The organism is Streptodolium elevatio, from assembly GCF_053592165.1.
Window position 1 is genome coordinate 281615 of the sequence record NZ_JBSFVE010000006.1, and the last position, 55428, is coordinate 337042.

The following is a 55428-nucleotide window of genomic DNA, read 5'->3' on the forward strand; positions in this document are numbered from 1 at the left end:
CAGCTTGTCCGTCTCCTCCTCGATTGAGGAAGTGACGGCGGAATTGCCGATGTTGGCGTTCACCTTCACCAGGAAGTCCTTGCCGATGATCATCGGCTCGATCTCCGGGTGGTTGACGTTGGCGGGCAGCACCGCCTTGCCGGACGCGATGGCGTCCCGGACGGCCTCGGCCGGCAGGCCTTCGCGAATCGCCACGTACTCCATTTCGGGCGTGATCTCGCCGCGGCGGGCGTACGCGAGTTGGGTGACCGCCTTGCCGCCGACCGCCCGGCGGGGGCGGACGACGTCGGTGCCGGGCAGCGCGCCGAGGGCGGCGATTCGGCCGTCGTACCGCTCGGTGTCGCCGCGCTCGTCGATCCACGCGTCGCGGATGCCGGGGAGGCCGCGCCGTACGTCGACCTCGTAGGCGGGATCGGTGTACGGGCCGGAGGTGTCGTAAAGGCGCACCGTCGAGTCGTTGGTCAGGTGCACCGTGCGGACGGGAACGCGCAGGTCGTCACGCGATCCGATGAGGTACTGCTTGTGGTGCGCGGGCGAGATGGCACCCGTGGTGACGGCGCCCGTGGTCGTGGCACGGGCAGGCTGGGACGCGTTGTGCGTCGACGACATTGAAAGCTCCCTACGCCGGCATTACCCGGTCAGGTTCTGCGGTCGGCGCGGCGTCAACGCCCTCTCAGCCCGGTGCCCCGAGCTCCCGCGTGTATCTGTCGACACATACCCTCGCACACGCCCGCCCGCCGCGACCAGAGGGAGATCCGCACAGCGTTCGGGGCCGTCCCGGCCGGACAATGGGCGCATGGTCGGCTTGCGGGGCAAGGTGACGGGGCGCATCGGCCCCGGTCTGGTGGGCGAAGTCATGGTCCGCGTGCGCGGCGGATCGGAGGCTTTTCTGGCGTACCCGGTGACCCCGGGCGAGAGCTTCGAACCGGGGCAGTTGGTGACCGTCGTCGAGTACCAGGCACCCCGCACGGTGTACGTCCAGTCCGCCTTCGGCTGACCCGCGTTCCGATTCCTCGCTGCGGGGTTGAAAGAGCGGTGACCGCCAATCTGGTCTGGCGTAAGTCGTCCTACTCGTCAACGGCCGACGACGGCCGCGTCGAGGTCCCTCCGCTCGCCCGGCATGCAGGTGTCCGCGACAGCATGGATCGCTGTCGCGGACACCTTTCGCTCTCCCCCTGTGCCTGGAGGCACTTCCTCGAATCCGTCAGATCGTCGCCGTGTCGATGACGAAGCGGTAGCGGACGTCAGAGGCGAGTACGCGGTCGTACGCCTCGTTGATCCGGTCGGCGGAGATGACCTCGATCTCCGCGCCGAGCCCGTGCTCCGCGCAGAAGTCCAGCATCTCCTGGGTCTCCGGGATGCCGCCGACCATCGAGCCCGCCAGCGTCTTGTCGCCGCCGATGATCGAGAACAGGTTGATCGGCGTCGGCTCGGACGGCGCACCGACGTTCACCATCGTGCCGCGCGTCTTCAGCAGCCCCAGGTACGCGTCGAAGTCCATGTTCGCCGACACGGTGCTGACGATCAGGTCGAACGTCCCCGCGAGCTTCTCGAACGTCTCCGGGTCACCCGTCGCGTGGTAATGCGTCGCACCGAGCTTCAGGCCGTCGTCCTTCTTCCGCAGCGACTGGCTGAGCACCGTGACCTCGGCGCCCATCGCGGCCGCGATCTTGACGCCCATGTGACCGAGGCCGCCGAGACCGACGATCGCGACCTTCTTGCCCGGCCCGGCGCCCCAGCGCTTGAGCGGCGAGTACAGCGTGATGCCCGCGCACAGCAGCGGCGCGGCCGCCTCCAGGCTGATGCCCTCCGGGACCTTCAGCGCGAAGTCCTCGGTGACGACGATGTGCGTGCTGTAGCCGCCGTACGTCGGCTCCCCGTCCGGGCCGATCGGGTACGTCCCGGTCGCACCGTTCAGGCAGAACTGCTCAAGCCCCTCGACGCAGTTCTCGCAGGTCCCGCAGGAGTCCACGAAGCAGCCGACGCCCACGCGGTCGCCGACCTGGTGCCGGGTCACGCCGGCGCCGACCGCCGCGACGATGCCCGCGATCTCGTGGCCCGGCACCATCGGGAAGGGAGCCTCGCCCCACTCCTCCTTCACCTGGTGGATGTCCGAGTGACAGATCCCGCAGTACTTGATCTCGATCAGGATGTCCCGCTCGCCCAGCGCGCGGCGCGGGATGGTCACGCGCTCCAGCGGAGCCTTCGCGGCGGGGGCGGCGTACGCGGCGACAGTGGTGGTGTCGGTCGTGCTCATGGAGGGGATGTCTCCGGTTCTGTCGGGGTCGTTGGTCCTACTGTTCAAAAGCCTGCCGCTCCCCGGAGGTTCGGCCCAGAGCCCTGTTGGGCCCTGTACCGATCGAACCACCCTGCGCGGGCCGCCTGTTGGGTGTCAGGCGGTCGCGCGGCGGAAGCGCAGGTACATCTCGCAGCCCAGGCACAGGCCGAAGACCGCGTTGAGGAACGCGGCGAACAGCGCGAACGCCGCCGCCACGATGCCGAGCGCGGTGAGGCCGGCCAGGTAGCCGACCGCCCCCACCACCGCGAACACCAGGCCCACACCCTGGGCGAAGCGCACCGGGCGCGGGTCTTCGCGCTCGGTCGGGGGCGCCAGCCGCGGGGCGACGAGGGTCCGGTAGATCCAGCCGTACGGCGACGCACCCGGTCCGGCGAGGACCGCGACCGCGAACACCACCGCTTGCGCCGCCAGCAGCCGGCCGCTGCCGGTGACGAGGACCACCGCCAGCACCACGGAGGTGACGGCGGCGGCGAAGCGGGGTCCACGGGGTCGAGGCCCATGCCCATGGAAGCAAGTCCTCCGGGTCAGGTGATGGGCGAGGCCGAGGCGAGTGCGACGGCCGCGAGTGCGTCCGTGCGGCGCGGTACGCCGGTCGCCCGCCGGACCTCGCGGCCCGTGGCGTCGAGCACCAGGACGGTCGGCGTACGCGTGATGTCCAGTCGGCGGACCAGCTCGAGATGGTGCTCGGCGTCGATCTCGGCGTGCACGACGCCGTCCAGTTCGCCCGCGACCTGGCCGAGCAGCAGCCGCGTCGTACGGCAGGGCGAGCAGAACGCCGAGGAAAACTGCACGAAGGTCGCCCGGCTGCCGAATTCGGCACCGATCTCGTCGGCGGTGAGCACCGGCCCGGCGGCCTCGTCGCCGGAAACTGCCCTTCGGGAAGCGGTGCCTCCGGAAGCGGCTCCCGTGGAGGCTGCGGATGAGGTCACGGACCGCATCCTCCCATCCGTGTGCCGTCGCCAGAGGCCCGCCGCGGTCGCGGCAAGCAGCACGGCGGCCACGACGGCCAGACCGACAAAGGACATGAGTGGATGAACACGTCGGTGGCCCGGAGGTATTCCCCGGGCCACCGAACAGGGCGCCGGCCCTCGGCCGACCCTCGGTGCGACGACAACTCTCAGCGCGGCGATCCTCAGCGCGGCGATCCTCAGCGCGGCGATCCTCAGTGCGGCGATCCTCAGTGCGACGACGCCAGCTTCGCCACGACGAGCCCGGCGAGCAGCAGGACCAGGGCGCTCACCCGTGCGAAGTTGAGCGAGTCGTTCTGGATCACGACGCCCAGCACGATCGCGCCGACCGTGCCGATGCCGGTGAACACCGCGTACGACGTCCCGACCGGCAGGTCCCGCATCGCGATCGACAGCAGGAACACGGCCGTGGCCATGAGGCCGAAGCACAGTGCGGTCTGCGGGATCTTGGTGAAGCCCTCGGTCGGCTTGATGCTCTGCGACCAGGCGACCTCGACGGCGCCGGCCAGGAGCAGCCATATCCACGGCATGGTCACGCCTCCTTCGGAATCGTGCGGTCGACGGTGTGGCCGGCGAGCTTCGAGGCGATCTCCCGCACGCCGCGCAGGGCCGCCTCGGCGGACTCCTCGTGCTGTGCCCGGCGCTCGGCGAGTCCGGGATCGACCAGGCTGTTGACCAGCTCCGCGTTGACCACGTCGACACCCTCCTCGGGGTCGATCGCGTAATGCCCGGCGAAGAAGTCCCGCAGGTAGCGCTCCTGGTGGTCGTAGGGCTCACGAGGCGTCCCGGGCCCGTACGCCCCGCCGCGCGCCGACACGACCACGAACCGCCGCGGCGCCAGCACCATCTTCGGGAAGGTCACCTGGTCGATCCACGCCTTGAGGGCCGCCGGGACGCCGAAGTTGTACATCGGCGTCCCGATCAGCACCACATCCGCCGCGACGACCTCGGCGAGCAGGGGTGCGACGACCGCCCAGGCTTCGCGCTCCTCGTCGGTCCGCACGGCCTCCTCGTACCGGTGGATGTCGGTGATGCCCTCGCGCAGCAGCGTGTCGCAGATGCTCGTCCAGCCCTCGCGGATCGGCGGCGGTGCGTCCGCGGCCAGGTCGCGGTACGTGTACCCGCCGCCCGCGGCACGCCACTCGTCCGCGAAGACCGCCCCGAGGCGACGGGAGAACGAGGCGCTGCGGGCACTGCTGTCGAGGTGGAGGAGCTGGGACATGGCGGAAACCCCCTGGTCGTGGTGGCGGTCACGGATGCGGGAGCCCCGCGACCTAAGCGGACATGCTGTCCGCTTGAGCGATGACAGGACCATACCCACAAGCGGACATGCTGTCCACTTTCACCTGCGCGTGCTCTAGAGTGCTTGTCATGAGCCGACTGCCCGACCTGCCGCTTGCCGGAGAACCGCAGCCGCGCGAGCGTGCCGACGCCGCCCGCAACAGGGCCCGCGTGCTCGCCGCCGCCGAACGCCTCTTCGCGGAGCGCGACCCGTCGACCGTCACCATGGACGACATCGCGAAAGCCGCGGGCATCGGACGCGGCACCCTCTATCGCCGCTACCCGGACCGCGTGTCGATCGCCCGCGCGCTGCTGGACGAGCACGAACGCGCGCTGCAGGAAAAGCTCATGCGCGGCCCCGCCCCCCTCGGCCCGGAGCCGGAGACGTCACCCGCCGAGCGCCTGGCGGCGTTCTACGCGGCGATGGTCGACATGCTGGAGACGCACGTCCATCTGCTGCTGGGTGCGGAGACGGGTGCGGCGCGGTACACGACGGGGGCGTACGCGTTCTGGCGGCTGCACGTACGCCACCTCGCGCAACAAGCCGGGGCCAAGGACGCCGACACGCTCGCGGACCTCCTCCTCGCCCCGCTGGCCCCGGAGTTGTACCGCTACCAGCGCGACAAGGGCACCCCGATGGAACGCATCAGTGGGGGCCTGGAAGCCCTCGCTTACGCGACCCTGATTCCCCGGAGCTGAGCGGACCACCGCCACTCTCCGCGTCATTGGCGCGAACCGAATCGGTCGACGTGGCCCGGGCCTTCTCCTCACTCAGGGCTTTCGTCTCCGACTACTACACGGTAGTGCGAGCGATCGGCCTGTCCCGATCGCGCTTTCCGAAAACGCGGGGCGCGCTGTGCGGCGACCGTTGTTTCGGCCGCTTGCGCGGTATTTGGAAGGCGAGGCCGCGCCGCCGTCAGGCCATATTGCGCCGGACCCGGTCCAGGGTCGCACCGTCCAAAGGTCTGATCGCGCAGCCGAATTCCCCAAAATTTGGCGCGGGTTCGTGCACCTCCACGGAATCTCCGACAACGCGCCCGGCAGTCCGGACGTGACATCGACAAAACTCGGGGAGCGACATGCGCACAAAGCTTGCCACCGCCGTGGGCGCCGCAGCATTGATCGTGGTCGGGATTGGCGGAGCACAGCAGGCATCGGCGGCACCGAAGGCCGCGCCGCAGGCCGGGCTCTCCGGCTCGAAGACGTGGGGCAACACCGTCGGTTGGGCGACCTGCTCCGGGACGGGGACCTTCCGGGTCAAGGCGATCTGCAAGTGGGAGGGCGACAAGCACACGAGCTGGGTCACCCTTCGCGGCGGTTCCGCGAAGCTGGTCCCGCCGGCATGCCGCTTCAAGATCGAGCGCATCGGAGTGCACCAGAGCGTCTGACGCGTGCGCGTCGTGTGACCGGCGACCGCCTCCGCCCGCATCCGCGGGCGGAGGCGGTTCACGTTTCCCGGGCACGGCACAGCCGTTCGACGACGCCCGGATCCTCGGTGAACCATGCCACGGCCACCGCACCTCGCGGAGTGGACGACGCGCGGCGCGGTGTGCCGCCCGGCACCCGTACACGCACGCCCGGGCGGTGGACCTGGCCGCTCATCCGCAACTCACCGGAGAGCAGCATGAATTCCTCGTCGCTCGCGTAGGCGACGCAGGCGGTGCGCGACCATCCGGGCGGGAAGCGTACGAGGGTCGCGGTCGCGGCGGTCACCGGATCGCGGCGCAGCCGGGCGAGGCGTACCGGCGTGTCGGTGAACGGCATGAGGAAGGTGCGTCAACGCAGTTCGGGCCCTCTGCCGCTCACCGACGCACCTCGCTCCCGCGTAGCCGCCGCGCCTACCAACCCCGTGTGCCCGCCCCGTGTGCCCGCAGCGCGCGCGGGACGACGCGGCCCCGCTCAGCCGCCGATCGCCTCGACCCCCGCGACCAGGGCCTTGGCGATCACCGTGCGCAGGATGTCGTTCGTGCCCTCCCCGATGGCCATCAGCGGGGCGTCGCGGTAGAGGCGTTCGACAACGAACTCCTGCGAGTAGCCGTACCCGCCGTGAATGCGCATGGCGTCGAGGGAGTTGGTCAGCGCGGTCTCCGACGCCAGCAGCTTGGCCATGCCCGATTCCATGTCGATGCGCTTGCCCGCGTCCGCCCGCGACGCCGCCCAGTAGACCAGCAGCCGCGATGCCTGGAGATTCGTGGCCATGTCCGCCAGCTTGAGCTGGATGGCCTGGAAAGAGCTGATCGGCTGCCCGAACGCGGCGCGTTGCCGCGAATACGCCAGGGCCTCGTCGTACGCCCGCTGCGCGACCCCCACCGCGCGCGCCGCCACGTTGATCCGCCCGGTCTCCAACCCCGACAGCGCCTGCTTCATGCCGACGCCCTCCACGCCGCCCAGCAGCCGGCCCGTCGGGACCCGTACGTTGTCGAGCCGCAACTCGCAGGACTCGGTGCCCTTGTAGCCCAGCTTGGGCAGGTCGCGCAGCACCTCGAAGCCGGCGGTGTCGGTGTCGATCAGCAGCACGCTCATGCCGCGGTGCGCGGGAACCGCCTCGGGGTCGGTCTTCACCAGCACCGGCAGCACCGCGGCGTGCCGCGCGTTGGTGATCCAGGTCTTGGCCCCGTTGACGACATACACGTCGCCGTCGCGGCGGGCGGTGCTGCGGATGCCCTGGAGATCGGTGCCGGCGTCGGGCTCGGTCAGCGCGATGCCCGAACGCCACTCCCCGGTCGCGAGCTTCGGCAGGTACCGCGTCCGCTGCTCCTCTGTGCCGTGGCGCGCGATCATCCAGCACGCGAGCGAGTGGGAGCCGAGGATGCCGGCCACGCCCATCCAGCCCCGCGAGATCTCCTCGAAGACGAGCGCGAAGGAGACCATGTCGACGGCCAGTCCGCCGTACTCCTCGGGAACCGTGAGGCCGAAGAGTCCCAACGACCCCATCGTCTCCACGATTTCGGTCGGGTAGCGGCCGGTACGCTCCCACTCGGCGGCAACCGGGTCGATCTCCTTGTGCACGAAGTCGCGCAGCGTCCGCTGGAAGAGGCGCTGCTCGTCGTTCAGTTCGAAATCCACAGGCACCTCATGCGTTCGTGATCGGTCACATCGGGAGATCGGGTGTGGGTCAGGGCGGAACACCGGCAGGGCCCGACCGTCCGGCAGCGGGCGCCAGTCCACAACCACCGGCATGTCGCAGACGACCGCCTCGGGAGCGCAGCCGACGACCGTGCTCAGCAGGATCGGCCCCTCGTGCAAACGCACCCGGGCTACCACATAAGGGACTTCGATCTCGGGCCGGGGCGCACGGTACGTCACCGTGAACGTGTCGACGCTGCCACGCCCCGTCACCCCTGTGAATTCCAGCAGAGTTTTTCCACAGGCTGTGCACAACGCTCGGGGATAGTGCTGGAGACGACCGCAATCCGCGCATCGCTGCACCACAAGCCGCCGCTCCCTGGTCGCGTCCCACCACGGGCCGGTCACCTCGTCGGGCGCCGGAACCTCGTACGCATCGGCCGTCCCCGTCATGCCCACCCGCCTCATCCGTCCCGGCCCAAGAGCACTGTGGCATGTGTCGAGAAAATGCCACCGGTGCCATGCGCCAGTGCCACCGAAGGATCCGCCACTTGGCGGTCCCCGCACTCGCCGCGGAGCTGCCGCACCGCTTCCACCAGCAACAACAGCCCGTACATGCCCGGATGGTGGTAGGAAAGACCGCCGCCGTTCGTGTTGAACGGGAGCGCCCCGCCGGGCCGCAGCCGGCCGTCCGCGACGAAATCCGGCCCCTCGCCCGGACCGCAGAAGCCCAGCGCCTCCAGGCTCAGCAGCGCGGTGATCGTGAACGAGTCGTAGACCTCCGCGACGTCGACGTCGGCCGGTCCCAGCCCGGCCATGCGGTACGCCCGCGCCGCCGAGTCGAACGACCCCGGCCGCAGCAAGTTATCCACAGCCCCCATGCCCGAGTTGGTGGTGGACTCCCCGTAACCGAGCACCACGACCGGATCGCGGCGCAGGTCACGGGCCCGCTCCAGGGACGTCAGCACCAGGGCGCCCCCGCCGTCCGTCACCAGGCAGCAGTCCAGCGTGCCGAGCGGCGACGAGACCCGGGGCGCCGCGAGCACGTCGTCGATCGTCAGCGGGCCGGCGCCGTACCGGAACGCGGCAGGGTTGAGCAGCGCCCACGCACGGGCGGCTACCGCGACCTCGGCGAGGCAGTCGGGCTTGGCGCCGTACGCGTGCAGGTACTTCTGCGCGACCATCGCGTAGTACGAGATCGGGTAGAGCGGCGCGTACGGGGTCTCGAACTGCGCCTCGGGCACGTGCGCGTCGATGTTCCCGCCGAGACTGCGCGACCGCGCCGAGCGCTGGTTCGACCCGTACGACACGACGACGGTCGAGCACTGCCCGGCCTCGATCGCCTGCACCGCCCGCGCGACGTACATCTCGAACGCGCTGCCACCCGCGAACGTCGAGTCCGTCCAGGCCGGTTGCAGGCCCAGATACTCGGCCAGCTGCGTCGCGGAGAACCGTGCGACACCCGCTGTCGCGAGCCCGTCGACCTCCGCGAGCGCGACGCCCGCGTCGGCGAGCGCGCGGGTGATGCCCTGCGTCTGGAGCCCCAGCACGGACAGCCCCGTCGACCCGAGGTCGGACTCGGCGACGCCGACGACGGCCACCGTCATGGCCGCCCCCGCCGCAACTCCAGGGTGGCCCCGGCCGGGGACACCGCCACCCGTGCGTCCGGCCCGACGACCACGACTTCCTGTTGCACCGCCACCAGTTCCCCTTCCACCGCGGTCACCCGTCCGGTGCAGCGCACGCGTTCGCCCGCGAAGACCGGACTGCGGAATCTGAAGTGCAGGCTCGTGATGCGGGCCGAGGGGCCCGTCCAGTCCTGGAGTTGCGCGGCGAGCAGGGCGCCGAGCACCTGGCCGTCGACCATCGGGCCGGGCAGCCCGTGCTCGGCGGCGTACGTGTCGTCGTGGTGCATGCGGTGCCAGTCCCACGTGGCACCCGCGTACGCGACCATCGCCACCCGGTCGATCACGCGCTCCAGGGGCGGCATCACGCTGCCCACGACGATCGACGGACCGCTCACGTCGCGGCCTTCGTCGTCCCGGACCCGGTCGTCGCGGACCCGGTCGTCGCGGACCCGGTCGTCGCGGACCCGGTCGTCGCGGACCCGGTCGTCGCGGAGTTCCTCGCAGCCTTCGAGCCGGGGAGTTCGGTCCAGATGACCGTCTCCTCGTTCGTCACCAGGAGTTCGCCGCGCTGATTCGAGTAAGTGGCCACCGACGACACGATCACCATCGCGAGCCCCGACGACATGCGCCGCTCCGCAACATCCGTGAGCGTCCAACATGCCGTCACCACATCGTCGGGATGCACAGCCCTGTGGAACGTGTACGCGTTCCCGCCACGCACCTTGCGCGTACCCGGAATATCGATGCCCCACGTGTGGCCCGCGTACCCGTCCGCGTCCGCCGGAAGCCCGGCGTACTGGTTCGTCTCGCACAGCAGCGTCGGCGGCGCCACCACGTCGTCGTAGCCCCACGCCCGCGCGAACTCCCGGTCGGTGTAGAGCGGGTTCGTGTCCCCCACCGCGACCGCGAACATCCGGATCGCCGCCCGGCCCAGTTCCTCCGGTGCCGTGTACGTCGCGGTACGCCCCACCATCGCCCGCAGCTCCGCGACCGGCAGGCTCACCCCGCCACCGCCGTCGGGAGCACCAGGAACTGCGCACCGGGTCGAGGCAGTTCCGCACAGACCAGGCCGGTGGACGCGGGCCACACGGGGTCCCGGCCGGTCCCGTCGCGCAGCATGCGTTCGCGTACTCCCGCGACGCCCCGGTAGGCCGGAAGCCCGGCAGCGGTGACGTACTCGACCGTCTCGCACAACGCCTCCGGCCCGAGCCCTTCGGCCGCAAGCACCGTGCGCACCGCCTGATAGGCCGCCTCGGCCTGCGCGACGACGTCGTCCGCGGGGGCGGCCTCGCCCGTCCCCGGGTCGCGGCCGTCCAAGCCGGACAGGAAGAGCATGCCGCCCGCCCGGATCGCCGGGGTCCAGCCCATATCCCGCAAGTGCCCCCAGCCGTCGGGGAAGACGGCGCGTGGCGAGTGCACCGAGGCGACGACGTCGAGGGTGACCTGCGCGTGGCCGGCGAGCCCGGCCACGACGACCGTCGACGACGCGGGCGGGAGGCCGTCCGGACCCAGGAGTTCGCGCCGCATGCGCCGCATCTCGTCGACCTCGCCGGGCAGCACGTCCGGCGAGATGTTCTCGCGGACCGCGACCACCGATCCGAGCCCGAGACCCGCCTTGCCCAGCCAGTCGGCTGCGGTCTCGACGCACCGCCGGTACTGGTCCACGGGTTTCTCGCCGGACGGGCCGAGCGGCGGCGCGGTCGGCACGTAGACCTCCCCCTCGGGCGAGACGCGCAGTATCCGGTCGGCTATCGGCGTGGCACCGCCCCCGCCGGTCACCGCACGCACCTCGATCTCCACGAGCGCGTCCCGGCGCAGCAGGGCATCCACCACCACGGTCGACGCGGGCGGCAGGTGCTCGCCGAAGACCTCGCGGCGTACCGCCTCGGCCTCGACGTAGTCGGCGAGACCCGCGGCGGTGAAGTTCTCCACGATGCGCGTGACGTCGGCGAACCCGAGGCCGACCGCGCCGAGGATGGCGGCGATCTTCGCGTACGCGGTCCGCACCTGGTCCTTCATGCCGCCCTTGACGACGATGCGGCCCGCTCCCGGGTCGTACTCGGACGCGGAGTGCCCGGACAGCACCGCCTCGGTACGCCCGTCCGGCAGCGTGCGCGCCAGGCCGAGCGAAAAGGTGTAGCCGTCGTAGCGGAACCAGGGGAACTCCGCGGGGCGGACGGCCTCGTAGGTCATCGCACGGTCTCCTTCCCGGCCACGACCTTGGCGGTGAGGTCGAGGAGCGGTCCGAGGGCGCGTACCGTACCCAACGAGCGGAGTTGCGCGGCCAGTTGCTCGGAGTCGGAGGTCATACCGCCGACGTTCGCGTGGAACTTCGCCATGAGGGCGTCCTCGGAGATCGATGTCGTCGCCGGCTCCTCGACGCGCAACTGGCGGCCGCTCCTGAAGCGCACGGTCAGCCGTCCCGGCTCGTTCGCGGCCGGCCCGCTGCCGCGGGTGTGGGCGAACCGGACGCGCTGGGCCAGCACGCTCAGTTGCGAGCGGCGCGTACAGCCCTCGGAGTACGTGTCCACGCCGACCGAGCCGTCCGTCAGCATGGCGGCGAGCGTCCAGGCGAGCGAGAACTTCGCCTCGTAGACGGTCCGGGGGAACGCCTTGTCCGGCGCGCACACCAGCGCCATCGTCTCCTTGGGCACGGTGACCTTGATGGTCTCGATGTCGGCCGCGGTGACACCTGCCGCTGCCATCTGCGTCACTACGCGCTCGCCCGCGTTGAGCGTCGCGTGGATGAGCTGGCAGCACGGGTACGGCTTGGGCGTGATGCCCAGCAGTTCCCAGCGTTCGCCGAGCCCGCCGAGGACGTGGTGCTGTTGCACCGTGCGGTCGGTCAGTGCCCGGTACAGGCCGAACTCCCCCTCGAACACCGATTCCGGGCCGCTGGAACCGGCTGCCGCGAGCTTCGCCGCGAGGATGCCGTTGGATGCCGCCATGCCGGGGTGCAGTTGCTTGGTGGACGCTCCCGTGTTCAGGAACTCCAGCAGTCCGCCCGCCGAACTCCCCGCGATACCGAGCGCGTTCACGGTGCGACGCACGTCCAGTCGCATGAGCCGCGCGCTCGTCAGCGCGGCGGCGAACACCCCGGCGACGCCGGTCGCGTGCAGCCCGCGCGCGTGGAACACATGGGGCACCGCCGCCGCGATGCGGCAGACCGCCTCCATCCCGGCGACGGCCGCGAGCAGCACCTCCGAGCCCGAGGAACGCATCTCCTGGCCGACCGCGAACGCCGCGGGCAGCACCGGTGCGGTGGCGTGTACGAGGCCGCCGGCGTGCGTGTCGTCGAAGTCCAGGGCGTGCACCAGCGTGCCGTTGGCGAGCGCGGCCGCCGGCGCGGAGATACGCGGGCCGGAGGACCCGATGACGGAGGCCTTGCGCGGTCCGCCGAGCGCGGTGGCGACGGCGAGCGCGGGTTCCGCCGCGCCCAGCCGGACGGCGGCGATGGCGGTGCCGACGCCGTCGAGGAGTTCGCGGCACGCGGCGTCGCGTACCTCGTCGGGCGTGTTGTCCTCGCCGAGTCCCAGTGCCCACAGCGTGAGGTGCGTCGCGGTGGTCACGCCGCCACCTCCGCGACGGTAGCCGGTCCGGCGGCCGGTCCGGCGACCGGCGCGGCGAAGGTGTGCGGGTCTCGTCCACCCGTGCCCGTGCGGGCGTTCTCGGGCGGCACGGCCGCACTGCTGTGCCGCGGCAAGGCCGCGGCGTTCTCCTGCGGCCGAGCCGCGTTCATGAGCACTCCCGGGACAGTTCGGCGATCAGGGCGATGACGCGTTCCTGGGCGGCGCGGATCTCCGGTGCGGACAGACCGTGGGTCGGCGGGGTCAACTTGACCGTGTCGGCGAGGCCCTCGTACGCGAGCACCCGGTCGCGCACCTCGGCCAAAGGCCCGGTGAGCGTCAGGGCGTCGGTCATGCGGGCGGGCACCGCGCCGGCGAGCCCGTCGGCGCCGGCCCCCGCCCGGAACCGGTGCACGACCGCGGCCTGTTCGGCGCCGAGGCCGTGGAAGTCGAACAGGTCTGCGTACGTCCGCACCGACGCGTAGAACCCCACCAGCCCCGCCGCACGACCGCGGGCGGTGTCCCGGTCCCGGTCGATCGAGCAGCAGGCCGACACCACGACGTCGAAGTCCGCGCGCTCGCGCCCGCTCTGCCGCAGCCCCTCGTCGATGCGCGGCAGCAGGCGGTCCTTGAGATACGCGGGCGAGCACAGTTCGTGGGAGATCCAGCCGTCGCCGACGCGCGCGGCGCAGCGGGTCATCGTGGGACCGACGCCCGCCAGGTAGACGGGGATGCGCGGGCGGCGTACCGGGAACGGGCGCTGGTACCCGCGGATGCGCAGCCGTGCCAAGTCCCCGCCGACATCGATCGGTTCCCCTGTCGTGCACTGCTCGGTGAACGCGCGGATGCACGCGACCGTCTCGGCCAGGCGCCGCACCGGGTGCTCGAAGTCGACGCCGTGCCAGTCCTCGTTGAGCCGCCGCACGCCGCTGCCGAGTCCGAGGATGAAGCGCCCGTCGGTGAGTTCGTCGAGGTCGAGCGCCTCCAGCGCGGTGGTCGTCGGCGAACGGGCGAATGCCAGGGCGATCCCGGTGCCGATGTGCGCGGTGTCGGTGGCCTCGGCGATCGCCGCGGCGGCGATGGTCGCGCTGCGGTGCAGTTCGGGCACCCACAGGACTTTCGCACCGGCGTCCTCGGCGGCCGCGGCGGCATCGCGCAGTTCGCCCAGGGTCTCGCCCCAGGGGCCGTACGTGATGCGCAACCGGGTCACCGGACGAACCTCCGTCGTGCGAGCGGGAGTCACCTTGTGGCGCGGAGCGGCCCACGGTTTCAGTTGTGCCCGGGACGGGTCCCGGTGCCGCCGCCCGTGTACCGCGGACCCCGGTACCGCCCCGGTCTTCGCCGTTCCTTTTCGGGTTCTACCCAGTCGGGCGGAGGATCACCGCACGATGCCCTGGGCACGTGCGGCGGCGAGCCACTGCGGGAACTCGCCGAGCAGGCGGTCGTACAGCTCCGCGTCGCTCACCGCGTCGAAGTCGTCGACGCGGAAGAAGCCCGCGTTGTCGACGATGCGGCCGGGCATCGTGTCGAAGCGCTCCAAGATGCCGTACTCGGCGCGGCCGAGGCCGACGAACTGCCAGAAGATCGGGAGGTGTGCGGCCCGGGTCAGCAGCTCGGAGATCTGGCGGCTGCGGTTGACGCCGCCGTCCGAGTAGAAGATCACCAGCACGGGGTCGCCGGGCTGCGCCGAGTAGAAGTCCATGATGTCGCGGATGACCAGCGGCTCGTTGTTGCCGCCGCGCACCCCGGACAGGTGGTCCGGGTAGCGCTCGCCGCCGCCCGGCAGCGGCGGCAACTGCCCGTGCCGCGACGAGATGTAGACGTTGGCGTCGATCCAGCGGGCCAGGTCCGGCAGCCGCAGCGACGGCAGCCGCGCGAAGTCGTCGGCGAAGATCCACGCGTCGAGGGCGCCGTCGACGTCGAGCTTGGCGGCCACCGGCGCCATGCGCTCCATGAGGCGGCCGACCGTGCCGCCGCCGTACAACTGCCGCATCGAGCCCGACCGGTCCAGCACGACGGCGACCCGCGCCCGGACGCCGGTGATGCCCTTCTTCTCCAGCGTGACGCGCACCGTCTCCTTGCGGAGCGACACCAACGAGCCCATCGTGGGCGGCAGTCCGGCCGTGTCCGGGTCGGTCGCCGGGTTCGGCAGGCGCATGGTCGTGTCGTCGGCGTACGCGGGCGCGACCCAGCCGCCCGCGGGCGCGGGCGGCGTGACCGGCAGCACTCCCGGAGGCGCGGTCGGCTGGGCGGGCGGGGCCGCGGCCGGGGGAACGTGGAAGCCGGGCGCCGCGGGCGCCGGCACCCCGAACGCGGGGGCTGGAGCCGGAGTCGGAGCCTGAACGGGGGCGGGGGCAGGCGCGGGTACCGGGGCGGCCTGCTGTGCCGCCGCGTCGGCGTCGTCCTCGGCGATCGTCACGCCGTAGTCCGACGCGAGACCGGCCAGGCCCGAGTCGTAGCCCTGTCCGATGGCCCGCAGCTTCCAGCCGCCCTGGCGGCGGTAGATCTCGCCGAGCACGAGCACCGTCTCGGTGCCGCGGGCCTCGACCGGGTACGTCGCGAGCTGCGTGCCCGACGCGTCCACCAAGTCGAGGGCGAGTCCGGTGACCGAGCCGAACGTCCCCGCGTGCACCGAGGCCGCCACCACGACGCGGTCGATGGTGTCCGGGAGGTCGGCGGGGCGTACCGCGAGGTACTCCGTGCCCGCCCGTCCGACGTGGTGCGCCACGGCACCGCCCGCCGCCTGCGGCTGGTTGTAGAAGACGAAGTCGTCGTCGGAGCGCACGCGTCCGGCCGCGGTGACGAGGAGCGCGGAGGCGTCCACGGCGGAGCCGCCGTAGCCGTGCGCGCCCGCGGCCCAGCGGACCACGAGGGTGAGGTCCCCCGCGGGGACGGGAACGTTGGCACCGGCGATGAGGGTCGTCATGGACAGAAGTGTTACCGCCTCGGGGCCTCTGCCGCCGCCGGGGTCCGGAATTCAGACGTCCGGATGAAGCCGAATCGGCGGTGACGGGCTGTCGAACTGGACATGACGGGCCGTCAGGAGACCCGGCGCTCGTTGATGAGCGTGCGCTTGGTGCAGACGCCGTCCTCGAACCACTGCCATACGCGCGAGCGCTTCGTCCCGGTTTCGTCGAGTTGGATCATCTCGTAGAAGAACCCGTTGGGGTCGTCCTTGCGCGTCCAGGTCAGGCAGATCGTGCGCTCGTCGACCTCCCAGGCCCGGCCGTTGATGCGGTCGGTGTCGAACCAGATGTTGCGGTCCTTGTAGGCGGCCGGAAAGTGGTTGACCTCCGTCCGGCCGTCGGGCCAGGTGTACGTGTTCACCTGGTAGTACGGCCATTCGCCGTCCGCCGGGAACGTGCAGGCGAGGTGCGTCGCGTGCCGGTCGGTCACGTTGCCTTCGGCGTCGACCCAGATGTACTCGCCTTCCCACTCACCCTCGTGGCGGGCGAGCAGCGGCATCTCGTCCTTGATGGACATCCGTACCCTCTCGTTGTCGACAGTGGCCGGGCGCGTCGGTGCGCCAGGACGTCAGTGCGCCAAGGCGTCGGTGCGCCAGTACGTGCGTGCCAGTACGTGCGTGCTCAGTCGTCGGTGTCCCACCACCACGGGTCGTCGACCGGGCCGCGGTTGACCAGGAACGCCTGGCGGCGCAGGAACCGGCGGATCGACGCCGCCCCCATGCGCGACGCGCCGAGGCCGGAGAAGCCGAACGACTGCTTCTCGCCTTCGTGGACGAACGCCGTCAGGCCCGCGTCGTTGATGCTGACCGCGCCGGAACGCAGGCGGCGGGCGACGGCAAGGGCAGATTCCTCGTCGGCGGCGAACACGGCGGCGGACAGGCCGTACTGCGAGTCGTCGGCCAGCCGGACCGCGTCGTCCGCGTCGTGGAACGGCATCAGCGGTATGACCGGCCCGAACGTCTCCTCGGTCATCACGCGCATCCCATGGTGCACGGCGGTGAGCACAGTCGGCCGACACCACAGACCGCCGCCCAACTCCTCGACCTCACCGCCGGTCAACGCGACCGCGCCCTGGGCGTACGCGTCGTCGAGATGCGCGCGGACCACCTCCGCCTGCGCGGGGTCGATGATCGGGCCGAGTTGGCCGCTGTCCAGGTCCGGCCACGCGAGGCCCACCTTGGCCGCGCGGTCGGACAGCAGGCCGGTGAACTCGTCGAAGACCTTGCGGTGCACGTAGACGCGTTCCATCGACAGGCACGACTGCCCGGTGTTCGCGGTCGCGCCCCACAGGACCGCCGAGGCCGCCCGGGCGAGGTCGGCACCCTGCATGACGATCGCCGGGTCCTTGCCGCCGAGTTCGAGGTAGGCGGGGATGAACGCGCGGGCGGCCTGCTCCGCGACCGCACGGCCGGTCGGCACCGATCCGGTGAAGCACACCGCGTCGACCCGGTCGACCAGGGCCGCGCCCACCTCGGGGCCGCCCTCGACCAGGCCGACGACGGCGGCGAGTTCCGGGACGGCGTCGAGGGTGCGCCGCAGCGGCCCGAGGAACCGCGGGGTGACCTCGCTGGGCTTGACGACCGCCGCGCAGCCCGCGGCCAGCGCGGGGAGCAGGTCGATCGTGCCGAGCAGGAGCGGGAAGTTCCACGGGCTGATCACGCCGACGAGGGGGTACGGGCGGGCGCCGGAACGTACCGCGATCCAGGGGAGGGAGGTCGTCGTGTCGCCGTCGCCGACGACGCTGCCCGTGCCCCTGCTCCTGCCCGTGCCGACGCCGGTGCCGATGGGCGAGTCGTGGTCGGTGATCGCGGCGGTCCAGCGGGCGATGCCGCTCAGCAGGACCTGGACCTCCATGACGGACTCGGTGCGGCGTCCGGTGTCGTGCAGCAGCGCGGCCACCATGTCGTCCTGCCGTGCCGCGATTTCGCGGGACCAGCGGCGGAGCGCGTCGGCACGGCCGGCGGGGCCCAATGCCTCCCATGCGGGCTGGGCGGCCCGCAGACGGGCGACTTCGGCGTCCAGGGCCTCGGGGGTGGGCGGGCACAGTGCGCGCTCGTCCTGGCCCGTACGCGGGTTCCGTACGCGCAACTCCGCGTCGCGGACGAACCCGGCGGCGGAACCGCGGGCGGCGCTGCCCTTGGGACTGTTGGCCGGGCTGCCGGTCATGTGATCACTCCCGCCTTCACAAGGCGTTCCAGCGTCTCGGCCTGCCGACGCGCGAACCACGCGCGGTCCGGGGGCGTGCCCTCCGCGAGGCCGTTGGGCCGCTCGCCCTCGGCGCGCGCGAATTCCTCCGCCCACAGGCCCGGTTTGCCGCGGGCCAGCAGGTTGCCCATGCCCGGCCGTCGGCGGGCCCGCCGCAGTGCCGCGAGGTCGAGCTCGGCGTTGGCCACCATGCTCTCGCCGGGGCCGGCCTCGGCGAGCACGATTCCGTGGAAGTCGACGATCTGCGACATCGCGTCGGTGGACGCGCCGGGGATCGCGGTGCCGGTGATCCCCGCGGTGTTCGCCGAGACGACGTACGCAAGGTTCTCCGACGCCCGCGCGAGCCGTGCGACGGCCTTGGCGGTCGGCCGCGGGCTGCCGGCCTCCGAGGTGCTGTGGCACAGGACTTCCGCCCCGCGCAGGACGAGTGCACGGGTGAGTTCCGGGTAGAGGATCTCCTCGGACGCGATCGCGGCCAGGTTGCCCAGCTCGGTGCGGGCCACCGGCAGGACGGCGTCGATGCCGTGGACGTCGAGGTAGCGGTCCCACACGTCGTACGGCGTGGGCGCGAACATCGAGTGCAGGCGGCGGTAGCGCAACACGACGTCGCCGGACGGCGCGATGAGGAAGCACGCCTGGAAGTAGAGGCCGGGGAAGTGCGGATCGGTCTCGTACGCGTTGCCGGCCAGGTGCACGCGGAGGTCGCGCGCGATCGCGCCCAATGCCTCGTACTCCGGGCCGTCCGGGTCGAGGGCGGCCTTGGCGGCCCAGGCGGGGACGGTGTCGCCCATGGGGAAGCCGGTGAACAGGTACTCGGGTAATACGACGAGGCGTACGTCGGGGCCGATGAACGCGACGCTTGCCGCCGTCTCGGCGCGTACCCGCGCGATGCCCCGGGCGATCGCCGCGCGCGCCTCGTCGGGGGCCAGCGCGTTGACCGCGTCGCAGCGCGATTGCAGTGCCAGGGCCCGGTAGTGCGGACCACCCGGCACGCCGCCGGTGTCGTCGTCGCCGGTGTCGCGGCGGATGTCGCCGCCGTGCGTCTCCATCGCGCCCCCGGGAACCTCTGGATTTACGGAACACCGTTTCGCAAGCCGGAATCTACCAGCGGCAACTGCCCCTGTACACGAGACCGTTCCCCGCCACGCGGGGCAACATCCGGGGCGGTGACGATCCCTGACGATCAGTGACGTGATCGATATCACGCATGACGATCCATCAGAAGACGAATGACTCTCCCAAGGATGTGGAAACCGACCGAACATGAACGAGAACGGTCCAGCGCGTGGCGGACCCGGCCCCGAGGGGTCGGACGGGCCGCCGTCGCGTGACGCGCACGGCACTCCGAACGGTCACGACCCGCTGGAGTGGCGCGAGCGGGACCACGAGCGTGCGCGCCTTCTCCTGGAGCGGGCCGGCGACATAGCGCGCCGGATCGAGCGCGTCTGCGGCAACGCCGCCGACCGCCCGCTGCCCGCGGGAGGACACAAGGGCCGCTGAACCGTTCCCCGTTTTCCCTCCGCCGGGACGCCCCGGACGCAGGACGGCAAGGACGGCAGGACAGCAGGACAGCCCGAAGGGCCCCGCACCGGAAGTCGGTGCGGGGCCCTTCGGTTTGCCTCGGTTCGCCGCCAGGTCGCAGCGACACGCGTCACGCATCTCCCGTGACCGGCAACTGGTGACCGGACTACCGGTCGCGCTGCCGGTCGGCCCGGAGTCCGCCGAATCCGGGCCGGTCCAGGTCGGCGGTCAGCGCAGGGCGAGCTTCTGGCCCGGGAAGATCAGGTCCGGGTTGGCGCCCACGACGGTCTGGTTCTTGGTGTACAGCGCCTGCCAGCCGCCCGCGACGTCGTGGGCCGCGGCAATCTGGCTCAGGGTGTCACCGGACTGCACGAGGTACTCACCGGCCGCCGGCGCCGCGGACGGCTTCGCGGGGGCCTGGACCGGCACGCTCTGCGGCGCGACCGTGGTCGGCTTGGTCGACGGCTTGGTCGGGGTCGACGGCTTGGTCGGCGTCTTGGTCGACGGCTTGGTCGTCGGCTTGGTCGACGGCTTGGTCGACGGCTTGCTCGGCGCCTGCTGCGTCGAGGGCTTCGTCGGCGTCTTCGGCGCGGTCTTGGTCGTCGGCTTGGTGTTGGACGTGCCGGAGAGGTCCGGGCTGCCACCACCCTTGGTCAGACCGGCCTTCTTGCTGCACACCGGCCATGCACCCGGGCCCTGCCCCGCGAGAACCTTCTCGGCGATGCGGATCTGCTCGGCCTTGGACGCCTGATGCGCCATGCCGGAGCCGCCGTACGCGCGCCAGGTGCTCGCCGAGAACTGCAGGCCACCGTAGTAGCCGTTGCCCGTGTTGATGGACCAGTTGCCACCACTCTCACACTGGGCGACCTTGTCCCACGTGCTGACACTCGCGGCCGAGGCGGAACCGGCGGTCGCGACGCCCACGAGGGGGGCGGCGACCACGGCACCGGCGACGACGGCGGTGCGCATGCGGCGCTGGGTGCGTCCCATGCCGCGGTGGGTGTTGTCGCTACGGAAAGCGTGACGGAGAGACATACATTCCTCTCGGAATTCCCGTGGGGCGATACGACGGCCGCGGTCCGAAGACCGCTGCCGCACCGGGGGTGCCGGCGCGTCCCCACCTTGCGGCGAGCACGTTCCGGCAATCGCTGGTTCCGCGTCCCTCCCAGGCGCGGATCCCGGCGTCAACGAGCGAGCCGGGAACCCACAGGGTGCGATTTGCACATGGCCGAGACCATAAGCAGGTTATCGGGTCGTAATCAACCTCCTCCGATGTTTATGCAGGTCAGCCCGCGTTTTTCCGAAGCAGTCGGCAGCGTGGTTTTACGTGCCACGAGTTTGCGCAAGTGAAACCTGGGGCACGATTCGTCCGATTTGCGGGTGGGACATCGACAGCCCGCAGTGAATCACTCACCCTGCGCAATGGTATGACTGTATGTGTTCGTCCGGACACGCCGATAGAGTGCCGCACGCGGCCCGGCGAACGACGCTAAAGTCCGTTTATGTCCGTGTTGTGATTGCCACGTGACCGACATCACACATTGCTGCCGCTTGTTGTTCTCACAAAGAGGCACTAATGATTCCGCGCGCCCGCGCACTACCGTCCTGGGCTGCGCAGATTCATCAGACGAATGCAGGAACGCGGGCTTCCGCAATCCCGCGCGAAGGATTCCGTACGCCCCTCGGAATCTGTGACTCACGACACTTTCCGAGGAATGGCCGATCTTCGCGACGGCGATGTCTCCCCTATATAGGGACGATCACCCGGTCTTCTTCGCGGCGCCCCGCGCAGGGGCCTTGGACGCCGACTTCGCCCCCTTCCGGCCCGACGAGCCGGCCGTCGACTTCGCCGTCGACTTCGCGGTCGACTTGGCCGTCGAGCTGCCGCTGCCCTTGGCCGTCGACTTGGCGGCGGTCTTCTTCGCCGAACCCGACCCCGAACCCCCGGACGTGGACGTGCTCTTCTTCGCACCGGAGGACCGCGACGACGCCGTCTTGGCGGCGGCGCGCTTCGACACCGTCTTCTTCGCGTCCGCGTCCTTCGCACTCGGCTTCGAACTCGGCTCCGAGCGCGGCGCCTTGCGCGACCCTTGCGCCGCCTCGACGCTCTGCCGCAGCGCCGCCATCAGGTCGATGACCTTGCCGCCGCCGCGGTCCTCGGCCGACTCCGGCTCCGCCGACGGCTCGGCGCCCTCCAGCTTCGCGGTCACCAACTCCTCGACCGCCGCCTGGTATTCGTCGTGGAACTCCTCGAGGTCCGCACTGCCCAAGGCGCCGATGAGGGTGTCCGCCATGTCGAGTTCGGCGTCCGTGACCCGGACCCGCTCGGTGGGTGCGACGCCCTCGGTGGAGTTGACCTCGTCCGGCCAGTAGAGCTGGTGCAGCACGAGCACGTCGTCCTGTACGCGTACCAGGGCCAGGGTCTCGTGCCCGCGCATGGCCAGCTTCGCCACCGCCGCCTTCTCGGAGCGGCGCAGGGCCTCGCGCATGAGGACGTACGGCTTGGCCCCGGACGTGTCCGGCGACAGGTAATAAGGCTTTCCGAGGCGCAGCGGGTCGACGTCGTCCGCGGCCAGGAACCCGTGGACCTCGATGGTCCGGGCGGTCGGCAGCGGCAGCTCGGACAGGTCGTCGTCGGTCACCACCGCGACCCGCCCGTCCGACGCCGTGTAGCCGCGCACGATGTCGCCCTGGCTCAGCTCCTCGCCGTCCAGCTCGCACACCTTGCGGTACCGGACGCGGCCCTGGTCGGACTGGTGCATTTGGTGGAACTTCACAGAGTGCTCGCTGCCGATGGCCGAGACGACTTTGACGGGGATGCTCACCAGCCCGAAGCTGATCGCCCCTTTCCAGATGGCACGCACGACTGCTCCGTTCGTCGGTCCCGGGAGTAGCCTTGATTATCCCATTTGTCGTCTTTGTCGCGCTGCCCGGCGGAGGTCACCGTGCCCATCACCCTGGTCGAGGGCCGCCGCCTCAGCCTGTCGAACCTCGACAAGGTCCTGTATCCGGAGACCGGCACCACCAAGGGCGAACTGGTGCACTACTACACCTCCGTCGCCTCGGCGCTGCTGCCGCACTTGCGTGATCGGCCGGTCTCCTTCGTCCGCTACCCGGACGGGCCCGGCGGCCAGATCTTCGTCACCAAGCACCTGCCGCCCGGTACACCCACCTGGGTGCACACCACGGAGACGCCCAGCAAGTCCAAGGAGTCGATCCGCCAGGTCGTCGTCCAGGACCTGCCGACCCTCGTGTGGGCGGCCAACCTGGTCGCCGAGCTGCACACCCCCCAGTGGCGCGAGGACGAGCCCGGGATGGCCGACCGCCTCGTCGTCGACCTCGACCCGGGGGCGCCCGCCGACATCCTGGCCTGCCGCGACGCGGCGCTGCTGCTGCGCGAGCGGCTCGCGGCGGACGGGCTGACCGCGTACGCGAAGACCTCCGGCTCCAAGGGGCTGCATCTGCTGGTGCCCATCACGCCGACGCCGTCCGCGCAGGTGACCGCGTACGCCAAGGGCCTGGCCCAGGAGCTCGCCGACGCGCACCCGGGGCTGCTCGTCACGACGATGGCGAAGAAGGAGCGTCCGGGCCATGTGTTCGTCGACTTCTCGCAGAACGCGGCCGCCAAGACGACTGCTTCCCCTTATACAGTGCGCGCCCGGCCGACGCCGACCGTTTCGGCGCCGGTCACCTGGGAGGAGTTGGAGGCCGCCGGGGACGCCGCCGAACTCTCCTTCACCATCGACGACATGCCCGCCCGCATGGACGAACACGGCGACCTGCTGGCGCCGTTGCTCAACCCGCGGAGGGCGGGGAACATCCCGGGGCCGGGGGCTTCCGGGGCATCGGGGGCATCGGGGGCATCTGACGAGCGTGGGCGGGCGGGGGTGGCGAGGCGTACGCCCGCACGAGCTGCGTCCGATGGGGGTTCCGGGGGTTCTTCCGGCGCGGCGAGCCCCTCGCGCGCCGCAGGTTCGTCGGTCTCTCCGGCCTCCACTCGTCCGCTCGATCCCCCGCTTCAGGTGATGCGCCCCAAGGCGGTCCGCGAGGTCCCGGCCGAGGACGCGCTGCCGGGCGGCACGCAGTACTCCATCAAGCTGGACGGCTGGCGGGCCCTCGCCTTCGCGCGCGGCGACGCACCGGCCGTCCTCCAGTCCCGCTCCGGTCGCGACCTCGCCCCCGATTTCCCGGGCATCGCGGCGGCGGTCGCCGGTCTGCCCGAAGGCGTGGTGCTGGACGGCGAGTTGTGCGCGTGGCACGAGGGGCGGTTCGCGTTCGGGCAGCTCGTACGCTCGGCGCGGGCCCGGGCGCGCGACGCCGTACAGGTCTCGTACGTCGCCTTCGACCTCCTCGCGGTGCCGGAACGCGACGTACGGGTCCTGCCGTTGCGCGAGCGCTGGGACCTCCTGCACACGCTGCTCGCCGAGGCCGAGCCGCCGCTGCAGATCGTGATGGCCACCAACGACCGTGCGGAGGCGCTGAGTTGGCGGGAGGTGCTGGCGCCGACCGGGGTGGAGGGGCTGGTCGCCAAGGGGCTGGACACCGCGTACCGCCCGCAACTCCGGCGCGGCTGGCTCAAGATCCGCGACGCGGACACCGTCGACGCCACCGTCATCGGCCTCACCGGGACCCCGCGCCGCCCGCGGGCACTTCTCACGCGCCTCACCGACGGCACCGAGGCCCTCACCTCACCACAACTCGACGCCCGCCAGGCCACCGAGGTCGCGGCAGCCGCCGCGCACCGCACGCACGAGGCCGTCGACCACCCCGAACACGGACGCATCCACCCCACCGACCCGCTCCCGGCCGAGGTGCTCCGCGACCCGGGTCGTACCCCGTACGTCCGCTTCATCCGTCTCCGCGGAGACTGACCGAGCACCTGGTCGACGTATCCCTATGCTCCCAACTCCGCTAATGGGAGAGTACCCAGGCGGTCGACCGCCTGGGTACTCTTTCTCTTTTCTGCGCGCTGTTTACCGGTACGCGCTGTTCCGATCCGTCGAAATCAGCCGCCGTGTTCCCAGCCGGTCGCCAGGTGGGCCCAGGATTCGTTCTTGTAGATACCGACGTCCGCGACGAGCTTCACCGCCCGGTTCTTTCCGTAGCGGTAGACGGGGCCGGCGTAGTAGCTGAAGTTCCCGTAGTTCGGGGTCCACGTGGAGCCCTCGCTGATCAGCTTGATGCCGGTCCAGGTCGGGTGCCCGTAGAAGTTGTTGCGGTCCGCGATGTTCTGCTTGAACGTATAGGCGCAGTTGTTGCCGTTGGCCGGGTTGTACGCGAGCACGGCCTGCCCGAGCTGGAAGACGGTCCCGCTCACGGACCGGTACGACACCGGGTACGTGTCCACCCACTTGTAACCGCTGCCGCAGATGGCCGTGACGCTGTTCGACGGCGCCGCATGCGCGGTGCCCGCACCCATGACCCCAATTCCGGCGGTCATCGCAACAATGGTGCCGGCGGTCAGCGTACGCCGAAGTGCCGAGTTCATTTCATTCCTCGTCTCTGCGGAGTCCGGGGACGTACGGACGAATTCGACTCCGCCGGCGCAACAGTAAGCGGGTTCGAAAAAACCGGTCAATGATCGCCGAATGATCACCACGGAAAGGGTCGATTAACTTCCGATCAACAACAGATGCGTTCGCGCGTTCCGGACAATGACAGTTTCCGCGCTCCTGAATGACACACCGTGATCACGAGCGGGCCCTCTCGTATGCTCGTTCCATGCAGCTGGGTGACTGGGCCTACCGCCTCGCCGAGAACACGCTCGCCGAACCACTGCCGCGCCGCTGGGCACACTCCCAAGGCGTCGCCCGACGCGCCGAATTGCTCGGACCCGTCCTCGGCGAGGACGCCGAACTCCTCTACGCAGCAGCCGTATTGCACGACATCGGCTACGCACCCGCACTGATCGCGACTGGCTTCCACCCCTTGGACGGCGCCCGGTACCTACGCGACATCGCACACGCCGACACCCGCGTGACCCGCCTCGTCGCGCACCACTCCTGCGCCCTCGTGGAGGCCGAAGAGCGGGGACTCGCACGGGGCTTGGCCGACGAGTTCGAGCTCGAGGACCCGTACCTCGTCGACGCGCTCATCTACTGCGACATGACCACCACACCGGACGGCGAACCCACCACAGTCGATGCGCGCATAGCCGAGATCCTGAGCCGCTACGGCAACGACGGCATCGTCGGCCGCTTCGTCCACCGCGCCCACCCCGACCTCCAAGCCGCCACAGCCCGCACCCACCACCGCCTCTCCCCCTGACCGAACACGCGCCCCCCAACAGCCGAAAAACGCAGCCCCCCGTCGGCACCACATCCAAGGACGGCGACTGCCCGACCCTGTACGAGACCGACACCGGGGACTTCGTCGTCCAGGGTGAGCGGCTCACCGATGCGGAGGCCTTGGAGCAGCTGCGGGATGTCAAGGACAGTGAGACGTTCGTCGTCGTCGTCCCACGCGAACTGCTCGCACGTTTCGCACCAAGGAGTGACGTGCCCGAACTGATCACCGGGCCGGGCATCACCGAGTTCTTTCGCCACGGCTTCGAACACACCGCGTGGCGCCTGGAGTCCAGGCGCGCGTACGGCGTGGCGTCCGAGACGGAAGCGCTCCAGGCATTCATGCGCGGCGAGGACGTGTCGGATCCCGGACGGCCCTGGCTGGGCATGGTCCGTGAGCAGGTGAAGCAGGGGAAACGGATCGAACGTGTGCGCGTCGTCGACGAGCCGCCCACCGACTACCAGCGGTTCCTGCTGGCCGATGTCGAGGACAGCATTGCCGCAGGCGAGGACATCCGGTTCCTTTGGCGCAGCGACGCCGAGACGGCCGGCCTTCCGTCACGGGACTTCTGGGTGTTCGACTCCCACTGCTCGGCCGCTTCCATTTCGACGGCGACCGGTCGCTCGAAATGGAGCTGTTCGACGGCGAGTCCGCGGTCCTCGCGGCGTGCCAAATTCGTGATGCGGCATGGCACTTCACAGCCCCGTACACGCTGTTTCAGTCCCAGGTAGCGTCACGCATGTGAGCACCGACCACCAACATGCGCGCGCATCGCTCGGTGCGCGGCTGCGGGAGCTGCGCACCGACGCGGGTCTGACCGGCCGGGAGGTCGCCCGCCGTCTGGACTGGCCGCCTTCGAAGGTGTCGAAGCTGGAGACCGGCAGGCAGACTCCGAGCACTGGCGACCTGGAAGCTTGGGCCCGCATCGTGGAGAGGCCCGACGCCGCTCACGAACTGTGCGCCCTACTGCGCAGTTTCGAGACCCGGTACCGCACGTGGAAGCGACAGCTCGCCACCGGCCACCGGGATGCGAGGGCGCCAACTGCTCGGCCTGAAGCGGCTGTTTGTGCCGTACGCGACCCATCCGACTCATGTCCGGCAGCTGCGGGGCGGTGGGTGCGGGAATGAGTCGACCCCTGCCTGTTGTGCCAGGTCAGGGGCCGACTCTTGTGCTTGTGCGCGGAGGGCGTGGGATTCGAACCCACGAACTGGGTCACCCCAGTTAGCGGTTTTCAAGACCGCCGCCATCGGCCGCTAGGCGAGCCCTCCAGGCCCGCGGTCCTTGGGGGTTGCGGGCCTGGACAGTGTCTCATGGGCGGGCGATGCGATCACCGGGGATTCGGGGTCGGCGCGTCAGCCGGACTGGTCGCCTTCGCGCTGGCCGAGGGTGACCTCGGTGGTGGCCTCCTTGCCGTCGCGCTGGTAGGTGAGCTTGACCTTTTCGCCCGGCTTGTGGCTCCAGATCTCGCTGAAGAGTTCCTCGTAGCTGGTCACCGGGCGGTCGTCGAGCTTGGTGATGACGTCGCCGGCCTTGAGGCCGGCCTTGTCGGCGGGGCCGCCGGGGGTGACGGGGGCCTGGCCCTGGACGGTGTTGGGGCGGATGCGGGCGCCGACGCCGGTGTACTCGGGGTCGGGGATGACACCGACCTGGGCGTACACCGGCTTGCCGGTCTGGATCAGGGTGTCGGCGACCCACTTGGCCTGGTTGATCGGGATGGCGAAGCCCAGGCCGATGCTGCCGGCCTGCTGGCCGCCGAACGGGTCGGAGCCGCTGCCGGCCGAGCGGATGGCGGAGTTCACGCCGATGACGCGGCCCTGCGCGTCGAGGAGGGGGCCGCCGGAGTTGCCGGGGTTTATCGACGCGTCGGTCTGCAGCGCGTTCATGTACGAGGTCTGCTGCTGGTCGCCGGAGGCCACCGGGCGGTTCTTGGCGCTGACGATGCCGGTGGTGACGGTGCCGTCCAGGCCGTACGGCGAGCCGATGGCCAGGACCGCGTCGCCCACCGCGACGTTGGCGCTGTCGCCGAGCGGGAGCGGCTTGAGGTTCTGGACGCCGTCGACCTTCACGACCGCCAGGTCGTAGCCCTCCGCGCGGCCGACGATCTTGCCCGGCACGGTCGTTCCGTCGGAGAACGTCACGGTGAGCTCGCCGCCGTCGGCGGCGAGGGAGACGACGTGGTTGTTGGTGAGGATGTGGCCCTGGTCGTCCATGACGAACCCGGCGCCGGTGCCCTCCTGGGCGGTGCGGCCGGTGCCGCTCTTGGTCTTGATGGTCACGGTGCCGGGGAGTGCCTTGGCCGCTATCCCGGCGACCGACTCGGGCGCGCGGTTGAGCGAGGCCGGGTCGACCGGGCCGTTGGTGGAATTGACGCTGGACGACGCCTTGTCGTCGTCGCGGTCGGCCACCCAGGCGCCGATGCCGCCGCCAATACCGCCCGCGAGGAGTGCGGTGAGGACGGCGGTGGCCACCAGCGGGTTCGGCCGGCGTCGGCGCCGGGCCGGGACGGGTGCGCCGAAGCCCGGGTAGCCGGGGTACGGCGCGGCGGGGAAGCCGTACGGCGGGGTGCCGGGCGGGGCTCCCGGGGGCGAGGTCGCGGCGCCGACCGCGGTGTCGCCCATACCGGCGGCCGCCCCCTCGTGGGGCGCGGGCATGCCGAACGCGGCGGCGGCGACGGGCTCGGCCCCGGCCTGAGGTGCGGCCTGGGGTGCCGGTGCCTCCGGCTGCGCGGCGGGAGTGTCCTGGGGCAGGCCCACCGGGGCCTTCGAGGGCTCCGGGTCGGCCGCCGCGGCGCCCGCTGCGGCGGCGGGGAAGGCCGGAGGCTCGGACGGCTCGGCGGGCTGCCGGGCGGACGGCTCGGGTGCGCCCGCCGGCGCGGCGGGGTCGGGCCCCTGCTCCACCGGGTCCGGGCGATGTGCCTCGCCCGGGGGTACGCCAGGGTTCTCGCCCGGGAATTCGCGATCGCTCATGCGGCCACCTCGCCACGTTCGGCGCCGCGTCCGCGAAGCCCGCCCCCCACATTGGTTCGCACGGTGAGCTCGCTCACGCGGCACCTCCACTCATCGGAAACTCGGCACGACCAGGGTTGCCGATGACCTGTCGGAACACGGTTAACACGTAGGCCGGATCGGTGCAGGACTCTTTATCCCGGGATTATCCGGCAGTGCGCGCGAGCGTGCCCGGCGACGCGTCCGAACGGACACGCCGCCGGGGGGCGAATGCGGGCGGACCGGCCTGAACACCCCTCGTATCAGCCCCGTCGGGGCCGCGGTCCGCGGCTGGGCCGATCAGCCGAACAAACACCCCGATCAGCCGAGGAACCGATCAGTCGAAGAGCTGCTGCATGAAGCTCTTGCGGCCGTGGCGCCCGTGTCCGTAGTAGCCGCCGTGGCCGCCGCGGCGGTGGCCGTAGTAGCCCTGCTGGTGGCCGCGCCGGCCGTGGCCGTAGTACGCGTGCCCGCCCTGCCCGTGCGGCGCCGCCGCCGGGTAGGGGGCCGGCACCGGGGCGACGTACCCGGGGGCGGCGGGCGGCGGCGGGGCCTGCTGCGGGTAGCCCTGCTGGGGGTACGGCTGCTGCGGGTACTGCTGCTGGGTCCAGCTCTTCTCGGCGTTCATGATGTGCTCCAGCTCGCCGTGGTCGAGGAAGATCCCCCGGCACTGGGTGCACTGGTCGACCGTCACACCGGCACGCTGGTAGGTCTGCATCATTCCGCGGCAGCGCGGACAGGTCAGGTTAGTCATGTCCGCAAACGTACTCGCGGATCGCCGCTGTGGTACCCCACCTCTGGGAGGAGATCGCGGCTGCGCGTACTCTGCCCTGCAAACCAATCGCGGGAGCTCGGACGAACCGGGCTGAGAGGGCGGCTGGAAGCGACGCTTCCCGGGCCGCCGACCGCTCGAACCTGACCGGGTAATGCCGGCGTAGGGAGAAGAGGAGAGCCATGTCGGCTCCTGCTGCCACCGAACCGCGTCCGAATTCGGGTGGTATATCCGGCCCGCCGGAAGCACCGCTCGTCCTCGACACGGACCCGCCGAAGCCCCTCGGCTTCCGCGACCAGTTCTCCTTCTGGGCCAACCTCGGCGTCAGCCTCATCGGCTTCAGCGGCGCGGCGGCGTTCCTCCAGCCGTACGGCTACCCGCAGTTGTCGCTGATCGCCGCCTCCCTGGCCATCGCGATCGGCACCGTCGTCGGCACCGCGATGGTCGCTGTGTCCGGCCTGCCCGGCGCGGCGACCGGCGCGCCCGCGATGGCGCTGCTGCGCGGGTTGTTCGGGACGAAGCTGTCGTACCTGCCCACCGGCATGAACATCGTGCAGTGCGTCGGCTGGGGCGTGTTCGAGCTGACCGTCATCGCGATGGGCATCGAGAAACTGACGGACGGCAAGGGCCCGCACTGGCTGTACGTCGTGATCGCCGGCGTCGTCACCACCGCGATGTCGCTGCGCCCCCTCGGCATGCTGCGCATCCTGCGCCGCTACGTCACCATCGCCGTCGGCGTCGCGATGCTCTACTTCACCGTGCAACTGGTGCGCGCGGGCGTACCCGACCTCACCGAGGGCTCCTGGGAGGGCTTCCTCCCCGTCGTCGACGCGTCGGTGGCGCTCGCGGTCTCGTGGGTCCCGCTCGCGTCCGACTACACGCGCCATTCGCGCGACGGGAAGACCGCGTTCTGGGGCGCGCTCGGCGGCTACTCGACCACCGGCATCTGGTGCAGCCTCCTCGGCATCCTCGCGCTCGCGCAGACGAAGCCCGACCAGGACGTGTTCGACACCCTGCTCGGCATCTCCGCGGGTTGGCTGTTCTTCGCCGTGCTGGTGGTCCGCGAGGTCGACCAGAGCTTCGCCAACGTGTACTCGACGGCCATGTCGATCCAGAACCTCGTGCCGCGCCTCGACCGGCGCCTCATCTGCCTCGCGGTCGGCGCGCTCGTCACCGGGTTCGCGATGCTCATCGACGACTTCTCGAAGTACGAGAGCTTCCTCTACCTGATCGGCTCCGTCTTCGTGCCGCTCCTCGGCGTCACGGCCGTCGACTGGTTCCTCGGCCGCGGGCGCACCGCGTGGAACCTCGGCCAGGACGCCCCCGCGCGCTGGGCGATGCTCGTGCCGTGGGTGCTCGGCTTCGCGGTGTACCAGCTGATCAACCCGGGATCGATCGGTTGGTGGGCGCGTTTCTGGACAGATGTCCAGGACACCCTGTACGTGCACCCGCAGAGTTGGACTTCGGCCACACTGTTCGCCTTCGCCGCGTCGGCGCTGGGCACGCTTGCCCTGGTCCGGCTGGACAGGGCCCGGTCAGCGGGCCGCAAGACCCGCTGACCGGATGGCCGAAAAGGTGACCACCACGCGTCGACGGGTGGTCACCTGCTGTTGGGGACGAAGTGGCACGATGACGAGGTGACCGCTCATTCCGCGGCGACCGTGCACGTGGTCGCGCACCGTGGCTCGTCCGAGGACGTACCCGAACACACGCTCGCCGCCTATGTGAAGGCGATCGACGACGGCGCCGACGCCCTGGAGTGCGACGTACGCCTCACCGCCGACGGCCACCTGGTCTGCGTGCACGACCGCCGCGTCAACCGCACCTCCAACGGACGCGGCCTCGTCTCGACGCTCGAGCTCGCGGACCTGTCGACGCTCGACTTCGGCTCGTGGAAGGCCGGCGGCCTGCACGGCAACGACCCCGAGGCCCCGGAGTGGGACCGCAAGTCGGTCCTGACCCTGGACCGGCTGCTGCAACTGGTCGTCGACGCCGACCGCCCGGTGCAGCTGGCCATCGAGACCAAGCACCCCACGCGGTACGCCGGCCTCGTCGAGCGCCGCCTCGTCGAACTCCTGGAGCGCTTCGGCCTCGCCCGGCCGCCGGACGACGGCCCCTCGCCGGTCCGCGTCATGAGCTTCAGCCAGATGTCGCTGCGGCGCATGCGCTACCTGGCCCCGCGCCTGCCCGCGGTGTTCCTGATGGAACGCGTGCCGCTGCGCTTCCGGGACGGCACGCTGCCCAAGGGCGTGCGCATCGCGGGCCCCAGCATCGAGATCGTGCGTGCCCACCCGCGTTTCGTGGCCCGCCTGCACCGGGCCGGTCACCGCGTCCACGTCTGGACCGTCGACCGGCCCGAGGACGTGGAGCTCTGCCTGCGCCTCGGCGTCGACGCGATCATCACCAACCGGCCCGGCAGCGTCATCGCGCAGGTGACCGGCGGCTGAGCCGCCGACCCGGGGGCGTAAAAGCCGCTTCGCGCGCCAACTGACCTTCCGGGCACGGGAATCCGTACCAGAGTGTGTCGGGTGGCGGCGCGGATCGCGGCCTGCCCGGTGGTGGCATCGGTAACAACTCCTCATCAGGACCGGCCACCCCCTCAGCTTCCTCCGCCCATAGGGGGTAGAAATGGGGGCGTACGCCGGTGCCCGGCGCCGACACCCACGGCGCGGGGGCGGGGCCCGGCGTGGCGGGGGGACCGTCCCGGATCGCGCGGGCGGATGACGAGACTGTTTCCGATCGACGCACACCGGGCATCCCATGCCCGACGTGTGGGTGAGAAGGAGGTCCGGGGGTGGCAATGGTCGTGGCCCGTGGGGTGCCCGATTCAGAGGCTGTACTCGTCCCGCACGCCTCCGTCGGCGTCGGTGCCGCCCGGCACCGTCTGATCGCCGACCTCACCGATCGCGGACTGCCCGCAGTTCTCGTCGACGACGCCGCTCTGGTGCTGTCCGAACTGCTGAGCAACGCGCTCAAGCACGCGCACGCCCTGCCGTCCGGCAGTGTGCGGGCCGCGTGGGCGGTGCGTCCGGACGATCTGCTGGCCATCGAGGTGACGGACGGCGGCGGCCCGACCCGCCCGCGGCAGGCGAGCCCGTCGCTGACCGCGCGCGGCGGACGCGGCCTGTCGATCATCGACGCGCTGGCAGCGGACTGGGGGGTGCGCGGCTCGGTCGACGAGGTCACCGTGTGGGCCCTCCTGCCGACCTGCCGCGAAGAGGCCGAGGAACCGGCGGAGAACTGGGAGTTCGACTTCGACGCCGCCGAGCCGCTGTAACGCGCGGCGGATCCCGCCGGCGCCCGCGCGGTGCCGGGGGTGAGGCGCCCGACGTCGCGGAATGGGCTATATGCCGGGAGCGGACTACGCTCGGCGGTCGTCAATCGTCTATCACGCGATCCGCGACCGGGAGAGATCTCAGCATGGGCAAGAAGGCCGCGCGGAAGGGCCAGCACAGCACGAAGACGACCACCGCCACGGACACGGTTCCGGTGGTCGGCGGGCGTGAACCCTGTCCTTGCGGCTCGGGCCGCCGCTACAAGGCGTGCCACGGTCGGGAGGCGGCCACCGCCGCCGAGACCCTGGTGCACCGGCCCTTCGAAGGACTGGCCGACGAGTGCGACTGGGTCGCGCTGCGGGAGCTGGTTCCGGCCGCGACGGCGCAGCTGAAGCTGGCCGCCGGGGTCGACGACGCGGACCGCTCGGTCACGCTCGCGACCGTCCTGCCGATGGCGTGGCCGGCGCTGCGCCGCGACAACGGCTCGGTGCTCATCGGCCTCCAGACGCACACCAGTTCCGGCGACGTCAGCCGCGACCTGGCCGACGCCCTGGAGCGCGCACTGGCCGCCGAGGACGGTACGCCGGTCACCCCCGGCCCGCTGCCGGGCCCCGGGCCGCGCCTGCAGGACCTGCTCGACGTCTCGGCGCCGCTCGCGGTGACCGTGCACGAGGGCTTCGACTTCTGGGTCGAGGACGCCGAGGCCGCCACCGGCGACGTCGCGGCCTCGCTGGAGCGCGCGAACGCGGCGGCGACGCCGACCGCGCGCCTCACGTCGGTGGACGCGGCGTACTGGTGCAGCATGCGTGAGAAGAATCACCTGCGCTGGGTCATGCCGCACCCGGAGGAGGAGCTGCTCGACGCGATCGCCCGGCTGCACGCCGCCGAGGCGTCGTCGCTCGGCGAGGGCACCCGCTTCGTCGGGTCCTTCCGCGCGCACGGCCTGCTGGTCCCGGTCTGGGATCTGCCGGGCGGGATGACCGCCGACGACGTCGAGAAGCCCGCCGCGGACTTCGGCGTACGTTTGGCCGAATCCCTCGCAGACACAACGCCTCTGACTACTCGTCAGCGCAGCGCGCGGAACGGCCTCCTGAACCGCCAGATCACCCTGAACTGATGCCCCGCGGCCGCCGCGTGGACCACGCCGAGTGGTCCGCGCGGCGGCTTCCTTGATACCGGCAACTGTCGGCAAGAAGCGGGCTGGGAACCGGCGATCTGCGGGCCGTCAAGTCGGGATTCCCCGTGAAGGGAGCCCCGCCACACATTGGACTAGGTCCAATTACGCCCCGGACTTGGGTACTGGGAAGTTGCCTGTTACCTTTGATCCAGCCCGGCCGCTGATGCATCCCCCGTCTTCAGCGGCCGGGCCCTTTTCTTGTTCGGGTACCGGCCCGCTCCGCACCCGATCGGCCCCTCGCAAACGCCAGGTTCCGGCCGTACGGACGACCCCCGAACGGCCGGATCTCGCCGTCGCCGGACGCCCCGTCGGCGGAGCGCAGCCACGCAACCCGAGCCACCCGCACAACCGACCGAGCGGCGTGTCGAAACGTCACCCCGGGCGCGCCGCCGAACGGGTCGGGTGGGCGGGTCGGGGTACGCGGGTCGAGCGCGGCCGGGTCAGCCGGCCGCGGACGCCGTACCCGCGCGCAGCACCTTGTCCGCGCCGTCCTCGGTGGCCACCTCGGCGATCGCCGACCACTCCGCGAGCGCGCTTTCGGTGCGCAGGCGCGGCGTCTCGCACACGCCGTCACCGGACTTCGCCGCAATGGTGCAGCGCATCTCGACGGTGCCCTCGTCCGGGCGCAGCAGGCCGAGGACGAGGAGCAGCGGCTCGGCGGTCGGGTTGCGGTAATAGACGCGCCCCCACACCTCGCCGCCCTCGCGCTCGACGCAGGTCTGTGCGCGGACGCCGCCGGCGACCTCGACGGCCTTGCCGCACAGCGCGTTGGACACCGGGGTCGAGGCGGCCGCGGCGGGCGCCGCGGGGGAAGTGGCGGACGACGCCTTCGCGGACGGTGCCGTGCTGGCACCCAGGAGTTGCCTGACCGCCTCGACACCGTCGGGCGCACTCGGGTCGACGCCGTTGCCGAAGTCGTGGGCGCCGGACGGCCCAGGCCTGCCGGACGGGGTCGCCGTGCCGCCCGCGACCGGAGCCTTGCCGGGCGTCTTGTCGTGCGATCCGTCGGCGGAGGCCGCGGCGAGGGGGATGAGCAGGCAGAGCCCGACGGTCGTGCCGAGCGCCGCCGTGCGAACGCGTGCCGTACGTGCCCGCTGCATGGTGTCTCCTCGCACGAAGGCCGCGTCCGCGGTGCGGATTCCGGGGCCTGGTCACCTGGTGTCCGAGCCTATCGCCTGGACCGGCCCCGAACGATCACCGCGCGTCCCGGAACTGCCACAGCCACGCCCCGGATTCGCGCCGCGCGGGACGCCCTCGCGATGTGCTTGTCATACCGCTCGCGCGGGTTCGCACAGTTGTCGCACGGTCCCGACGACCTTCCCGAAGACGCCCGGTCCGCGCCGCGCTCCCCGTACTCCCGCGGCCCGTACTCCCCCGGCCCCCACTCCGGCGGCCCGCCCTCCCGCGCTCAGCCCGCCATCGGGCTGGTGGCGAGCCAGCCGCCCGGAGCCATGCCGAGGACCACGCCGTGGCAGCCCTGGGCGTACGCGCGCAGCGAGAGGTTGATGCCCGGCTCGCCGGTGCCGACCGGCGGATCCAGCTCGGTGAGCTCGTCGACCAGCTCGGCGAGATGCAAGTGTGCCTGGCTCCACGGCAGTTCCTGGGATCCCGCGGCACCGAGCGCGCGCAGGACGGCGTGGTGCGCACGCCCGAGTACGTCGTCGACCTCGTTGTTCCCGGTGAGCGGGCGCGGCAGCATCTCCAGCAACGCGCCCGCGTCGTCGAGCACATGGCGGATGTGGTCGGGGTCCCCGGCCGGCGCGAGGTCCTCGTCGCCGGGTGTGCGGCCGTCCATGACGGCCTGGAGCACGGCGGCGGCGGCCAGCGCGTACGCCGCGTTGCGCTCGAACGCGAGGCGGCGTATCCCGTTGTAGTGCGCGTACACCAGCGATTCGAGCTGCCACGCCACGGTGGTCCGGGGCTGGAAGGCGGCCCCGGACTCGTCCTGCCGGGCGCGTTCGTAGGCGACCCGGACCTTGCCGACCGACAGGTCGGCGGTCTCCAGGGCGAAGTCCATGTCGACGCAGAGCCGCGCGAGGCTTTCCAGTCCGCAGGAGACGGCCGGCGGCAGCTGTGAGCCGTCCCACCGGTCGTCGGGCGCGGCACGGTCCGGTTCACGCGCGCCGCGGTCCGCGAACTCCCCCGCGATACCGGCCTCGTACCCGTCCGGCTGACGCATAGCCGCCCTCCCCGAGCCGCCCGATGGCCTCACGCTACCCCCGTGCCCACCCCTCGCGGGAGTCATGCGGCGACTCCACGGAAGCGGAACACGACGCACCGTATCGGCCGCCCCGGACACCCGCCACGACGACCCGTCGGCGGGTCGCCGCGGGGGCCGGGCGGCGATCCGGCCGGGTCTCAGGCCGAACGGCGCAGCTGGGTGACCGAGTGACAGGTGTCGACGAGCGTGCGGACCAGGTCGGACACGTGCGGCAGCCACGGTGCCGGGGCACCCGGGACCGCCTCCCCGACGGGCGGCTCGATCCAGCGCAGCGGCCCGCCCGGTACCCGGGAGGGTGGCAGCGCCAGGTATCCGTCGTCGCCGTGGCAGCGCAGGGTGAAGGGCACGGCGCCGTAGCGGTCGAGGCCGTAGCGGTCGAGGAGGTCGGCGAGTTCGTCGAGCGCGTACGGCGCGACGAGGAACGCGTGCCGGCCCGGCGCGGCCACGATGGGGCCGGTGCGCACGCCGAGCATCCGCAGTTGGCCCATCGCTCTGATCCCGGCCTCCTCCGGCACGCTCAGTGCGGCGACCCGGCGGCCCGTGGCCATCACGACGGGGGCGTCCGGGAACCGGCTCCACCACCACCGCACCATGCGCTCGTCAGTGGTCGCGGCGAGAATCGGCGGCCTGCCGGTGGTACCCGGTGACCTGCCGCTGCCGTCCGGCGCGGCGGGTGGATCCGGATGCGCGCCCGGCAGCGGGCAGTCGTCACGGCCGCAGCTGCACGTGCAGGCCCACCGGTCGAGACCGGCCCCGGGGACCACGGGCCAGTTCCACTGCGCGCACGCCAGCGCGGCGGACAGCAGTGCGGAGCGTTCCCTACGTCGCTTTCCGAGGAGTTCGCGCAGCATGGCGCTCGTTCCCTTCCGTGAGCCTGCCGGAAACTGCCGGAAACTGCTGAACTACTGGGCATTGCGTGCGCTTGGCGCTGGTCTGCGGGCGCCCGGAGGTACTTGGCAGCGCACCACGGGCTCACCGGGTGGCGGGATATGGCGCGCCCTGGCGCGGATGGGCGGAGCACTCGCGCGGTGTCCACGGCGCGGGGCGACGGGCGCCCCCTGGCCCGCTCCGGGCCATCCGCCAAACCTCGAAGTCCATCGGCCTTGCGCGGCCGATACACCCGATCAGCTCTTCTCTTCTGCAATGACGATTCGTCACGCCGCAAGGTTCCGCAGGAGGTTGTGACAACCTCCACTTTCTTTGTACCCGTTTCGGGGTATCCGGGCACGCCGCCGCGCCGCGCCCGGCGCGAGCGGGGCACGCGACGGGGTGTGCTGGGTTCTACGATCCCTTGCCATGGCACTTCAGGCATCCGGAAGCGACGCATCCGACGAGGCGACCGGGATCCCGGGGCCCACGGCGGTGGTGATCCCGGCGCACGACGAGGAGCGCAGGATCGCCGCGACGGTCCGGGCGGCGCGCGTCGTGGACGGTGTGGACCTGGTCGTGGTGGTCGACGACGGCTCGCGCGACCGCACGGTGGCGGCCGCGGCGGCGGCCGGCGCGATCGTCGTGCGGCACGGCCGCAACCGGGGCAAGGCGGCGGCGATGGAGACGGGCGCGGCGGCCGTCGCGGCCATCGACGCGCGCGAGGGCCGCGACAAGCCGGACACCGCGCATCTGCTGCTCTTCCTGGACGCCGACCTGGAGGAGAGCGCGGCGAACGCGGCGGTGCTCATCGATCCGGTGCGCGGCGGGGCGGCGGCGATGACCATCGCGGTGCTGCCGCCGCAGAAGCGGGCCGGCGGCGGGCACGGGTTCGTGGTGCGGGCGTCCCGCGAGGGCATCCGCAAGGCGAGCGGTTTCGCGGCGACGCAGCCGCTGTCCGGGCAGCGCTGCCTGACGCGCGAGGCCTTCGACGCGGCCCTCCCCCTCGCGGCCGGCTTCGGCGTCGAGACCGGGCTCACGATCGACCTGGTCCGCCAGGGGTTCGCGGTACGCGAGGTCGAGGTGGACCTGCACCACCGCGTGACGGGGAAGGACTGGGCCGCCCAGGTGCACCGGGCCAGGCAGTACGCGCACGTGGCGCGCGCGCTGGCCGAACGCGGGGCGGCGGGTGCCCTGCCGGGTGCGATGCGCGGCAAGCCGTCCCCCGGCCCGTCGGGAGCGGCGGGAGCGGCGGGAGCTGACTCGGACGCCGATTCGGGCGCGCAGGCGGGCCCGCACTCGGGGCGGACCGGAGCGGGAAGTTGACGGTCCGTCGGCTTGTCGATTCATCGGGCTGTTTCACGTGAAACATGAGTACGCAGGTCAGAGCCGGGCGTCACTCGTATGCCTCACGCTCGGCATCGCCCTCCTGCTCCTGACCGGCCTGCTCGGGACGAGTGCGGCCCAGCCGCCGCTGCCCGGCGGGCCCGGCTGGCTGCCGCCGTACAACCTGTCCTTCGACCCCTCCGCCGCACTGGTCACCGGGCTGCTGCTGGGGTCCGCGCTGCTGGGCGCGGCCGGCCTGGGCCTGGCGATGCTCGCGCTGCGCGCGGGGTGGTCGCCGGACCCGCGGCGGCTCACCGCGGCAGGTGCGGCAGCCGCGTTCGCGGCGGTGCTGGTGCCGCCGATGGGTTCGGCCGACCACCTGGTGTACGCGGCGTACGGGCGTCTCGCCGCCACCGGCGGCAACCCGTACCGCGACACCGCCCTCGACCTGGCCGCCGACGGGGACCCGGTGGGCCGCGCGGTGGAGGCGCCCTGGCAGGACACCCCGTCGGTGTACGGCCCGGTGGCGACCGCCGAGCAGTGGTTCGCCGCCAAGCTGGGCGGCACGTCGCCGCATACGACGGTCCTCGTGCTGACCCTGATCGGCATGGCCGCCTTCGTCGCCACGGGTCTGCTGCTGCAACACGCGGTCGCGGACGACGACCGCGCCCGGGCCCGGATCGCGCTGCTGTGGGGGCTCAACCCGCTGCTGCTCTTCGTCGGGGTCAACGCGGGCCATCTCGACGCGCTCGCGGTCGCCTTCGCCGCCGCCGCGCTCGTCGCGGTACGCCGCTCCCCCGCCCTCGCGGGCGTGTTCGTCGGCGTCGCCTGCGCCGCGAAGATCACCCTCGGCCTGTACGTCCTCGCGCTCGCCTGGGCGCTGCGCGGCCGCCGTCGCGACCTCGGGGCCATGCTCGGCTCCGGACTCGCGGTCGGCGTGCTCGCCTATCTCCCGCTCGGCACCCAGGCGTTCGACCAGATGCGGGAGAACAGCAAGCTCGTCTCGCTGGCCATGCCGCTGCGCCTGACCGTCAAGCCGCTGGAGTCCGCGCTCGACGACGACACCGCCCGGACGCTGATCGGGCTGATCGGGTGGCTGTCGCTGGTGCTGGTGGCGTGGCTGCTGGCGCCGGTCGTGGCGCGGGCGGCGGGGCGTTCGCCGGTCGCCGACTCGGCGGTGCGGGACGCGGCGGGGGTGGCCGCGCTGCTGGCCGTCGCGTGGCTGCTGACCGCGCCGTACAGCCTGCCCTGGTACGACCTGGCCGCCTGGGCGCCGCTCGTGCTGCTGGGCGGGACGGCGGTCGACGGGCTGCTGCTGGCGCGTACGACGGTGCTCGTGTGCGCCTACGTGCCCGGCCGGGCGGTCCCGCTGCCGGACGGCGTCGAGTCGTTCGCCCGGACGCTGCGGGCGGACGTCGGGCCGTACGCCGGCATCGCCCTGCTACTCGGCGCCGTGTGGCTCGGCCTGCGCGCGCGCCGCGGCACCACCGCCACCGGCCCCGCCGCCGACGCTCCCAAGACCTCCGTCACGCGTTCCTGAGGCGTCCTCCGCCTCCTCGGCGGCGACCGACGCCAGGACGGCCGCACCCAGCGGCACCGCGATCAGCAGGGCGATGGACGGGATCTGGATGCCCGAGTCGTTGACCGCGTAGCCGACGACCGCGGTCACCCAGCACGCGATGAGCACCGGGCGCAGCCACGGCACACGGGCGTATGCGGGCGGCAGCGCGGTCGCGCGCAGCCTCGGCGGCGTGAGCACCGCGACGAGCAGGAGCGCCATCAGCACCGGGATCAGGAAGGCGACCACGTTGTCGAACGACCCGAGGTTGTCCATGATCTTGCGGCGCAGCACGGTGCCGGCCTCGCCGTCGACCACGTCCTGCACGAACCGGCCCAGGTGCGAACGGCTTTCGTCGGGGCGCATCCAGTCGAGCACCGCGATGACCCCGACCACGACCACGGCCGTGAGGGCGACCAGACCGGCCTTGGCCCATGAGATGCGGGTCCCGGTGAGCAGCAGGCCGAGCACCGCGAAGCCGGGGACGAGCGCGAGGACGCCGCCGAAGTCGCTGCCGAACGCGGGCCATCCGTCGACAACGATGGCGACCAGCGCGCACACGCCGAGGACGATCAAGGCGGTACGCCGCCCGGATGCCGCGGGGTGGGCGGCACGGTCCGTGCCGACGGACGCGGTGTCGGCGGTGTCGGCGTGCGCGTCGGCGTGGGCGGCGGTCGCGGTGTCGGTCGCAGCGGAAGTGGCAGTGTCAGTAGCAGTGTCGGCGGGGTCGACCGGCCCGGGCTGCTGTCCGGCCTTCGCGAGCAGGTGGCCCACCGGCCATGCCGCCGCCAGCAGCACGGCCATGCCGTACACCGACCACGCCACGTTGCCGAAGCCGTAGAAGCGGCCCGCCACCAGCGGGGAGAGCCCGAACAGGGTGTTCATCTGGAGGTGCGAGCCGGTGACCACGTCGCCCGCGAGGATCACGAAGGTCGCCGCCGCCACGAACCCGGCCGGGCCGTACGGGTGCCGCCGCCAGGGGCCGGCGAGCGCCAGAGCCGTGAGCACCGCCGCACCCGCGAGCGAGATCCCGATCGTCGCGGCCTCCGGGTTCCCGGTCTCGGTCCACGGGAACAGCCCGACCAGGAAGGTGGCGGCCGGGACGGAACCCGCCGCGATCGCCACCCCATGGAGGCCCCGGTAGAGCCGGCGCCGCGCCACCGCCGGGGCCCCGCGGCGGCGCATGCGCACCGCACCGGCGATGCCGCAGGCGAACAGCAGGATCGGCACGAGCGTCAGCCATGTGTAGAACTGGTAGACCTCGCGGACCGTACGTGCGGCCTGCGCCCCGACGTCCAGGCGGTCCAACTCGTCCACGGCGGCCGCGCCCGTCGGACCGCCGGTCCGGGTGACCGCCGCGCCGACCAGCTTGTCGGGCTTCGCGACACCGAGGGGGGCGAGCAGGCTGGGGGCGATGTCGGTGAGCTGGGCCATGCCGTCGTAGCGCGTCGAGGTGGACGTCAGCAGGCCGGATCCGAAACGCCCGTCGGGGCCGGACGCGAGCAGGACGCGCAGATGCGGGGTGGTCCCGTCGTCCGCGATGCCGGCGACGACCAGTTCGGCGCGCGGCGGCAGTTCGGCGGCGATGCGTCCGACGGCGGCGTCGACGGCGCGCATCCGGTCGGCGCGGGCCGGCGTACCGGATCCGTCGGCGCCGGGTGCCGCGGCGGCCACCGCGCCGAGGTCCACGAGGGTGAGCGCGCAGCGGGTCATCGCCGCGCGGTCGAGCGCCGCGGGGTCGGCCAGGTAGCCGGCCGGGCTGCGGCCGTCGGCGTCGGCCGTGGCGACCGCCGCACCGGGGCCGACCGCGGTCACGCACAGCCCGGCACCGACCGCGGCTCTCGCGACCGATCCGAACTGCGGGTCGTACGAGAACTTGTCGTTGTGGTCGGCGATGCGCGGCAAATCGGGCACCGTGAGGGTCCCGTCGGCGGCCGTGACCGGGACGGGCAGCGGGCCGCACGCGCCGTCCGTGCGCTTGGCGGTGGACCGGGCGCCGGAACCGGCGGTCAGCCAACCGTCGGTCGGGCAGGTGGTCTTCTCGACCGTGCGCAACGAGAGGGCGGCCGTCGACGAGCGTCCGGTGAGCACCTCGAGGTTCGGGGTGCCCTCGGGGGTGATGTCGGACCACAGGAGGCCGGGTACGCCGACGAACACGACGTGGTCGGCGTTCGGCTCGGCGGCGGTCGCGGCAGGCGCGGACGCAGCGGCCGGGGCGGCCGCCGCGGCGGTGCCGCCGCCCGCGAGAAGGGCGGCCAGCAGCAGAAACAGGACGGGCACCACACGGCGGCGTACCAGGGCACGCGGTTCCGAGCGACGAGATCCCTGGAGACGGGATACCGGGGGGAGAGGGGACACCGCGAGGCGGGACGCCGGTCGGTCGGGCGTACGCGGGCCGGGCGCGCTGAAGAGGGGCCTGGCGGGGCGGGGCGTCACGTCGGGGCTCCTCGTACGGTCCGGTGCGGTGCGGGCACCAGGCTATGCGGAGCCGGGGGCGGCCACTGGGCAACCTGCGGCCGGGCGGGCGGGGCGGACTCGGGGCGGCCCGGGCAGCCGGGCGGGGCGGGGGCCGGAAGGTGTCAGACCGGCAGCAGCGCGTCCTTGCGCCAGCGCAGGGACTTCTCGAAGCGGATCACGGCACCCTTGCGCGGGTGGTTGCGGAGCTGCACGCGGTCGCTCATCGCCTCGATGAGGAGCAGTCCGCGGCCGCTCTCGGCGCCCGGCGCGGCGACGTGGTGCAGCGGCGTGCCGAGGCGTTCGGGGCTGAAGCCCGGGCCGGCGTCGCTGACCTCGACGCGGCAGCGGTTGCCCACGATCCCGGCCCTGACCTCGAATTCCGCGTCGGGGTTGGTGCTCTTCGCGTGCTCGACGACGTTCGCGCACGCCTCGGAGAGGGCGAGACCGATTTCGGCGGCCACTCCGGGATCGACTCCGGCGGTCTCCATGGCACCCATCAGCAGGCGTCTCACCATGGGGACGCTCGCTGTCTCCCGGGGCAGGTGGACGGTCCACCGCATGTCCATGAACGGGCCTCCGCTCAGAGGTTCGCATTCAAGATCTCGGGTGATATCGGCCGACAGTCGCTGTTGTCCGCCGACGTCTGACGTCTCGGAATAGGAGACTCAGCGCATATACCCAAATCCCACTGAAAGTCAACAATTGAATTTTTCCCCGATTGCGGCCGCCCGTATCAGCCGGAACGGACTTTGACGGACCTTTGAGGGAGTTGCGAGGGAGCGTCCCGTGCCCGGCCGCCTCCGGCCGTCCGCGGCGAGGGCCGAATCCGGCCACCGCGCCCGAACGGGGACCTGCGTTCAGGGCGTTCCGGCGCGGTGAGACCATGGGGCGTCATGCTTGCCGTGTCCCGTCCCCTCCGCGCCGCGCGCGCCGCCGTTTTCGCCGCGGTGTGCGTCGTGCTGTCGGCGGCCGGACACGCCTTCATGACCAGCGAAGCGCTGCCCGTGTGGACGGTGGCCGCCGGGTTCGCCGGGGTCTTCGCCGTCGCGTACGCCGCCGCCGGGCGCGAGCGCTCGTGGGCCGGGATCGCCGCCCTCCTCGCCGTCGGCCAGGTGGCGCTGCACACTCTCTTCAGCTTCGGCATGGCCGCCTCGGCGACCGCCATGAGCGGGCATGCGGGCGGCACCGCGCCGCTGAGCGTGCTGGACCGGCTGCTGTGCGGCGGCCGCGACGCGTCCGGGCACATCATCCTTCCGCCGGGCTGGTCGGCCCGCGACATCGTGGCCGCGGCCGGGCTCGACCCGGACGCGGCGGGCGCGCTGCCGACCTCGGTCCCGGCGGCCGACGCCGCGCACGGCGCCGGGCCGATGCTGTTCGACGGCGGCTTCGGCATGCTCGCGGCGCACCTTGCCGCCGCCCTGGCCGCCGCGTGGTGGCTGCGGCGCGGTGAGGCCGCGTTGTTCGGGGTCCTGCGCCGACTGCACGCGGTGGCGGTCGCGCCGCTGCGCGCGGTGCTGGCGCTGCTGTTCGGCACGGTGCCCGCGGGGTACGTGCCGTCGGCCGCGCGCCGGGTCGGGCGTACCGCCGCGAGGCCGCGTACCGCACACCTGCGCCACGACGTCGTACGCCGCGGGCCGCCCACGTTCGCCACCGCCTGCTGAGCGCGCCGCCCCGGGCGGAACGCGCGGTTTCACCCGTTCGGCCGTAGCGGCCGCACGGCCTGGACCGGACGGCAGGCGGACTCCGTACCGCGCTTCCTGCCCCGCCCGCACCTCGCAGACCGAGGTCCGGGCCCCGGTCCCGCATGCCCCGGCCCGCTGTCACGGGCTGCGCGGGCGTGCGCCCATCCACGGAGTTACGACCATGCAGCCCACCACCATCCGCCGTCGCGCCGCCGTGCTCGCGGCCGTGTCGACCGCCGCCGTACTCGCGCTCGCCGCACCCGCGTCCGCGCACGTCTCGGTGCAGCCCACCCAGGCCGAGCAGGGCGGCTACGCGGGCGTCACGTTCCGCGTGCCGAACGAGAACGACAGCGCGGGCACCACCAAGCTGGAGATCAACCTCCCCGAGGACAAGCCGCTCACCTCGGTGCGCACCCGCCCCTTGGCCGGGTGGACCGCGACGGTCGAGAAGAAGCCGCTGGCCACCCCGATCACCTCGCACGGCAAGCAGATCACCGAGGCGGTCGCCAAGGTGACCTGGACCGCCAACCCGGGCGTGCGCATCAACCCGGGCCAGTACGAGGATTTCGAGGTGTCGATGGGCCAACTGCCCACCGACACGGACAAGTTGGTCTTCAAGGCACTCCAGACCTACGACAACGGCGACGTCGTGCGCTGGATCGACGTGCCCGGCGCGGACGGCAAGGAGCCGGAGAAGCCCGCCCCGACGCTGAAGCTCGTGCCCAAGGGCGGCGCGGCGGCCCCGGCGGCGAGCCCCGCCGCCGACCAGGCCGGCGCCAAGTCCGGCACCGGTGCGGCGGACCAGAACCTGACCGCCGCCGCGTCGTCCTCGGACGACAAGAGCAGTGACTCCACCGCCCGTGCGCTCGGCATCGCGGGCCTGGTCGTCGGCGCCCTCGGCGTGGCCGTGGGCGTCTTCGGCATCACCCGCGGCTCCCGGCGGACCGCGAACTAGTACCAGTTCCAGCACGACCGTCACGTGAACGGGAGAACCATGCGCAAGGCACTAGTGCGGACCGCGGCACTTGCGGCGGCGGGCCTGATGCTCGCCACCGGCTGCTCCGACTCCGGCTCCGCGGAATCGCCGGCGGGCAACGGCGGCGCGGTGAAGATCGTTTCGTCCGGGCCGCCCTCCAAGTACCGGGGCACCGAACTGGGCAGAACGCTGGAGAAGCCCGTTCTCACGCTGACGGACACGTCGGGGCAGGCGTACGACTTCAAGGCGAAGACCGCCGGGAAGGTCACCCTGCTGTACTTCGGCTACACGCACTGCCCCGACGTGTGCCCCACCACCATGGGCGACATCGCCCTGGCACTGACCAAGATCTCGCCCGAGGACCGCGCCAACGTCAACGTGGTGTTCGTGACCACCGACCCGGAGCGCGACACCCCGGACGAACTCGGCGAGTGGCTGCACGCGATCGACCCCTCGTTCGTCGGTCTGACCGGACCGTTCGACCAGATCACCGCGGCCGCGAAGAGCGTCGGCGTGAACATCGACCCGCCGCAGGTCGCCGCGGACGGCAAGGTCACCAGCACGCACGGAACGCAGGTGATCGCGTACTCGCCGGACAACGTCGCCCGGGTGATCTACCTGGCGAGCGTCGGCATGAACCCCGACGGCACCCCGGCCGGCAGCACCGCGGAGAGCTTCGCCCACGACCTGCCGATCCTGATCCGTCCGGAGGGCGGCACGTCATGAGGTACGCCGAACTCCGGCACCCCCGCCGGGCGGTGGCCCTGGTCGCGGGCGGCGTGCTCGCGGTCGGCGCGGGAGTCGGCCTGGTCGCGTGCGCGTCGGACGGCTCGGGGAAGTCCGACCGTCCGGCCGCCGAGTCGGCGGCCGGACCGCAGGTCAAGGTCGTCGACCCGTACATCCCGCAGCCGGTGAAGGGCGGCATGGCCGCGGGCTACCTGGTCCTGCAGAACGACGGCGGGACAGCCGACCGCCTCGTGTCGGTGACCACCGACATCGCACCGAGCGCGACGCTGCACCAGACCGTCGACAACCGCATGCAGCAGGTCGAGGCGATCGACATCCCGGCGCACGGCAAGGGCGTCCTGGGACGCGGCGGTGCGCACATCATGTTCGAGGAGACCACCCGACCCCTGAAGAAGGGCGACACCGTCGACGTGACGCTGACCTTCGAGAAGTCCGCGCCGATCACCGTGCGCGTGCCGGTCCTCGGTATCGCCGAACGGCCCGGCGACGCCGGCGGTACGACCGCTTCCACGGGTCAGCCGGGCGCCACGACCGAGGACCACACGGGCCATGGCGGCTGAGGTCATGCGGGCCGACGTCACGGTGGTCGGCGTCACGGAGGCCGACGCCGTCGCGGACGGGGTCCCGGCGACGCCGACCACCGGCCGTCGGACGGCCCCGCGGCGTCGGCTGCTCACCCGGCTCCTCGCGCTGCCCGTGCTGCTGGCCGCCCTGGTGGTCGGCGGCGCGGGCCCCGCGTCGGCGCACGCGGAACTGGACTCCAGCAACCCCGCCGCCGAGTCGACGGTGCCGACCGCGCCCGCGACCGTGACGCTGCGCTTCACCGAGGGTGTGGAGACCGGGCTCGGCGGCGTCAAGGTCCTCGACCCGCAGGGCAAGCGGGTCGACACCGGTGACGCGGAACACGGCATCGGCGGGCCGTCGACGGTCACCGTGAAGCTGTCCCCGGGCCTGGCGCCGGGGACGTACACGGTCGCGTGGCGCGTGGTGTCGGAGGACTCGCACCCGATCGCGGGGGCGTTCACGTTCAACATCGTGCGCGCCTCGGCGTCGTCCGCGAACATCGGTTCGCAGGGCGCGGATTCGTCGGTGACGTTCGTCGACGGGTTGGCGCGCGGCCTCGCGTTCGCCTCGTACGCGCTGCTCGCGGGATCGGTGCTGTTCCTGGTCGCGCTGCGGCCCGCGGCGGTCGGCCGGTTCCGGGTGTGGATGCTGCTGTTCGCGTCGTGGGCGGGTCTGCTGGTGTCCACCCTCGCGGCCCTGATGTTGTACGGGCCCAAGGCCTCGGCGCTGCCCTTCTCCTCCGCGTTCGACCTCGACGTGCTGCGCGCGACGCTGGAGACGAAGCTCGGCCGTGCTCTCTCGGTCCGCATCCTCGTCCTGGGTGCCGCCGGGGCACTGCTCGGCTACCTGGTCGCGGTGCTCCCCGGTGCCGGCCGCCGCAGACGCCAAGTGCTGGGCGCCGCCTGGGTCCTGCTGTCCGCGGGCCTCGCGGCTACGTGGTCGCTGTCGGACCACGCGTCGGTTGGCATGCAGGCGCCGCTCGCGGTCACCGCCGACATCGTGCACCTCCTGGCGATGGGCACCTGGCTCGGCGGCCTGGCCGTCATGGTCCTCCTGCTGTTCGGCACGGAGCGCGACGAGGACGGCGAGGAACTGCCCGGTGCCCTCGACGTGCCGACTGTGGCGTGGTTCTCGAAGATCGCGATGATCTGCGTCTCCGTGCTGATCGTCACCGGCGTGTACGCGTCGTGGCGGCAGGTCGGCTCCTTCGACGCACTGTTCTCCACGACGTTCGGCCTGCTGCTCATCCTCAAGGCAAACTTCGTCACGCTGATGATCGCGGCGGCATGGACCGCCCGCCGCTGGCTCCAGGCCCGTCTGCGGGCGAGCGCCGGCGCGCGGGCGGGCGACCCCATGGGGCGCAAGCAGACGATCCGGCGCGCAGTGGCGGCGGAGGCGGCGCTCGCGATCGCGGTGATCGCGGTGACGACGGTGCTGGTGAACACCGAGCCCGCACGTACCGCGTACGCCCGCGAAGAGGCCGCCAAGCCGCGCATCGCCTCGGGCAGCACGCCGTTCGACGCGGGCGGCTCGGCCGGCAAGGGCATCGTCGACGTGGCGATCGACCCGGCGAAGGCGGGGGTCAACACGATCGACGTGTTCGTCCGCGATCCGCTGCGCAATCCGGTCGACCCGCCGGAGGTCACCGTCACCGTCGCGCTGCCGGACAAGCAGATCGACGCCATCGTCGTGCCGGTCGAGCACATCGCCCCCGGGCAGTGGCGTGCGCAGGGCGTGTCGCTGCCGCTGGCCGGCACCTGGCAGGTCTCGATCGCGGTACGCACGACCGACATCGACCGGGCCATCGTGACCGTTCCGTTGAAGGTGCGCTGAGCATGGCGAAGAAGAAGCAGGACGGGGAGAACGGTTCGGGCCTGTCCCGGCGGCGTCTGCTGGGCGCGGCCGGGGCGGCCGGGGCCGGCGGCCTGGTCGTGGGGGCCACGGGCGGCGCCGTCGGCGCGTCCATGGCCTCCGACGACGGGGGTTCGGGTGCCCGGCTCACGTCGCTCGGCACGACGGCGGTGCCGTTCCACGGGACGCGCCAGCCGGGCATCACGACCCCCGCGCAGGCGCGTACCGTGCTCGTCGCGTACGACTTGGAGCCGGGCACCGACCGGGCCGGGACCGCCGCCCTGATGCGGCGGTGGTCGGACACCGCGGCCCGCCTCGGCAGGGGCGAACGCCCGGACGCCGACGGGCAGGTGGCGCTCGACGCGGGCCCTTCGTCGCTGACCGCCACCTTCGGGTTCGGCGGCTCGCTGTTCGACAAGCTGGGACTGGCCGACCGCCGCCCCGGCGCGCTGAAGGCGCTCCCGTCGTTCCCCGACGAGGAGTTGGACGCCACACGCAGCGACGGTGACCTGCTGGTCCAGGTGTGCGGCGACGACGCCCTGGTGTGCTTCCACGCGGTACGCACCCTCCAGCGGCTCGCCCGGGGCATCGCTCGGGTGCGGTGGCAGATGACCGGCTTCACCCGCTCCCCCGGCGCGACGCCGCGGCCGATGACGCACCGCAACCTGATGGGCCAGGTCGACGGCACCGGCAACCCGCAGACCGGGGACGCGGACTTCGACGCGAAGATCTTCATCGGGGACGAGGGCGCGGCCGGCGGCGCGGCGTGGGCGCGCGGCGGCTCGTACGTCGTGGTCCGCCGTATCCGCATGCTGCTCGACGCCTGGGACGACCTGGACGTCCCGGCCCAGGAGCACGTCATCGGCCGCCGCAAGGACACCGGCGCGCCGGTCACCGGCGGCGACGAACGCACCGAACCCGACTACGGCAAGCGCGGGCCCGACGGCCGACTCGTCATCGCCGAGAACGCCCACATCCGGGTATCCGCCCCGGAGTTCAACCGCGACGCGACCATGCTCCGCCGCGGCTACTCCTACCACGACGGCTTCCGCCCGGACGGAACCCCGGACGCCGGCCTGCTGTTCATCGCCTGGCAGGCCGACCCCCGCCAGGGTTTCGTCCCGGTGCAGCAGAAACTCGCCCGAGGCGACGCCCTGTCGGCGTTCGTCCGGCACGAGACCAGCGGATTGTTCGTCGCCCCACCGGGCTGCCCGGAGGGCAGGTATGTGGGACAAGAGCTGCTGGAGGCGTGACGCAGTGGGCAATTGCCGGTAGCTGCCCGGTAGTTGCGGGTGACCGGGCGCGGCCCACCGGCTATTCGCGCGGTGGCGGCGCCGCGCCCCACATGAGCTGCACTCGGTCGTACTGGCCGGTGATGATGGCGGCCTGGTTGTCGAGGCTGTCCGGGTGCTTGGGATTCCAATAACCGCTGTGGCCGCGGGCCCCGTCGGTGGTGAACCGGTTCGCGCCGAACTCGCGGTCGTCAGGGGTGACTCCGATGACCGGCGCTGTGTAGGCCATCCCACCGAGCACCGGTACGTGGTCACCCTCGGCGCGTGCGACCCACACGTGCTCGCGGCCCACCCCGAACTGCGCCGCGTCGTGGGCGTGCATGCCGGGGCTGCCGACGGCCACGATGTCGTCCGCCCGCAAGCCGCCCGGGCCACGCGCCGCCTCGCCGACGACGAGCGAGCCGTAACTGTGGCCGATCACCGTGACGTGGCCTCCCGCCGCGGGGTCGTGGGTCGCCCGTAGACCGCTCACGAACTTGCCGAGTTGAGGCGCCGCGTCTTTGGCCTGCTCGGGGTTGAGCGCGTGGGTGAGCGAGTCGGGGGTGTCGTAGCCGAGCCATGTGATGGTCGACGTGTCGCGGCCTCCGGCATCGCGGGCGGCCGTCCACAGGGCGCGTACGCGGTCGACCTCTTTGTGGGCGTCCTCGATGCCCACGCCCATGCCGGGGACGAACACGGCGGTGTTGCGGGCCCGGTCGGGATCACCGACCGCGACGACCGCCCTGCCGTCTCCCTTGGCGGAGAAACCCAGCAAGTAGGAGACGGCCGTACCGGGACCGTCGGGGGCGAAGTCCAGGCGGGATCGCAGTGCCTCGATCGCGCCCAGACGGGCGGACAGTTCGTCGATCCGCACCGCGAACCGTACGCCGGAACCCCGGGTTCCTCCGGTGACGCCAGCCAACTTCGCTTGTTCGGCGGCGAGTTCCTTGCGCAAGGCGTCCTCGGTGGCGCCGAGGACGACGCGGTTCGCCCGATCGCGTACGACGGCCGGCAGTCCGTCGAGGCCGCCGAGGATCTCGGGGCACGCCACCAGGAACCGCCGACGGTCGCTCTCCGGCAGGGCGTCCCACCACGCCCGTACGGCCTCGGGGCCGCCCTGCGGGATGCGGGACGCGTCGATGCCCGCCAGCATGGCGACCATGCGTCCGTCGGCGACGGCGTCCGCCCAGCGGTCCATCCCGTCGCGTACCGCGTCGGGCGCCAGGTGGCCGACCGCGTCACCGAGAAATGCGTCGGCCTCGGCGGCACGGGCGAGGACGTCGGTGATGGCGGCGGCCAACCGGGTCGCGCGCGCCTCCTCGGTGGCCTCGGCACCGGGCGGCGGGGTGACGCGGCCGTCGTCGGCCACCGCGAGTCCGTACCGCGAGGCGTCGGCGAGCAGCGCGACGAGCGAACTCTGCGCCGACCGCAGCTCGGTCGCGGCGGTCTCGACCAACGGCCCCACACCGCACGCCTCTTGGGCCGCGAGCCGCAGCTCGGTGTCCTGCCGGTCCAGGGACCGGTACCCCGCGTCGGCGTCGGCTCCGGTCCAGCCCGAGGCGAGCAGCGGACCCGCGACGCCGGACGCGGTGCGTGCGCCCGCGCCGTCGAGATCCACGGCGAGGGCGGTCCAGTCGCGGGCCGCCGCGTCGAGGGCGTTGAAGCCCGCGTCGCGGAGCTGGGCCAGCGTCACCACAGGATCACCACGGCGTCATCACCTACTCCGGTTTCTGGTCGGCGTGTTCGAGGCAGCGGTCGGTTCATCGCGGCTCGGTCCAGGGCGGGCCAGTACGCGACAGTCAGTACGCGACGGTCAGACCCGGCGGTCAGTGCGTCGCCGTCAGTACGCCGCGGTCAGCGCACCGCTCCGTCGAACACCTCGGCGGCGGCGCGATCGGCACTCTCGTCGCTGTCGGCCGTCGCGGTGAGCACGGCGGCGGTATTCGCGAACGCCTCGCCTACCGCGGCGAGTCGGGCCCGCCACGCGTCGGCGACGGCGACGAGCGCGGCGCCGGTCGCGAACCCGGGGCATCCGGCGGACACCGCCTGTGCGCTGGACACGACGTCGTCGGCCAGCACGGGGAGTTCGGCGGCGAGGTGTTGTGCGCCCGCCGAGGCGGCACGCAGGGCTGCGGGGTCGGCGCGCATCATCGGCGACTCCGGGACGGTCGGTTCCGACGCGGCGGAACGGACGGGCCACCCGCAGTGCGTACGGGCGACGGGCGTGCTGCGAACGCCTGGTGCGAAGCTAGCCCGAGAACTCCGACAGAACGGTCGGTTGGCTGATCATTCACCGAAAAGAATGGCGAACTCCTGGTTTATCCACAGCCCTTCCCCGGCTTATCCCCAACAATGACCCGGGTTTTCCACAGCCACACACGGGGATCCACAAGCGCACCCCGGAATTCGCCTAGTGCTGTGGCCGGGAAGGTTTGCCGGTTCTCGTCGTTCAGTGCGGTGCATCGCAAGGCGCGGGCCCGAAGCTCGTACTCGGTCGTACCCGCGAGGGTCCGCAACGCCGCGAGGCGCCGTGCTGGGCGGCGAGAACCGGTGAACCTTTCCGGTCACAGCACTAGCTTGTCCGGCTGTTCGTCTGCGGCCGCATGACGAGCCCGCGGGCGACGCACTCGAGGACGGCCGCGACGGCGACGGCCTCGGTCGCCAACAGCGCGACGAGGACGAAGAGTTGCACCGCACCCGCGTCCACCGGGGACGCACCGCCCAACAGCATCCCGACGAACGCCCCGGGCAGCGTCACGAGGCCGACGGTGCGGGTCTGGTCGAGAGCGGGGATCAGCGCACCGGAGGCCGCCGGGCGGCAGATCTCCAGGCGGGCGTCCCGATCGGAGAACCCCAGCGACAGCGCCGCCTCCACCTCGCCGCGCCGGGTCTCCAGTTCTTCGAGCGAGCGGCGGCCCGCCAGCACGGTCGCGGTGAGCGCGCCACCGAGCTGGCTGCCGGCGATCGGGATCACCACGAGGCCGTCGAAGGGGATCAGCCCGGTGGCCGCCAGCAGCCCGAGCACCGGAAGCGTGGCGGCGAGCAGGGTCAGGGCCACCCAGACGTCGACGCGGGTGCCGGTGACGCGGCCGGAAGCGGTGACGGCCGCCACCGCGTACATGAGCGCGACGAAGAGCAGGGTCGCCCACCAGCGGTCGACGACGTGGCTGATGACCGCGGAGACGACAAGCAGTTGCAGCGCGGCGCGTACGCCGGCCACGAGGATGCCGCGCCCGTGTCCGAGGTGGGCCAGGGCCGCGACCAGCACCGCGGCGAGCAGCAGACCTGCGACCACCCCGCCGAGCGCGGGCGTCACCGGCAGCAGTGACGCCGCGACGATCATGGGCTCGCTCATAGGAGGACGGTAGGCCGTGGTCGGGGGATCCCCGCGGAGCACACCGCGGCAGGCGGGGCGGGGGTGGGCTGCCATGCGGACGGGTGGGCTCCGGAAGCGGGCTACAGTGGCCGACATGTCTCCCAGTGCCTCGGCCGGTGCCCCTCGTTGGACCTATCTCGGACCCGAGGGGACCTTTACCGAGGCTGCGCTGCGTACCCTGCCCGGGGCCGGCGAGGCCGTGTCGATTCCGATGGCCTCGGTGCCGGCCGCGCTCGACGCGGTGCGCCGCGGTGAGGCGGACGGAGCCGTCGTTCCCCTGGAGAACTCGGTCGAGGGCTCGGTCTCCATCACCCTCGACGAGCTGGCGACCGGCGAACCGCTGCTCATCGAGCGCGAGATCCTGTTGCCGATCTCGTTCGCGCTGCTGGTGCGCCCCGGCACGGCGTTCGAGGACATCAAGACGGTCTCCAGCCACTCCCACGCGCAGCCGCAGGTGCGCCGCTGGCTGGCCGCGAACCTGCCGGACGCGCACTGGTCCTCCGCCGCGTCCAACGCCGACGCCGCGCGCCTGGTCCAGGAGGGGCGGTACGACGCCGCGCTCGCGGGCGAGTTCGCCGCCGCGCGGTACGGCCTGGTGCCCCTGGTCACCGACATCCACGACGTCGAGGGCGCGGTGACCCGGTTCGTGCAGGTGCGGCGCCCTGGATCGGTCGTCGCGCCGACCGGCGCCGACCGTACGTCCGTCGTCGCGTTCATCGTCGACGACCACGCGGGCGCGCTGCTGGAGATCCTCCAGGAGTTCGCGGTACGCGGCGTCAACCTCGACCACATCCAGTCCCGGCCCACCGGCGACGGACTCGGCCACTACTTCTTCGCGATCGAGGCCGAGGGTCACATCGCGGACGCCCGGGTCGGCGAGGCCCTGATGGGGCTGCGCCGGGTGTGTGCCGCGGTGCGGTTCCTGGGCTCCTACCCCCGGGCCGACGGCGTGCGCCCGCAGGTGCGGCGCGGTACCTCGGACCCGGAGTTCGCGGACGCCGCCGACTGGCTCGACCGCTGCCGCCGCGGCGACGACTGACGGCTGACGGCGCGACCTGAAGCCGCGACACCCGACGCCGCGACTCCCCCCAACCGGGCCGCGTCGCGCGGCGGTACGCGACCGCCGCCCGCTATGCCGGGAAGTCGAAGCGGTACCCCTGGGCGACCAGCCACGGCAGGAGCTTCGTCAGCGCCGCGACGGTCTGCTCGCGGTCACCGCCCGCGTCGTGCATGAGCACCACGCCGCCGGGCCGCAGTTCGCGCTTGACCGTCGCGAGGATCCGGTCGGCGCCGCCGCGCTCCCAATCGCGGCTGTCGACCGACCAGTCCAGCGGCTTCATGCCGAAGGACGCCGCCGTGCCGCGGACCGCCGCGGTCCAGCTGCCGCCCGGGGAACGGAACCACGGGATGCGCACGCCGGGCACGGCCTTGAGGATCGCGTCCCGCGCCATCGTGATCTGCGACCTCAGCTGCGCCTGGGGCAGCCGGGCGATGCGCTCGTCGTGGGTCTCGGAGTGGTCGCAGAGCTGATGGCCCTTGGCGACGATCGTGCGCAGGAGGTCCGGGTGTTCGCGGGCCTGCTCGCCGACGACGCAGAACGTCGCCTTGGCGTCGTAGCGGTCGAGGAGGGCCAGCACCTGCGGCGTCCACTCGCTGCTGGGCCCGTCGTCGAACGTGAGCGCCACCGTGCGGCCGGACGACGCGGTGCCGCGTACCAGGGTGTCGGCGACGGGCGTCGGCACGGTGTTGAAGGCCGGCGGCAAGGCGGGCTCGGCAGCCGGGGCAGCCGGGGGCGCGCCCCGGCCGAGCCGTGGGTCCGGGGCGGCCCGCGGAGCTCCGGCCGACCGGTCGGCGGCCGACGACGCCGGCGCACCGTCGGCGCCCGTACGGTCCTGGCCCCCGCCCGCCGCGTCGGCCTGCGCGTCGGGCCGCCCGCTCCGCGCGCCCCCGGGCGTCCCTCCGCCCGTCGCACACCCGGTCGCGGCCAGGACGAGGAGCGCGAGCAAGGCCACGGCACGATGTACGCGGGATCCCCGGACAGTTCGGGCCCGGGCCGCACGAGCGGCACGAGGAGCACGGGCCCTACGACCCGCAACGGCAACCTCGGCGGGTGGGACGGCCTGGGCGGCATGCGGCACGGATCCTCCTCGTGGCAGGCGGTCGGCCGGTGCCCGGCCGCGGACCGGCCGGTCCACCGTGCCACGCCACAAGGGCGATTTGTCCGATTTTCAGGTCTTTTGATGATCGTGTCGCGCGTCCGACACCCCGTCGGCCCCACCGCCCGGACGGTCCGGGGCCACGATCTCGACGACGTCGTCCGCCACCGGGAACGGCTCCGCACGGGCCTCCGGGCGCACCGCGACCCGGCCCTCGGGCACCCGTACGACGAGCGCCCCGGGGCGTACCCGCACCGCGAGACGCGTGCCGGGCCCGATCGGGTCGCCGTCCAACTCGCGCGGCTCGGGCCGGGCCGTCGTGACCTCCACCGAACGGCCGGTGAAATGCTCGATCGGCCGCCACCGCCGCTGCCGCGGCGGC

Annotated in this window: 56 protein-coding genes, 1 tRNA gene, 2 pseudogenes and 2 riboswitches (2 of these 61 only partly in view); of the genes and pseudogenes, 23 read left to right on the top strand and 36 right to left on the bottom strand. The window is 72.2% G+C overall.

Going from position 1 to position 55428, the window contains the following annotated elements; all coding sequences use genetic code 11:
- Positions 1-609, bottom strand: partial view of a phosphomethylpyrimidine synthase ThiC gene (gene thiC, locus ACWD12_RS14605; protein ID WP_450099836.1) — the 5' portion only. Its footprint begins 1158 nt before the window's first position; 609 of the gene's 1767 nt are visible here — the first part of the coding sequence; it begins with the start codon at positions 607-609; its stop codon lies off the left edge, out of view.
- Positions 600-708: riboswitch (TPP riboswitch) on the bottom strand. Its footprint overlaps the gene before it by 10 nt.
- Before the next feature lie 88 nt (positions 709-796).
- On the opposite strand from thiC, the gene ACWD12_RS14610 reads away from it, so the two are divergent.
- Both ACWD12_RS14610 and ACWD12_RS14615 read left to right on the top strand, forming a co-directional pair.
- Positions 797-997, top strand: a complete 201-nt coding sequence (locus ACWD12_RS14610; RefSeq protein WP_358347097.1) for a hypothetical protein — start codon at positions 797-799, stop codon at positions 995-997.
- A gap of 38 nt (positions 998-1035) precedes the next feature.
- Positions 1036-1227 (top strand): DUF397 domain-containing protein, encoded by a 192-nt coding sequence (locus tag ACWD12_RS14615; RefSeq protein ID WP_450099837.1) that lies wholly within the window; start codon positions 1036-1038, stop codon positions 1225-1227.
- Here the strand turns inward: ACWD12_RS14615 and ACWD12_RS14620 are convergent.
- The 5 genes from ACWD12_RS14620 to ACWD12_RS14640 form a co-directional block, all read right to left on the bottom strand.
- Positions 1205-2257: an NAD(P)-dependent alcohol dehydrogenase gene (locus ACWD12_RS14620; protein WP_450099838.1), complete on the bottom strand. Its 1053-nt coding sequence runs from the start codon at positions 2255-2257 to the stop codon at positions 1205-1207. The genes ACWD12_RS14615 and ACWD12_RS14620 overlap by 23 nt on opposite strands.
- A 135-nt stretch (positions 2258-2392) precedes the next feature.
- Positions 2393-2827 carry a DUF4395 domain-containing protein gene (locus ACWD12_RS14625; protein ID WP_450099896.1) on the bottom strand — a complete coding sequence of 145 codons (435 nt, stop codon included), beginning with the start codon at positions 2825-2827 and terminating at the stop codon, positions 2393-2395.
- Positions 2824-3324: a thioredoxin family protein gene (locus ACWD12_RS14630; RefSeq protein ID WP_450099839.1), complete on the bottom strand. Its 501-nt coding sequence runs from the start codon at positions 3322-3324 to the stop codon at positions 2824-2826. Before ACWD12_RS14630 ends, ACWD12_RS14625 begins: the two co-directional genes overlap by 4 nt.
- A 152-nt stretch (positions 3325-3476) precedes the next feature.
- Entirely contained in the window at positions 3477-3797 is a 321-nt protein-coding gene (locus ACWD12_RS14635; protein ID WP_450099840.1) for a DMT family transporter, read from the bottom strand.
- 2 nt (positions 3798-3799) lie between these two features.
- Entirely contained in the window at positions 3800-4489 is a 690-nt protein-coding gene (locus ACWD12_RS14640; protein ID WP_358347110.1) for an FMN-dependent NADH-azoreductase, read from the bottom strand.
- 149 nt (positions 4490-4638) lie between these two features.
- On the opposite strand from ACWD12_RS14640, the gene ACWD12_RS14645 reads away from it, so the two are divergent.
- Together ACWD12_RS14645 and ACWD12_RS14650 are read left to right on the top strand one after the other, a co-directional pair.
- Positions 4639-5247, top strand: a complete 609-nt coding sequence (locus ACWD12_RS14645; protein ID WP_450099841.1) for a TetR/AcrR family transcriptional regulator — start codon at positions 4639-4641, stop codon at positions 5245-5247.
- 380 nt (positions 5248-5627) lie between these two features.
- On the top strand, positions 5628-5936 hold the full coding sequence (locus tag ACWD12_RS14650) for a hypothetical protein (RefSeq protein ID WP_450099842.1): 309 nt from the start codon (positions 5628-5630) through the stop codon (positions 5934-5936).
- A 58-nt stretch (positions 5937-5994) separates the two neighbouring features.
- On the opposite strand, the gene ACWD12_RS14655 is transcribed toward ACWD12_RS14650, so the two are convergent.
- The 14 genes and pseudogenes from ACWD12_RS14655 to ACWD12_RS14720 all read right to left on the bottom strand — a co-directional run bounded on the left by ACWD12_RS14655 (position 5995) and on the right by ACWD12_RS14720 (position 19028).
- Positions 5995-6312 carry a hypothetical protein gene (locus ACWD12_RS14655; protein WP_450099843.1) on the bottom strand — a complete coding sequence of 106 codons (318 nt, stop codon included), beginning with the start codon at positions 6310-6312 and terminating at the stop codon, positions 5995-5997.
- A gap of 135 nt (positions 6313-6447) precedes the next feature.
- The gene (locus ACWD12_RS14660; RefSeq protein ID WP_450099897.1) at positions 6448-7614 is read right to left on the bottom strand and encodes an acyl-CoA dehydrogenase family protein; all 1167 of its coding nucleotides are present in this window, start codon (positions 7612-7614) and stop codon (positions 6448-6450) included.
- A 102-nt stretch (positions 7615-7716) separates the two neighbouring features.
- Positions 7717-8082, bottom strand: a pseudogene (locus ACWD12_RS14665) (Zn-ribbon domain-containing OB-fold protein); the annotation flags it as partial.
- The gene (locus ACWD12_RS14670; RefSeq protein ID WP_358347124.1) at positions 8079-9221 is read right to left on the bottom strand and encodes an acetyl-CoA acetyltransferase; all 1143 of its coding nucleotides are present in this window, start codon (positions 9219-9221) and stop codon (positions 8079-8081) included. The pseudogene ACWD12_RS14665 and the gene ACWD12_RS14670, both read right to left, overlap by 4 nt.
- A complete protein-coding gene (locus ACWD12_RS14675; protein WP_358347127.1) occupies positions 9218-9637 on the bottom strand; it encodes a MaoC/PaaZ C-terminal domain-containing protein in 420 nt (139 codons plus the stop codon). Before ACWD12_RS14675 ends, ACWD12_RS14670 begins: the two co-directional genes overlap by 4 nt.
- Complete coding sequence (locus ACWD12_RS14680) at positions 9634-10245, bottom strand: FAS1-like dehydratase domain-containing protein (RefSeq protein ID WP_450099844.1); 612 nt, start codon at positions 10243-10245, stop codon at positions 9634-9636. The genes ACWD12_RS14675 and ACWD12_RS14680 overlap by 4 nt, the downstream gene beginning before the upstream one ends.
- Entirely contained in the window at positions 10242-11435 is a 1194-nt protein-coding gene (locus ACWD12_RS14685; protein WP_450099845.1) for a Rid family hydrolase, read from the bottom strand. The genes ACWD12_RS14680 and ACWD12_RS14685 overlap by 4 nt, the downstream gene beginning before the upstream one ends.
- Positions 11432-12811 (bottom strand): MmgE/PrpD family protein, encoded by a 1380-nt coding sequence (locus ACWD12_RS14690; protein WP_450099846.1) that lies wholly within the window; start codon positions 12809-12811, stop codon positions 11432-11434. The genes ACWD12_RS14685 and ACWD12_RS14690 overlap by 4 nt, the downstream gene beginning before the upstream one ends.
- Positions 12808-12981 carry a hypothetical protein gene (locus ACWD12_RS14695; RefSeq protein WP_450099847.1) on the bottom strand — a complete coding sequence of 58 codons (174 nt, stop codon included), beginning with the start codon at positions 12979-12981 and terminating at the stop codon, positions 12808-12810. Before ACWD12_RS14695 ends, ACWD12_RS14690 begins: the two co-directional genes overlap by 4 nt.
- Positions 12978-14018 carry an LLM class flavin-dependent oxidoreductase gene (locus ACWD12_RS14700; protein WP_450099848.1) on the bottom strand — a complete coding sequence of 347 codons (1041 nt, stop codon included), beginning with the start codon at positions 14016-14018 and terminating at the stop codon, positions 12978-12980. Before ACWD12_RS14700 ends, ACWD12_RS14695 begins: the two co-directional genes overlap by 4 nt.
- Positions 14019-14186: 168 nt before the next feature.
- On the bottom strand, positions 14187-15734 hold the full coding sequence (locus tag ACWD12_RS14705; protein ID WP_450099849.1) for a vWA domain-containing protein: 1548 nt from the start codon (positions 15732-15734) through the stop codon (positions 14187-14189).
- A gap of 113 nt (positions 15735-15847) precedes the next feature.
- Positions 15848-16291, bottom strand: coding sequence for a DUF3598 family protein (locus tag ACWD12_RS14710; protein ID WP_358347147.1), 444 nt, complete (start codon positions 16289-16291; stop codon positions 15848-15850).
- A 104-nt stretch (positions 16292-16395) separates the two neighbouring features.
- Complete coding sequence (locus ACWD12_RS14715) at positions 16396-17940, bottom strand: aldehyde dehydrogenase family protein (RefSeq protein WP_450099850.1); 1545 nt, start codon at positions 17938-17940, stop codon at positions 16396-16398.
- On the bottom strand, positions 17937-19028 hold the full coding sequence (locus tag ACWD12_RS14720) for a nitrilase-related carbon-nitrogen hydrolase (protein WP_450099851.1): 1092 nt from the start codon (positions 19026-19028) through the stop codon (positions 17937-17939). The genes ACWD12_RS14715 and ACWD12_RS14720 overlap by 4 nt, the downstream gene beginning before the upstream one ends.
- Positions 19029-19242: 214 nt before the next feature.
- Here ACWD12_RS14720 and ACWD12_RS14725 point away from each other — a divergent pair, with 214 nt between their 5' ends.
- Positions 19243-19479 carry a hypothetical protein gene (locus ACWD12_RS14725; protein ID WP_450099852.1) on the top strand — a complete coding sequence of 79 codons (237 nt, stop codon included), beginning with the start codon at positions 19243-19245 and terminating at the stop codon, positions 19477-19479.
- A gap of 249 nt (positions 19480-19728) precedes the next feature.
- Here ACWD12_RS14725 and ACWD12_RS14730 read toward each other — a convergent pair whose 3' ends face one another.
- Positions 19729-20490, bottom strand: coding sequence for a LysM peptidoglycan-binding domain-containing protein (locus ACWD12_RS14730; RefSeq protein ID WP_450099853.1), 762 nt, complete (start codon positions 20488-20490; stop codon positions 19729-19731).
- Between the two features lie 770 nt (positions 20491-21260).
- Positions 21261-22364, bottom strand: coding sequence for a non-homologous end joining protein Ku (gene ku / locus ACWD12_RS14735; RefSeq protein WP_450099854.1), 1104 nt, complete (start codon positions 22362-22364; stop codon positions 21261-21263).
- Positions 22365-22445: 81 nt separating this feature from the next.
- On the opposite strand from ku, the pseudogene ligD reads away from it, so the two are divergent.
- Positions 22446-23324, top strand: a pseudogene (gene ligD, locus ACWD12_RS14740) (non-homologous end-joining DNA ligase); the annotation flags it as partial.
- A gap of 201 nt (positions 23325-23525) precedes the next feature.
- The gene (locus ACWD12_RS14745) at positions 23526-24371 is read left to right on the top strand and encodes an ATP-dependent DNA ligase (protein ID WP_450099898.1); all 846 of its coding nucleotides are present in this window, start codon (positions 23526-23528) and stop codon (positions 24369-24371) included.
- Between the two features lie 134 nt (positions 24372-24505).
- Here ACWD12_RS14745 and ACWD12_RS14750 read toward each other — a convergent pair whose 3' ends face one another.
- Positions 24506-24940, bottom strand: a complete 435-nt coding sequence (locus ACWD12_RS14750) for a hypothetical protein (RefSeq protein ID WP_450099855.1) — start codon at positions 24938-24940, stop codon at positions 24506-24508.
- Between the two features lie 281 nt (positions 24941-25221).
- Between ACWD12_RS14750 and ACWD12_RS14755 the strand changes: the two genes are divergently transcribed.
- From ACWD12_RS14755 to ACWD12_RS14765, 3 genes are all read left to right on the top strand, one after another.
- Positions 25222-25767, top strand: coding sequence for an HD domain-containing protein (locus ACWD12_RS14755; RefSeq protein WP_450099856.1), 546 nt, complete (start codon positions 25222-25224; stop codon positions 25765-25767).
- A gap of 230 nt (positions 25768-25997) precedes the next feature.
- Positions 25998-26516 carry a DUF6879 family protein gene (locus ACWD12_RS14760; protein ID WP_450099857.1) on the top strand — a complete coding sequence of 173 codons (519 nt, stop codon included), beginning with the start codon at positions 25998-26000 and terminating at the stop codon, positions 26514-26516.
- Positions 26473-26913 (top strand): helix-turn-helix domain-containing protein, encoded by a 441-nt coding sequence (locus ACWD12_RS14765; RefSeq protein ID WP_450099858.1) that lies wholly within the window; start codon positions 26473-26475, stop codon positions 26911-26913. The genes ACWD12_RS14760 and ACWD12_RS14765 overlap by 44 nt, the downstream gene beginning before the upstream one ends.
- A gap of 52 nt (positions 26914-26965) precedes the next feature.
- Here ACWD12_RS14765 and ACWD12_RS14770 read toward each other — a convergent pair.
- The 3 genes from ACWD12_RS14770 to ACWD12_RS14780 form a co-directional block, all read right to left on the bottom strand.
- Positions 26966-27054, bottom strand: a tRNA-Ser gene (locus ACWD12_RS14770).
- A gap of 84 nt (positions 27055-27138) precedes the next feature.
- A complete protein-coding gene (locus ACWD12_RS14775; protein WP_450099859.1) occupies positions 27139-28752 on the bottom strand; it encodes a S1C family serine protease in 1614 nt (537 codons plus the stop codon).
- A gap of 355 nt (positions 28753-29107) precedes the next feature.
- Complete coding sequence (locus tag ACWD12_RS14780; protein WP_435838951.1) at positions 29108-29524, bottom strand: zf-TFIIB domain-containing protein; 417 nt, start codon at positions 29522-29524, stop codon at positions 29108-29110.
- 79 nt (positions 29525-29603) lie between these two features.
- Positions 29604-29728: riboswitch (TPP riboswitch) on the top strand.
- Here ACWD12_RS14780 and ACWD12_RS14785 point away from each other — a divergent pair.
- The 4 genes from ACWD12_RS14785 to ACWD12_RS14800 all read left to right on the top strand — a co-directional run bounded on the left by ACWD12_RS14785 (position 29725) and on the right by ACWD12_RS14800 (position 33934).
- Positions 29725-31101 (top strand): purine-cytosine permease family protein, encoded by a 1377-nt coding sequence (locus ACWD12_RS14785; protein ID WP_450099860.1) that lies wholly within the window; start codon positions 29725-29727, stop codon positions 31099-31101. (Overlaps the previous riboswitch by 4 nt.)
- Positions 31102-31179: 78 nt before the next feature.
- Entirely contained in the window at positions 31180-31989 is an 810-nt protein-coding gene (locus ACWD12_RS14790) for a glycerophosphodiester phosphodiesterase (protein ID WP_358347185.1), read from the top strand.
- 353 nt (positions 31990-32342) lie between these two features.
- Positions 32343-32819 carry an ATP-binding protein gene (locus tag ACWD12_RS14795; RefSeq protein ID WP_358347315.1) on the top strand — a complete coding sequence of 159 codons (477 nt, stop codon included), beginning with the start codon at positions 32343-32345 and terminating at the stop codon, positions 32817-32819.
- A gap of 143 nt (positions 32820-32962) precedes the next feature.
- A complete protein-coding gene (locus ACWD12_RS14800; protein WP_450099861.1) occupies positions 32963-33934 on the top strand; it encodes a DUF5926 family protein in 972 nt (323 codons plus the stop codon).
- 500 nt (positions 33935-34434) lie between these two features.
- Here the strand turns inward: ACWD12_RS14800 and ACWD12_RS14805 are convergent, their stop codons facing one another.
- The 3 genes from ACWD12_RS14805 to ACWD12_RS14815 form a co-directional block, all read right to left on the bottom strand.
- Positions 34435-35094, bottom strand: coding sequence for a hypothetical protein (locus ACWD12_RS14805; RefSeq protein WP_450099862.1), 660 nt, complete (start codon positions 35092-35094; stop codon positions 34435-34437).
- A gap of 308 nt (positions 35095-35402) precedes the next feature.
- Positions 35403-36173: a hypothetical protein gene (locus ACWD12_RS14810; RefSeq protein WP_450099863.1), complete on the bottom strand. Its 771-nt coding sequence runs from the start codon at positions 36171-36173 to the stop codon at positions 35403-35405.
- A 179-nt stretch (positions 36174-36352) separates the two neighbouring features.
- The gene (locus ACWD12_RS14815) at positions 36353-37066 is read right to left on the bottom strand and encodes a bifunctional DNA primase/polymerase (RefSeq protein ID WP_450099864.1); all 714 of its coding nucleotides are present in this window, start codon (positions 37064-37066) and stop codon (positions 36353-36355) included.
- Positions 37067-37511: 445 nt separating this feature from the next.
- Between ACWD12_RS14815 and ACWD12_RS14820 the strand changes: the two genes are divergently transcribed.
- Both ACWD12_RS14820 and ACWD12_RS14825 read left to right on the top strand, forming a co-directional pair.
- Entirely contained in the window at positions 37512-38408 is an 897-nt protein-coding gene (locus ACWD12_RS14820; RefSeq protein WP_450099865.1) for a glycosyltransferase, read from the top strand.
- A gap of 37 nt (positions 38409-38445) precedes the next feature.
- The gene (locus tag ACWD12_RS14825) at positions 38446-39948 is read left to right on the top strand and encodes a hypothetical protein (RefSeq protein ID WP_450099866.1); all 1503 of its coding nucleotides are present in this window, start codon (positions 38446-38448) and stop codon (positions 39946-39948) included.
- Here the strand turns inward: ACWD12_RS14825 and ACWD12_RS14830 are convergent.
- Positions 39850-42246, bottom strand: coding sequence for a hypothetical protein (locus tag ACWD12_RS14830; RefSeq protein WP_450099867.1), 2397 nt, complete (start codon positions 42244-42246; stop codon positions 39850-39852). The two genes, ACWD12_RS14825 and ACWD12_RS14830, sit on opposite strands and share 99 nt — an antisense overlap.
- A gap of 299 nt (positions 42247-42545) precedes the next feature.
- Complete coding sequence (locus ACWD12_RS14835) at positions 42546-42989, bottom strand: ATP-binding protein (protein WP_358347207.1); 444 nt, start codon at positions 42987-42989, stop codon at positions 42546-42548.
- A 327-nt stretch (positions 42990-43316) separates the two neighbouring features.
- Here ACWD12_RS14835 and ACWD12_RS14840 point away from each other — a divergent pair, with 327 nt between their 5' ends.
- From ACWD12_RS14840 to efeB, 6 genes are all read left to right on the top strand, one after another.
- Entirely contained in the window at positions 43317-44084 is a 768-nt protein-coding gene (locus ACWD12_RS14840; RefSeq protein WP_450099868.1) for a hypothetical protein, read from the top strand.
- A 202-nt stretch (positions 44085-44286) separates the two neighbouring features.
- A complete protein-coding gene (locus tag ACWD12_RS14845) occupies positions 44287-45060 on the top strand; it encodes a YcnI family protein (protein ID WP_450099869.1) in 774 nt (257 codons plus the stop codon).
- A gap of 39 nt (positions 45061-45099) precedes the next feature.
- Positions 45100-45807, top strand: a complete 708-nt coding sequence (locus ACWD12_RS14850) for an SCO family protein (RefSeq protein ID WP_450099870.1) — start codon at positions 45100-45102, stop codon at positions 45805-45807.
- Entirely contained in the window at positions 45804-46388 is a 585-nt protein-coding gene (locus tag ACWD12_RS14855) for a copper chaperone PCu(A)C (protein ID WP_450099871.1), read from the top strand. The genes ACWD12_RS14850 and ACWD12_RS14855 overlap by 4 nt, the downstream gene beginning before the upstream one ends.
- Positions 46378-48225 carry a copper resistance protein CopC gene (locus tag ACWD12_RS14860; RefSeq protein WP_450099872.1) on the top strand — a complete coding sequence of 616 codons (1848 nt, stop codon included), beginning with the start codon at positions 46378-46380 and terminating at the stop codon, positions 48223-48225. The genes ACWD12_RS14855 and ACWD12_RS14860 overlap by 11 nt, the downstream gene beginning before the upstream one ends.
- A gap of 2 nt (positions 48226-48227) precedes the next feature.
- A complete protein-coding gene (gene efeB, locus ACWD12_RS14865; protein ID WP_450099873.1) occupies positions 48228-49496 on the top strand; it encodes an iron uptake transporter deferrochelatase/peroxidase subunit in 1269 nt (422 codons plus the stop codon).
- Between the two features lie 61 nt (positions 49497-49557).
- On the opposite strand, the gene ACWD12_RS14870 is transcribed toward efeB, so the two are convergent.
- The 3 genes from ACWD12_RS14870 to ACWD12_RS14880 all read right to left on the bottom strand — a co-directional run bounded on the left by ACWD12_RS14870 (position 49558) and on the right by ACWD12_RS14880 (position 52869).
- Positions 49558-51210: an alpha/beta hydrolase gene (locus tag ACWD12_RS14870; RefSeq protein WP_450099874.1), complete on the bottom strand. Its 1653-nt coding sequence runs from the start codon at positions 51208-51210 to the stop codon at positions 49558-49560.
- A 158-nt stretch (positions 51211-51368) separates the two neighbouring features.
- Complete coding sequence (locus tag ACWD12_RS14875; RefSeq protein WP_450099875.1) at positions 51369-51665, bottom strand: hypothetical protein; 297 nt, start codon at positions 51663-51665, stop codon at positions 51369-51371.
- Positions 51666-52086: 421 nt separating this feature from the next.
- Entirely contained in the window at positions 52087-52869 is a 783-nt protein-coding gene (locus ACWD12_RS14880; protein WP_450099876.1) for an ABC transporter permease, read from the bottom strand.
- 115 nt (positions 52870-52984) lie between these two features.
- Here ACWD12_RS14880 and pheA point away from each other — a divergent pair, with 115 nt between their 5' ends.
- Positions 52985-53929: a prephenate dehydratase gene (gene pheA / locus ACWD12_RS14885; RefSeq protein WP_450099877.1), complete on the top strand. Its 945-nt coding sequence runs from the start codon at positions 52985-52987 to the stop codon at positions 53927-53929.
- Between the two features lie 91 nt (positions 53930-54020).
- Here pheA and ACWD12_RS14890 read toward each other — a convergent pair whose 3' ends face one another.
- Entirely contained in the window at positions 54021-54902 is an 882-nt protein-coding gene (locus tag ACWD12_RS14890) for a polysaccharide deacetylase family protein (RefSeq protein WP_450099878.1), read from the bottom strand.
- A gap of 216 nt (positions 54903-55118) precedes the next feature.
- Positions 55119-55428: the 3' end of a diacylglycerol kinase family protein gene (locus ACWD12_RS14895; RefSeq protein WP_450099879.1), read on the bottom strand. The gene runs 1457 nt beyond the window's last position; only the last 310 of its 1767 coding nucleotides appear in the window; its start codon lies beyond the right edge, outside the window — the gene reads right to left on this strand; it ends in the stop codon at positions 55119-55121.

Coding starts and splice junctions, on each gene's coding strand:
- ACWD12_RS14610 (WP_358347097.1), top strand. CDS start 797: ATGGTCGGCTTGCGGGGCAAGGTGACGGGGCGCATCGGCCCCGGTCTG.
- ACWD12_RS14620 (WP_450099838.1), bottom strand. CDS start 2,257: ATGAGCACGACCGACACCACCACTGTCGCCGCGTACGCCGCCCCCGCC.
- ACWD12_RS14630 (WP_450099839.1), bottom strand. CDS start 3,324: ATGTCCTTTGTCGGTCTGGCCGTCGTGGCCGCCGTGCTGCTTGCCGCG.
- ACWD12_RS14635 (WP_450099840.1), bottom strand. CDS start 3,797: ATGCCGTGGATATGGCTGCTCCTGGCCGGCGCCGTCGAGGTCGCCTGG.
- ACWD12_RS14640 (WP_358347110.1), bottom strand. CDS start 4,489: ATGTCCCAGCTCCTCCACCTCGACAGCAGTGCCCGCAGCGCCTCGTTC.
- ACWD12_RS14645 (WP_450099841.1), top strand. CDS start 4,639: ATGAGCCGACTGCCCGACCTGCCGCTTGCCGGAGAACCGCAGCCGCGC.
- ACWD12_RS14650 (WP_450099842.1), top strand. CDS start 5,628: ATGCGCACAAAGCTTGCCACCGCCGTGGGCGCCGCAGCATTGATCGTG.
- ACWD12_RS14655 (WP_450099843.1), bottom strand. CDS start 6,312: ATGCCGTTCACCGACACGCCGGTACGCCTCGCCCGGCTGCGCCGCGAT.
- ACWD12_RS14670 (WP_358347124.1), bottom strand. CDS start 9,221: ATGACGGTGGCCGTCGTCGGCGTCGCCGAGTCCGACCTCGGGTCGACG.
- ACWD12_RS14685 (WP_450099845.1), bottom strand. CDS start 11,435: ATGACCTACGAGGCCGTCCGCCCCGCGGAGTTCCCCTGGTTCCGCTAC.
- ACWD12_RS14695 (WP_450099847.1), bottom strand. CDS start 12,981: ATGAACGCGGCTCGGCCGCAGGAGAACGCCGCGGCCTTGCCGCGGCAC.
- ACWD12_RS14705 (WP_450099849.1), bottom strand. CDS start 15,734: ATGACGACCCTCATCGCCGGTGCCAACGTTCCCGTCCCCGCGGGGGAC.
- ACWD12_RS14710 (WP_358347147.1), bottom strand. CDS start 16,291: ATGTCCATCAAGGACGAGATGCCGCTGCTCGCCCGCCACGAGGGTGAG.
- ACWD12_RS14715 (WP_450099850.1), bottom strand. CDS start 17,940: ATGACCGGCAGCCCGGCCAACAGTCCCAAGGGCAGCGCCGCCCGCGGT.
- ACWD12_RS14720 (WP_450099851.1), bottom strand. CDS start 19,028: ATGGAGACGCACGGCGGCGACATCCGCCGCGACACCGGCGACGACGAC.
- ACWD12_RS14725 (WP_450099852.1), top strand. CDS start 19,243: ATGAACGAGAACGGTCCAGCGCGTGGCGGACCCGGCCCCGAGGGGTCG.
- ACWD12_RS14730 (WP_450099853.1), bottom strand. CDS start 20,490: ATGGGACGCACCCAGCGCCGCATGCGCACCGCCGTCGTCGCCGGTGCC.
- ACWD12_RS14745 (WP_450099898.1), top strand. CDS start 23,526: ATGCGCCCCAAGGCGGTCCGCGAGGTCCCGGCCGAGGACGCGCTGCCG.
- ACWD12_RS14750 (WP_450099855.1), bottom strand. CDS start 24,940: ATGACCGCCGGAATTGGGGTCATGGGTGCGGGCACCGCGCATGCGGCG.
- ACWD12_RS14755 (WP_450099856.1), top strand. CDS start 25,222: ATGCAGCTGGGTGACTGGGCCTACCGCCTCGCCGAGAACACGCTCGCC.
- ACWD12_RS14765 (WP_450099858.1), top strand. CDS start 26,473: ATGGCACTTCACAGCCCCGTACACGCTGTTTCAGTCCCAGGTAGCGTC.
- ACWD12_RS14775 (WP_450099859.1), bottom strand. CDS start 28,752: ATGAGCGATCGCGAATTCCCGGGCGAGAACCCTGGCGTACCCCCGGGC.
- ACWD12_RS14780 (WP_435838951.1), bottom strand. CDS start 29,524: ATGACTAACCTGACCTGTCCGCGCTGCCGCGGAATGATGCAGACCTAC.
- ACWD12_RS14785 (WP_450099860.1), top strand. CDS start 29,725: ATGTCGGCTCCTGCTGCCACCGAACCGCGTCCGAATTCGGGTGGTATA.
- ACWD12_RS14795 (WP_358347315.1), top strand. CDS start 32,343: ATGGTCGTGGCCCGTGGGGTGCCCGATTCAGAGGCTGTACTCGTCCCG.
- ACWD12_RS14800 (WP_450099861.1), top strand. CDS start 32,963: ATGGGCAAGAAGGCCGCGCGGAAGGGCCAGCACAGCACGAAGACGACC.
- ACWD12_RS14805 (WP_450099862.1), bottom strand. CDS start 35,094: ATGCAGCGGGCACGTACGGCACGCGTTCGCACGGCGGCGCTCGGCACG.
- ACWD12_RS14810 (WP_450099863.1), bottom strand. CDS start 36,173: ATGCGTCAGCCGGACGGGTACGAGGCCGGTATCGCGGGGGAGTTCGCG.
- ACWD12_RS14815 (WP_450099864.1), bottom strand. CDS start 37,066: ATGCTGCGCGAACTCCTCGGAAAGCGACGTAGGGAACGCTCCGCACTG.
- ACWD12_RS14820 (WP_450099865.1), top strand. CDS start 37,512: ATGGCACTTCAGGCATCCGGAAGCGACGCATCCGACGAGGCGACCGGG.
- ACWD12_RS14835 (WP_358347207.1), bottom strand. CDS start 42,989: ATGGACATGCGGTGGACCGTCCACCTGCCCCGGGAGACAGCGAGCGTC.
- ACWD12_RS14840 (WP_450099868.1), top strand. CDS start 43,317: ATGCTTGCCGTGTCCCGTCCCCTCCGCGCCGCGCGCGCCGCCGTTTTC.
- ACWD12_RS14845 (WP_450099869.1), top strand. CDS start 44,287: ATGCAGCCCACCACCATCCGCCGTCGCGCCGCCGTGCTCGCGGCCGTG.
- ACWD12_RS14850 (WP_450099870.1), top strand. CDS start 45,100: ATGCGCAAGGCACTAGTGCGGACCGCGGCACTTGCGGCGGCGGGCCTG.
- ACWD12_RS14855 (WP_450099871.1), top strand. CDS start 45,804: ATGAGGTACGCCGAACTCCGGCACCCCCGCCGGGCGGTGGCCCTGGTC.
- ACWD12_RS14860 (WP_450099872.1), top strand. CDS start 46,378: ATGGCGGCTGAGGTCATGCGGGCCGACGTCACGGTGGTCGGCGTCACG.
- efeB (WP_450099873.1), top strand. CDS start 48,228: ATGGCGAAGAAGAAGCAGGACGGGGAGAACGGTTCGGGCCTGTCCCGG.
- ACWD12_RS14875 (WP_450099875.1), bottom strand. CDS start 51,665: ATGATGCGCGCCGACCCCGCAGCCCTGCGTGCCGCCTCGGCGGGCGCA.
- ACWD12_RS14880 (WP_450099876.1), bottom strand. CDS start 52,869: ATGAGCGAGCCCATGATCGTCGCGGCGTCACTGCTGCCGGTGACGCCC.
- pheA (WP_450099877.1), top strand. CDS start 52,985: ATGTCTCCCAGTGCCTCGGCCGGTGCCCCTCGTTGGACCTATCTCGGA.